Source organism: Pseudomonas sp. NFACC39-1, from assembly GCF_900110355.1.
GTDB lineage: Bacteria > Pseudomonadota > Gammaproteobacteria > Pseudomonadales > Pseudomonadaceae > Aquipseudomonas > Aquipseudomonas tehranensis.
On sequence record NZ_FODL01000006.1, the window covers coordinates 406645 to 464315 of the forward strand.

General features: G+C 56.7%; 48 protein-coding genes, 1 tRNA gene and 6 pseudogenes (2 of these 55 only partly in view). 22 read left to right on the plus strand and 33 right to left on the minus strand.

Annotated features, from left to right (window positions below; translation table 11 throughout):
• Together BMY45_RS16070 and BMY45_RS16075 are read left to right on the plus strand one after the other, a co-directional pair.
• Positions 1–419, plus strand: the 3' portion of a protein-coding gene (locus BMY45_RS16070) for a pirin family protein (RefSeq protein WP_092399234.1). It extends 304 nt beyond the left edge of the window; only the last 419 of its 723 coding nucleotides appear in the window; its start codon lies off the left edge, out of view; the stop codon is at positions 417–419.
• A gap of 437 nt (positions 420–856) precedes the next feature.
• Entirely contained in the window at positions 857–1258 is a 402-nt protein-coding gene (locus tag BMY45_RS16075; protein WP_092399236.1) for a hypothetical protein, read from the plus strand.
• A gap of 149 nt (positions 1259–1407) precedes the next feature.
• Here BMY45_RS16075 and BMY45_RS16080 read toward each other — a convergent pair whose 3' ends face one another.
• Entirely contained in the window at positions 1408–2448 is a 1041-nt protein-coding gene (locus tag BMY45_RS16080; protein WP_092399238.1) for a GlxA family transcriptional regulator, read from the minus strand.
• A 286-nt stretch (positions 2449–2734) separates the two neighbouring features.
• Between BMY45_RS16080 and BMY45_RS28660 the strand changes: the two are divergent.
• Positions 2735–3817: pseudogene (locus BMY45_RS28660) on the plus strand (cache domain-containing protein); the annotation flags it as partial.
• A 93-nt stretch (positions 3818–3910) separates the two neighbouring features.
• On the plus strand, positions 3911–4678 hold the full coding sequence (locus tag BMY45_RS28665; RefSeq protein WP_371913960.1) for a methyl-accepting chemotaxis protein: 768 nt from the start codon (positions 3911–3913) through the stop codon (positions 4676–4678).
• A gap of 135 nt (positions 4679–4813) precedes the next feature.
• Here BMY45_RS28665 and BMY45_RS16090 read toward each other — a convergent pair.
• Positions 4814–4978 (minus strand): annotated as a pseudogene (locus tag BMY45_RS16090) (glycine/betaine ABC transporter substrate-binding protein); the annotation flags it as partial.
• Position 4979: 1 nt separating this feature from the next.
• Between BMY45_RS16090 and BMY45_RS16095 the strand changes: the two are divergent.
• Positions 4980–5120: pseudogene (locus tag BMY45_RS16095) on the plus strand (helix-turn-helix domain-containing protein); the annotation flags it as partial.
• Positions 5121–5286: 166 nt separating this feature from the next.
• Positions 5287–5958, plus strand: coding sequence for a class I SAM-dependent methyltransferase (locus BMY45_RS16100; RefSeq protein ID WP_092399242.1), 672 nt, complete (start codon positions 5287–5289; stop codon positions 5956–5958).
• A 52-nt stretch (positions 5959–6010) separates the two neighbouring features.
• Here the strand turns inward: BMY45_RS16100 and BMY45_RS16105 are convergent, their stop codons facing one another.
• From BMY45_RS16105 to BMY45_RS16115, 3 genes are read right to left on the minus strand one after another with little or no spacing between them, the layout of a single operon-like run.
• Positions 6011–7408: an efflux transporter outer membrane subunit gene (locus BMY45_RS16105; RefSeq protein ID WP_177193355.1), complete on the minus strand. Its 1398-nt coding sequence runs from the start codon at positions 7406–7408 to the stop codon at positions 6011–6013.
• Entirely contained in the window at positions 7405–10551 is a 3147-nt protein-coding gene (locus tag BMY45_RS16110; protein WP_092399244.1) for an efflux RND transporter permease subunit, read from the minus strand. Before BMY45_RS16110 ends, BMY45_RS16105 begins: the two co-directional genes overlap by 4 nt.
• Before the next feature lie 2 nt (positions 10552–10553).
• The gene (locus BMY45_RS16115; protein ID WP_092399246.1) at positions 10554–11747 is read right to left on the minus strand and encodes an efflux RND transporter periplasmic adaptor subunit; all 1194 of its coding nucleotides are present in this window, start codon (positions 11745–11747) and stop codon (positions 10554–10556) included.
• A 112-nt stretch (positions 11748–11859) separates the two neighbouring features.
• On the opposite strand from BMY45_RS16115, the gene baeS reads away from it, so the two are divergent.
• The 5 genes from baeS (at position 11860) to BMY45_RS16140 (ending at position 17420) form a co-directional block, all read left to right on the plus strand.
• Positions 11860–13278 (plus strand): sensor histidine kinase efflux regulator BaeS, encoded by a 1419-nt coding sequence (baeS, locus tag BMY45_RS16120; protein WP_092399248.1) that lies wholly within the window; start codon positions 11860–11862, stop codon positions 13276–13278.
• 3 nt (positions 13279–13281) lie between these two features.
• Positions 13282–13965: a response regulator gene (locus tag BMY45_RS16125; RefSeq protein WP_092399250.1), complete on the plus strand. Its 684-nt coding sequence runs from the start codon at positions 13282–13284 to the stop codon at positions 13963–13965.
• Between the two features lie 218 nt (positions 13966–14183).
• Entirely contained in the window at positions 14184–14447 is a 264-nt protein-coding gene (locus BMY45_RS16130; protein WP_092399252.1) for a hypothetical protein, read from the plus strand.
• A 377-nt stretch (positions 14448–14824) separates the two neighbouring features.
• Entirely contained in the window at positions 14825–16402 is a 1578-nt protein-coding gene (locus BMY45_RS16135) for a lactate dehydrogenase (protein WP_256244249.1), read from the plus strand.
• Between the two features lie 202 nt (positions 16403–16604).
• Positions 16605–17420: an integrase arm-type DNA-binding domain-containing protein gene (locus BMY45_RS16140; RefSeq protein WP_092399256.1), complete on the plus strand. Its 816-nt coding sequence runs from the start codon at positions 16605–16607 to the stop codon at positions 17418–17420.
• 489 nt (positions 17421–17909) lie between these two features.
• Here BMY45_RS16140 and BMY45_RS16145 read toward each other — a convergent pair whose 3' ends face one another.
• From BMY45_RS16145 to BMY45_RS16160, 4 genes are read right to left on the minus strand one after another with little or no spacing between them, the layout of a single operon-like run.
• The gene (locus BMY45_RS16145) at positions 17910–18926 is read right to left on the minus strand and encodes a histone deacetylase family protein (protein WP_092399258.1); all 1017 of its coding nucleotides are present in this window, start codon (positions 18924–18926) and stop codon (positions 17910–17912) included.
• Positions 18927–18953: 27 nt separating this feature from the next.
• Entirely contained in the window at positions 18954–19886 is a 933-nt protein-coding gene (locus tag BMY45_RS16150) for a 2-hydroxyacid dehydrogenase (protein WP_092399260.1), read from the minus strand.
• Positions 19887–19888: 2 nt separating this feature from the next.
• A complete protein-coding gene (locus tag BMY45_RS16155) occupies positions 19889–20644 on the minus strand; it encodes a class II aldolase/adducin family protein (protein ID WP_092399262.1) in 756 nt (251 codons plus the stop codon).
• Positions 20644–21954 (minus strand): MFS transporter, encoded by a 1311-nt coding sequence (locus BMY45_RS16160; protein WP_092399264.1) that lies wholly within the window; start codon positions 21952–21954, stop codon positions 20644–20646. The genes BMY45_RS16155 and BMY45_RS16160 overlap by 1 nt, the downstream gene beginning before the upstream one ends.
• Before the next feature lie 153 nt (positions 21955–22107).
• Here BMY45_RS16160 and BMY45_RS16165 point away from each other — a divergent pair, with 153 nt between their 5' ends.
• Positions 22108–23085 carry a LysR family transcriptional regulator gene (locus BMY45_RS16165; protein WP_092399266.1) on the plus strand — a complete coding sequence of 326 codons (978 nt, stop codon included), beginning with the start codon at positions 22108–22110 and terminating at the stop codon, positions 23083–23085.
• A gap of 29 nt (positions 23086–23114) precedes the next feature.
• Here the strand turns inward: BMY45_RS16165 and BMY45_RS16170 are convergent, their stop codons facing one another.
• Positions 23115–23615 (minus strand): Lrp/AsnC family transcriptional regulator, encoded by a 501-nt coding sequence (locus tag BMY45_RS16170; RefSeq protein ID WP_092399268.1) that lies wholly within the window; start codon positions 23613–23615, stop codon positions 23115–23117.
• Positions 23616–23734: 119 nt separating this feature from the next.
• Between BMY45_RS16170 and BMY45_RS16175 the strand changes: the two genes are divergently transcribed.
• From BMY45_RS16175 to BMY45_RS16185, 3 genes are all read left to right on the plus strand, one after another.
• Complete coding sequence (locus BMY45_RS16175) at positions 23735–24769, plus strand: histone deacetylase family protein (RefSeq protein ID WP_092399270.1); 1035 nt, start codon at positions 23735–23737, stop codon at positions 24767–24769.
• Between the two features lie 46 nt (positions 24770–24815).
• Complete coding sequence (locus BMY45_RS16180; RefSeq protein ID WP_092399272.1) at positions 24816–25868, plus strand: ornithine cyclodeaminase; 1053 nt, start codon at positions 24816–24818, stop codon at positions 25866–25868.
• 146 nt (positions 25869–26014) lie between these two features.
• Positions 26015–27430: an amino acid permease gene (locus BMY45_RS16185; protein ID WP_092399274.1), complete on the plus strand. Its 1416-nt coding sequence runs from the start codon at positions 26015–26017 to the stop codon at positions 27428–27430.
• Positions 27431–27680: 250 nt separating this feature from the next.
• Here BMY45_RS16185 and BMY45_RS16190 read toward each other — a convergent pair whose 3' ends face one another.
• The 5 genes and pseudogenes from BMY45_RS16190 to BMY45_RS16210 all read right to left on the minus strand — a co-directional run bounded on the left by BMY45_RS16190 (position 27681) and on the right by BMY45_RS16210 (position 35159).
• The gene (locus BMY45_RS16190) at positions 27681–28826 is read right to left on the minus strand and encodes an MFS transporter (protein WP_092399276.1); all 1146 of its coding nucleotides are present in this window, start codon (positions 28824–28826) and stop codon (positions 27681–27683) included.
• Positions 28827–28923: 97 nt separating this feature from the next.
• A pseudogene (locus BMY45_RS16195) lies at positions 28924–29332 on the minus strand (IS66 family transposase); the annotation flags it as partial.
• Positions 29333–29543: 211 nt separating this feature from the next.
• Entirely contained in the window at positions 29544–30968 is a 1425-nt protein-coding gene (locus BMY45_RS16200) for a gamma-aminobutyraldehyde dehydrogenase (protein WP_092399278.1), read from the minus strand.
• 160 nt (positions 30969–31128) lie between these two features.
• Positions 31129–32481: an APC family permease gene (locus BMY45_RS16205; protein ID WP_092399280.1), complete on the minus strand. Its 1353-nt coding sequence runs from the start codon at positions 32479–32481 to the stop codon at positions 31129–31131.
• 362 nt (positions 32482–32843) lie between these two features.
• The gene (locus BMY45_RS16210) at positions 32844–35159 is read right to left on the minus strand and encodes a N,N-dimethylformamidase beta subunit family domain-containing protein (protein ID WP_092399368.1); all 2316 of its coding nucleotides are present in this window, start codon (positions 35157–35159) and stop codon (positions 32844–32846) included.
• Between the two features lie 927 nt (positions 35160–36086).
• Between BMY45_RS16210 and BMY45_RS16220 the strand changes: the two genes are divergently transcribed.
• Positions 36087–36974, plus strand: a complete 888-nt coding sequence (locus BMY45_RS16220) for an AraC family transcriptional regulator (protein WP_092399284.1) — start codon at positions 36087–36089, stop codon at positions 36972–36974.
• A gap of 585 nt (positions 36975–37559) precedes the next feature.
• Here BMY45_RS16220 and ilvA read toward each other — a convergent pair.
• Entirely contained in the window at positions 37560–38582 is a 1023-nt protein-coding gene (ilvA, locus tag BMY45_RS16225) for a threonine ammonia-lyase, biosynthetic (RefSeq protein WP_092399286.1), read from the minus strand.
• 269 nt (positions 38583–38851) lie between these two features.
• Between ilvA and BMY45_RS16230 the strand changes: the two genes are divergently transcribed.
• Positions 38852–39022: a TA system antitoxin ParD family protein gene (locus BMY45_RS16230; protein WP_092399288.1), complete on the plus strand. Its 171-nt coding sequence runs from the start codon at positions 38852–38854 to the stop codon at positions 39020–39022.
• A 9-nt stretch (positions 39023–39031) separates the two neighbouring features.
• On the opposite strand, the pseudogene BMY45_RS16235 reads toward BMY45_RS16230, so the two are convergent.
• The 3 genes and pseudogenes from BMY45_RS16235 to BMY45_RS16250 form a co-directional block, all read right to left on the minus strand.
• Positions 39032–39279: pseudogene (locus BMY45_RS16235) on the minus strand (transposase); the annotation flags it as partial.
• Positions 39280–39461: 182 nt separating this feature from the next.
• Complete coding sequence (locus BMY45_RS16240) at positions 39462–40949, minus strand: MocR-like pyridoxine biosynthesis transcription factor PdxR (protein WP_092399290.1); 1488 nt, start codon at positions 40947–40949, stop codon at positions 39462–39464.
• 603 nt (positions 40950–41552) lie between these two features.
• Complete coding sequence (locus BMY45_RS16250; protein WP_092399292.1) at positions 41553–42878, minus strand: omega-aminotransferase AptA; 1326 nt, start codon at positions 42876–42878, stop codon at positions 41553–41555.
• Between the two features lie 258 nt (positions 42879–43136).
• Here BMY45_RS16250 and BMY45_RS16255 point away from each other — a divergent pair, with 258 nt between their 5' ends.
• Together BMY45_RS16255 and BMY45_RS27675 are read left to right on the plus strand one after the other, a co-directional pair.
• A complete protein-coding gene (locus tag BMY45_RS16255) occupies positions 43137–44597 on the plus strand; it encodes an NAD-dependent succinate-semialdehyde dehydrogenase (protein ID WP_092399294.1) in 1461 nt (486 codons plus the stop codon).
• Between the two features lie 540 nt (positions 44598–45137).
• Positions 45138–45305, plus strand: a pseudogene (locus BMY45_RS27675) (IS256 family transposase); the annotation flags it as partial.
• Between the two features lie 211 nt (positions 45306–45516).
• On the opposite strand, the gene BMY45_RS16265 reads toward BMY45_RS27675, so the two are convergent.
• From BMY45_RS16265 to thrS, 9 genes are all read right to left on the minus strand, one after another.
• Positions 45517–45593, minus strand: a tRNA-Pro gene (locus tag BMY45_RS16265).
• An 89-nt stretch (positions 45594–45682) separates the two neighbouring features.
• Entirely contained in the window at positions 45683–46039 is a 357-nt protein-coding gene (locus BMY45_RS16270) for a MerR family transcriptional regulator (RefSeq protein ID WP_003179985.1), read from the minus strand.
• On the minus strand, positions 46020–46322 hold the full coding sequence (gene ihfA, locus BMY45_RS16275; RefSeq protein WP_002553164.1) for an integration host factor subunit alpha: 303 nt from the start codon (positions 46320–46322) through the stop codon (positions 46020–46022). Before ihfA ends, BMY45_RS16270 begins: the two co-directional genes overlap by 20 nt.
• A gap of 3 nt (positions 46323–46325) precedes the next feature.
• Positions 46326–48704 carry a phenylalanine--tRNA ligase subunit beta gene (gene pheT, locus BMY45_RS16280; protein WP_092399296.1) on the minus strand — a complete coding sequence of 793 codons (2379 nt, stop codon included), beginning with the start codon at positions 48702–48704 and terminating at the stop codon, positions 46326–46328.
• 36 nt (positions 48705–48740) lie between these two features.
• Positions 48741–49757, minus strand: coding sequence for a phenylalanine--tRNA ligase subunit alpha (gene pheS, locus BMY45_RS16285; RefSeq protein WP_047229332.1), 1017 nt, complete (start codon positions 49755–49757; stop codon positions 48741–48743).
• A gap of 109 nt (positions 49758–49866) precedes the next feature.
• A complete protein-coding gene (rplT, locus tag BMY45_RS16290) occupies positions 49867–50223 on the minus strand; it encodes a 50S ribosomal protein L20 (protein ID WP_002553161.1) in 357 nt (118 codons plus the stop codon).
• Positions 50224–50253: 30 nt separating this feature from the next.
• Positions 50254–50448 carry a 50S ribosomal protein L35 gene (gene rpmI, locus BMY45_RS16295; RefSeq protein ID WP_002553160.1) on the minus strand — a complete coding sequence of 65 codons (195 nt, stop codon included), beginning with the start codon at positions 50446–50448 and terminating at the stop codon, positions 50254–50256.
• 60 nt (positions 50449–50508) lie between these two features.
• Complete coding sequence (gene infC / locus BMY45_RS16300; RefSeq protein ID WP_169432615.1) at positions 50509–51060, minus strand: translation initiation factor IF-3; 552 nt, start codon at positions 51058–51060, stop codon at positions 50509–50511.
• Positions 51060–52982: a threonine--tRNA ligase gene (thrS, locus tag BMY45_RS16305; RefSeq protein WP_003203626.1), complete on the minus strand. Its 1923-nt coding sequence runs from the start codon at positions 52980–52982 to the stop codon at positions 51060–51062. Before thrS ends, infC begins: the two co-directional genes overlap by 1 nt.
• A gap of 373 nt (positions 52983–53355) precedes the next feature.
• Between thrS and BMY45_RS16310 the strand changes: the two genes are divergently transcribed.
• On the plus strand, positions 53356–53658 hold the full coding sequence (locus BMY45_RS16310) for a hypothetical protein (protein WP_092399298.1): 303 nt from the start codon (positions 53356–53358) through the stop codon (positions 53656–53658).
• A 289-nt stretch (positions 53659–53947) separates the two neighbouring features.
• Entirely contained in the window at positions 53948–54160 is a 213-nt protein-coding gene (locus BMY45_RS16315; protein WP_003179963.1) for a cold-shock protein, read from the plus strand.
• Between the two features lie 66 nt (positions 54161–54226).
• Here BMY45_RS16315 and BMY45_RS16320 read toward each other — a convergent pair whose 3' ends face one another.
• Complete coding sequence (locus tag BMY45_RS16320; protein ID WP_092399300.1) at positions 54227–54541, minus strand: I78 family peptidase inhibitor; 315 nt, start codon at positions 54539–54541, stop codon at positions 54227–54229.
• 163 nt (positions 54542–54704) lie between these two features.
• A complete protein-coding gene (locus BMY45_RS16325) occupies positions 54705–55010 on the minus strand; it encodes a hypothetical protein (protein WP_092399302.1) in 306 nt (101 codons plus the stop codon).
• Between the two features lie 131 nt (positions 55011–55141).
• On the opposite strand from BMY45_RS16325, the gene BMY45_RS16330 reads away from it, so the two are divergent.
• Entirely contained in the window at positions 55142–55339 is a 198-nt protein-coding gene (locus tag BMY45_RS16330) for a hypothetical protein (RefSeq protein WP_047229327.1), read from the plus strand.
• Positions 55340–55383: 44 nt separating this feature from the next.
• Here BMY45_RS16330 and BMY45_RS16335 read toward each other — a convergent pair whose 3' ends face one another.
• The 3 genes in view from BMY45_RS16335 to rbsK are tightly spaced (at most 29 nt apart) and all read right to left on the minus strand, a layout consistent with a single transcriptional unit that may run on beyond the window.
• Complete coding sequence (locus BMY45_RS16335; protein WP_092399304.1) at positions 55384–56412, minus strand: nucleoside hydrolase; 1029 nt, start codon at positions 56410–56412, stop codon at positions 55384–55386.
• 29 nt (positions 56413–56441) lie between these two features.
• A complete protein-coding gene (gene rbsD / locus BMY45_RS16340) occupies positions 56442–56846 on the minus strand; it encodes a D-ribose pyranase (RefSeq protein WP_092399306.1) in 405 nt (134 codons plus the stop codon).
• Positions 56843–57671, minus strand: partial view of a ribokinase gene (gene rbsK, locus BMY45_RS16345; RefSeq protein WP_092399308.1) — the 3' portion only. The gene runs 86 nt beyond the window's last position; 829 of the gene's 915 nt are visible here — the last part of the coding sequence; its start codon lies off the right edge, out of view; its stop codon occupies positions 56843–56845. The genes rbsD and rbsK overlap by 4 nt, the downstream gene beginning before the upstream one ends.

A 57671-nucleotide genomic window follows, 5' to 3' on the forward strand; every position in this document is an offset into this window, starting at 1 on the left:
GCGAGTTCAACCACAGCGCCGAGGAGCTGGTGCACTTCCTGCAAATCTGGATCGTGCCCAACGTCAGTGGCGCCACGCCGCGCTATCAACAGGAGCACTTCAGCGCCGAACAGAAACGCGGTCGCCTGCAATTGATCATTTCCCCGGACGGCGCCAACGGCTCGCTCCAGGTGCGCCAGGACGCACGGGTCTATGCCGGGCTGTTCGACGGCGAGGAAAACGCCACCCTGACATTGGCGCCTGATCGTTATGCCTACGTGCATGTGGCCCGTGGCAGCGTCGAGCTCAATGGGGTGCCGTTACAGGAAGGTGATGGCGTACGGGTGCGCGAGGAACAGGTGCTGACGTTGAGCAACGGTCAGGAAGCCGAGGTGCTGGTGTTTGATCTGCGGCCACAGGAATTGCCGCAAATGCCCTGAGGGCAGGTCCTGTTCGCGATAGCGGTTGCCCATTGAGCATTCTTGTTGAATGGAACGCTTATATCGCGGGCAGGTTCTCCTCCCGCCGCCTCTCATTGCCCTGCGCCGTGCCAACCTGAGCAATATAGGGGCCGTAGACTCAGTTTGAGATGTTTAATCAAATAATTGATGAGCTACATAACTGTGAAAACAAGTAGCGAGGCGCTGCGATATGTCATTTGGCCATCTTTCACGCCTCTCAGGGGTATATATCGAAAGCATCTTTAGAAACTTAAGCTGCATGAGCTGAGTGAAACAAATAATGCGAAGCGACAGCCCTTTCCGACGTGTGGTGCTCTGCTCTTATTAAAACTACAATATCGTCTTAACGTTACCGGCCATTGAAATGATTTCAATTAGCCATCAATTATCCTCACTCAGTTAGTCATGGAAGAAGTATGAAAACGGTTATGTCTCTCGTTGTGCTTTCCGTTGCCTGCTATGCAACAGCAGACGTTCAAAAAATTCAGTATGCCTACGACGATTCGAAGGCCGAATACTCCATCGTCTCGTTTACCGAGAGCGGTTCGACCCTCCAGGTCACCGTCCAAAGAGCGGGTCCCTACTTCACCAACTACACAAAACTGGCACTCGACTGCGCTAACCACAATGTTCGGCACATGGGCATGTACAACAGTCTCGAAAGGTTGGAAAAAGCTCAGTTCGACCCGATGCAGGAGCGCATCGTCGCAGGCTCGATCGCCGATGAAGTGCGCAAAGTACTTTGCCGCGGCACAAGCATGACTGCCTCACAGGCCGATGAAGTACCTGCCAAGGTAAAAGCTGACGATAAAATCTGATCCCAACGCCGCTAGCCTGCGGCGTTTGCCAACCCTCTACAGGGCAAAATTTTCTGACATGCTGTTCAGTGCGGGGATTGTTGATACTTTGCCATCATGATCCTGGCGAGAGAGCAAGCCCCTCCCACCTCCGAACGGGTCGCGTGCTATCACCGAACGCCCTGTTTTCGCTCAAACGTCGAACGATAACTGCCCGGCGGAACGCCGAAGAAATCCCGAAAACGACGCTGAAAGTGCGGCGAGCTGACAAAGCCTGTCGCCACGGCGATTTCGGTGACGGATCGATTGGTCTGCTGGATAAGTTGGCGCGCACGGGTCAGGCGCAGTTCCAGGTAATAACGCGTCGGCGTTGCGCCGAGGAAACTGCAGAAGCGCCGCTCCAACTGTCGCTTGGAGATTTTCACGCAGGCCGCCAGCTCATCGATGGTCAACGGCTCCTCAATGTTTTGCCACATCAGCTCCAACGCCAGCTTGAGACTTTCTGGCAGTGTCGGATCGGTTTCGACGAAGACCGGCGGCAGATCCGACGCGTCGCCCGACTCATCACACCGCAGGATCTCCTCGATCGCCCCCACCAGCGCCTCGCCTCCCGTCTGGCGGATCAACTGAAGCATCATGCGCAGCGAGCTGTTGGCACCTGCGCAGCTGACCCGCTGCCGGTCAACCACATAAGCGCGGCTGGAAACTTTCACATGGGGAAAAACCTCCGCCATCATGGCGCGACTTTCCGGGTGAACCGCGCACTCGAAACCATCGAGCAAACTGGCATCGGCGACAAAAAAAACGCCGTTCCACAACCCGCCCAGTATTGCCCCGGATGCGGCGTTGGCGCGCAGCTTGCGTCGCAGCAGCGGCATACCCTGCAACTTCACGCGAAAGCCACCGGCGACGATCAGGACGTCCTGGTTCTCCGGCAACTGCGCCAACTCGATATCGGCAGAGATAACGATCCCCAGGTCACTGGTCACCTGACTCCCCGACGCCCCAACCGTCAGCACCTCATACAGCGGCCTGTCGCTCATCAGGTTGGCTGTCACCAGCGCATCCACCGCGCCGGTAAAGGACATCATCGAGAAATTGTCCATCAATACGAACGCGACACGAACCGGAGCCTGATCAGCATCTGAGGATCCGAGCGGCCGGTAAGCCATGTTTTTGTTTTTAAGTACGCTCTCGAATGCGCTGGGCATAGGGCCTCGTCAATACATGAAGGCATCAGGACTTGTATCACGCTCGCGCTTTAAGCAGCAGAGCAATTGGCACATCTTCCAGATTAACCACGACGGCTGCAATCGACTCGCGACATCCCAGGCCGATTCCTCCCTGATAGCCCAGCGGCCTCAAGTCCATTCGACTTTGGTCGATATCGTGTAGGTACGCATGGGCGCTTCCCCCGTTCCAGAAACTCGCAACGCGCACCGCTACTGTTTCCTGTTTCCGCCGTTCCAACACCTATAAATATCCGCGGGAGAAGTCATGAATATCAAACAGAAGTTGACCTGGGCGTTCGCGGCCATCGCCTGCTTGCCAGTGATCCTGGTGGCGGTGCTTGTCGTGTTGAACCTGCGCGACGCCGCACAAAGCAACTTCCTGGACAGCAGCGGCCGTGAAATCCGTCAGATCGACAACGGCATGAAGCAGTTCTTCGATGGCATCAGCCAGAACGTCGAGTTCTTCGCCAAGGACCCGCGGATTGTTGCGGCCAAGGATCTGAAAAACTATTCCGGTGCCGACGCTGCACAAATTCCGCTGCCTGAGAACAACAAACAGCTGCTGGACATATTCGACCGATTCGCCCAAAGCCATCCGACCACCGCCTATCTTTCTCTGGGGCTGGCCGACGGTGGTTACGCCAGTTGGCCTGACGATCCCAAAATTTCCAACTACGACCCCCGCGTTCGTCCCTGGTACAAGGCCGCCATCGCGTCACCGGGCACCACAGTGCGTACAGACGCCTATTACTGGGCCCCGGACGATGTATCGCTGATCGGCATCGTCCACACGGTCTCCGACGCCGCTGGCAAGCTGGTGGGTGTGGTGGGCCTGGACGTGTCACTCAAGCAACTGACCGAACTGGTCAAGAACATCAAGCTGGGCGACAGCGGTTACCTGATGCTGGTTGAAGCCAATGGCAACGTCCTGGTCGACCCCAGCGACGCCAAGCACAACTTCAAGCCCATGGCAGAGCTTGGCCCCAACTATGCCGCACTGGCCAAAAGCGCTGATGGCGTAACTCAGATCGAGATCGAGGGCGTGCCCTACATGGCCAACGTCGTCAGCTCCAAAGGCCTGGGCTGGCGTTTCATCGGCCTGATCAAACGCGACGAAGTCATGGCCCAAGCCTCGAGCCTGACCTGGTTGATCGCCATCATCGCCGCCGCGCTGGCAGTGGTGTTCGCCATCGTCGGCGCCAGTTTCGCCAGCGTGATCGTGCGACCGATTCGCGGTGTTGCCAATGGCCTGCAGGAAATCGCCGAAGGTGAAGGCGACCTCACCCGCAAGCTCTCGGTGCAAGGCAAGGACGAAACCGCCACCCTGGCCAGTTGGTTCAACCAGTTCCTGGGCATGATCGCCCAACTGGTGCAGCGCATCGGCAGCGCCTCCTCCGACCTGCAAAGCGCCGCCGCCGATACCAGCGAAGTGGCGCAAAACATGAACGAAGCTGCCGGACGTCAACGTCAGGCCGTTGAACTGGTGAGTACCGCGTTCAACGAAATGGTTGCCACCGCCAACGAGGTCGCCCGCTCCTGCAGCCAGGCCGCCTCCAGTGCGGACGCGGGCTATCGCGACGTGCACGATGGTCAACAGCACATCGGCGAAGCCACGGGCAGCGTGCTGAAACTGAGCGAGGACCTGCAAAAGTCGACCCAGACCATGCAGGCGCTGGAGCAGGACAGCAAGAACATCAACACCATCCTCGACACCATTCGCTCCATTGCCGAACAGACCAACCTGCTGGCCCTCAACGCTGCCATCGAAGCGGCGCGTGCCGGCGATCAGGGTCGCGGATTTGCCGTGGTCGCGGACGAGGTCCGCGCCCTGGCCCGACGTACCGCCGACTCCACCGGCGAGATCGACAGCCTGCTGGGCAACCTCGCCCGCCGGACCCAGGAAGTCACCCTGCAAATGCAGGGCAGTCTGCAGGGCTCCAAAACCAGCGTTGAACGCATTCAGCAGGCCCGTGACAGCTTCGACAAGATCCGTATCTCGGTGGACTCGATTCGCGACCAGAACACCCAGATTGCCACGGCGGCCGAGGAACAGCACCAGGTGGCCGAAGACATCAACCGACACATCTCGCAAATCCATACCGACGCACAACTGGTGGAAGAATATGCCCACTCGGCGCAAACGGGCTCGGGCCGCTTGACGGATATTTCCGGGCAGCTCAAGGGCTTGGTAGGACGGTTCAAGTTCTAATCGTAGCGCCTGAGGCAGCCACCCTAAATGTGGGAGCGAGCCTGCTCGCGATGGCGGTGGGTCAGCTTGCATTGATGTTGAATGTGCTGACGCTATCGCGAGCACGCTCGCTCCCACACTTGCTGTGTCATCGAGTCATTGCTGCCCCGTTGTCACCGATGCGGTTTGCCCGCCAAACATAGCCTCAAAGCGCGGTTTGTTGGCGGCGTAGTATTCGGCGACCACCTTATCTGCCGAACTGTCCCGCGCCGCCGCCATCAATCGCTCAAGGTCAGCTTGAGGAATAGTGAAGTGAGCGAACTCGCTCACAGAGATCGCCTACGCTTGGGGCTATGGCAGCAGTTCCCACTTCAGCCGGCACTTCAAGTCGCCGTTCGGCATGTCGCCTCGACTGTTACGGGAAACCGCGAGCGACAGCCGGATGAAATCGACGGCGGCCTAAGTAAGCTTCTGCGCTCAAAACCTCCAGAAGAAAGGGGGAGTGAAACCGCTACTAACCAGGGCACCAAAGTTGACCGTTGGTCGAGAGCAAAATAGGGTCACAGGCCGTTCCCTACATCGTGACCTAGTATCAACCCAGGTTCGGCTGGACAACGCAGGAGATCGACATGTCCGCCTCCGAATCCAGCCTCCTCCAGAGCTGGCAGCACAACGCCCAATCCTGGATCGAAGCGATCCGCACCGGCACCCTCGAGAGCCGCATCAACGTCACCGACCAAGCCATCCTGTTGGCGGTACTGAGCCGTCAACCCGAGCGTGTGCTCGATCTGGGTTGCGGCGAGGGCTGGTTGTTACGGGCCTTGGCCGAACGGGGCATCGAAGCGGTCGGCGTGGACGGCGGTGCAACACTGGTCGAGGCCGCGCGGGCCGCGGGCTCTTCGCCGGTGCATCTGGCAAGCTACGAGTCGCTGGCGCAGGCCACGGTGGACATCGGCCGCAATTACGACCTGATCTGCGCCAACTTCGCCCTGCTGCACCAGGACATCATCCCGCTGCTCACCGCCATGAACGCCCTGCTCGCCCCCGGCGGCACGCTAGTGATCCAGACACTGCATCCGTGGGCCGCAGCAGCGGGCAACTATCAGGACGGTTGGCGAGAAGAAACCTTCGCCGGCTTCCGGGGGCAATGGCAGCCCATGCCCTGGTACTTTCGCACCTTGTCCAGTTGGCTCAAAGCACTGGATATGGCCGGCTATCGACTGGCCGGTCTGCAGGAGCCGCAGCACCCACAAAGCTCGGCGCCGCAGTCGTTGCTACTGGTGGCCGAGCCGCAAGGTTGAACGCCACGGCGAACATGCTCTTCAGGGGCGCTTAATGCCTCTGAACGTCGGCTCAGTTCCAGCCACCCCCCATCACCTTGTACAACGTCACGCGATTGCTCTGTTCGGCCAGGCGCAGGGTGATCAGGTCTTGCTGGGCGCTGTACAGCGAGCGCTGGGCGTCCAGGGCTTCGAGGTAGCTTTGCGAACCACCACGGTATAAGGCGTCGGAAAGCTCGAAGCTCGTGCGACTGGCATCAGTCAATGCTTGCTGCGCGGCGAGGCGGCGATCCAGCGTGCTGCGTTCTGCCAACGCATCGGCCACTTCCTTGAAGGCGCTTTGCACTGTTTGCTGATAAGTCTGTACCTGTATTTCGCGCTCGACCTTGGCCGCGTCCAGTGTCGCGCGGTTGCTGCCACCGTCGAAGATCGGCAGGCTGACGCTCGGAGCAAACGACCAGGCGCCACTGCCGGACTTGAACAGGCCGGACAACGCCGAGCTTGAAGAACCGGCACTGGCCGTCAGGCTGATGCTCGGAAAGAACGCCGCGCGGGCCGCGCCGATGTCGATATTGGCCGACTTGAGGGTGTGTTCGGCGGCCAATACATCCGGGCGCCGTTGCAACAGGCTGGACGGCAGCTCGGCCGGCACTTGCACCAGCGCCGCCGCCGACTCCAGGTTCGCACCGGGCAGCAGTTCCTCGGGAACATCACTGCCCACCAGCAGGCGCAGGGCATTGCGATCCTGGAGGATCTGGCTTTCATACGCCGCCGCGTCAGCCCGGGCTGACTCCACGGTGGTTTGCGCCTGGGCCACGGACAAACCGGAGGATCCGCCCAGTGCGTGGCTGCGACGGGTCAACTCATAGGTCGCCTGCTGGCTGCGCAAGGTCTCTTGGGCCAGTTGCAAACGCTCGTTGTCCGCCGCCAGGGTCAACCAGGCCGTGGCCACTTCGGCCACCAGGCTGATCTGCGTGCTGCGCCGGGTTTCGGTCAGGGCCAGATAGTCTTCCAGAGCCTCGTCCTGAAGGTTTTGCATGCGTCCGAATACGTCCAGCTCATAGCTGCTCAGCCCCAGTTGCGCGCTGTAGTCATGGCTGGTGGTCGCCGAGCCGCTGTTGGACAACGAGCCAGGCGTACGACTGTGGGTGCCGCTGACGCTGGCATTGATCGACGGCAAAGACTCGGCGCGCTGGATACGGTATTGGGCCTGGGCCTTTTCGACATTCAAGGCGGCCAGGCGCAGGTCGCGGTTGTTGGTCAGGGCCAGTGCTTGCAAGCGCGCCAGACGGCTGTCGGTGAAAAAGTGTTGCCATTGGATCTCGGCGGCGACCTCCCCCTTGGGCGTACCGACGGTGGGCAACCATAGCTCGGAGACCGGCGCCTCGGGGCGTTCATACTGCGGTGCCAGATTGATGCAGCCACTGAGCAGTGTGAGTAAGGCCAGCAAGGGCCAGCGGAACTTGATCATGCGTCACCTGCCTGAGTGGTTGGAACCGAACTCGAAACCGTGGACACGCGGGAAAACCGTCGGCGAATCTGCACGAAGAACAATGGGACGAAGAAGATCCCCAACACCGTGGCGGTGAACATGCCGCCCAGCACGCCGGTACCGATTGCCTGGCGTCCGGCGGAACCTGCACCGCTGCTCAGGGCCAGGGGCAATACGCCGAACATGAAGGCCAGGGAGGTCATGAGAATCGGCCGCAGGCGTTGGCGCACGGCAATTAGCGTCGCGTCCCGCAAGCTGTTGCCCTGCTCTTGCAGATGCTTGGCGAACTCGACGATCAGAATCGCGTTTTTAGCCGCCAACCCCACCGTGGTCAGCAGCCCTACCTGGAAGTACACGTCGTTGCTCAAACCACTGACACGGGTGGCCAGCACCGCACCCACCCCCCCCAACGGCACCACCAGCATCACTGAGAAAGGCACCGACCAACTCTCATAGAGCGCAGCGAGGCAGAGAAATACGAACAGCACCGATATCGCGTACAGCAGGGGTGCCTGCGAACCGGACAGGCGCAACTGATAGGACTGCCCGGTCCACTCGTAGCCGATGCCCTCCGGCAATTGCTTGATGATCGCCTCCACCGCATCCATCGCATCCCCGGTACTGACCCCAGGCGCCGGATCGCCCACCACTTCCAGCGAAGCGTTGCCGTTGTAACGCTCCAACAACGGTGAGCCGTAGCTCCACGAACTGCTGGCAAACGAGGAAAAAGGCACCATCTCGTCGTTGCTGTTGCGCACGAACCAATGTTCCAGGTCGGCCGCCTGCATCCGCGATGCAGCCTCGCCCTGAACGTAAACCTTCTTTACCCGGCCCTGATTGAGGAAATCATTGATATAGGTGCCCCCCAACGCCGTGGACAAGGTGGTGTTGATGTCACTGGTGCTCAAGCTCAAGGCCCCGGCCTTGCGATCATCGATGCTGACCTTGAGTTGCGGGGCGTCGTCCAGGCCATTGCTGCGCACGCCCAGCAAGCGTGCGTCTTTGTTCGCCAGTTCGATGAATTGCTCCCGCGCGGCGACCAGAGCGTCATGCCCCAGGCCACCGAGATCCTTGAGTTGCAGGTCGAAGCCGGACGTCTGTCCCAGGCCTCGCACGGCGGGCGGTTGCATGACGAACACATTGGCATCACCAATGCTCGACAGCGCCATGGTCGCGCGCTGGGCGATGGACGCCGCATCCTGCCCTGCCCCTGTGCGCTCGCTCCAGTCCTTGAGCCGGATAAAGGCTCGGGCGGTATTCTGGCTGTTGCCGCCCATGCCCAGGCCGGTGATGCTGATCAGCGCCTCGACTTCCGGTTGTTCGAGCAGATAGCTTTCGAACTGCTTGATCACCGCCTGGGTACGGCTGTCCGTGGCGCCCACCGGCAATTGCACCTGAGCCATGAGAATGCCCTGGTCTTCATCAGGCAGGAATGAAGTGGGCAGGCTCAGATAACCGACCGTCATTACCAGCACCACCAGCCCATACACCAGCCAACTGATGCGACCCCGCTGCAAAATAGCGCCCACCCGACCTTTATAGGCCTCGGCAGCGCGCTCGAACATGCGGTTGAACCAGCCGAAAAATCCGCCTTGAGCGCCATGCCCCTTGCCATCGGACGGCTTGAGCAGGGTCGCGCACAACGCCGGCGTCAAGGTCATCGCCACCAGCACCGAGAGCACCATGGCCGAGACAATGGTGACCGAAAACTGCCGGTAGATGATCCCGGTGGAACCGCCGAAAAACGCCATGGGAATGAATACCGCACTGAGGACCAGGGTGATGCCGACCAGGGCGCTGGTGATTTCATCCATCGACTGGCGCGTGGCGTCCAGGGCCGATAGCCCGCGCTCGGCCATTACTCGCTCGACGTTCTCTACCACCACAATCGCATCGTCCACCAACAGGCCGATGGCCAGGACCATGGCGAACATGGTCAGGGTGTTGATTGAATAGCCGAACAGCGCCAGCACACCGAACGTACCCAGCAGCACCACCGGCACGGTGATCGCCGGGATCAGTGTGGCCCGCAGGTTCTGCAAGAAGAGGAACATGATCAGCACCACCAGAACGATGGCCTCGCCCAAGGACTTGACCACCTCTTCGATGGACAGGCTGACAAAGGGCGTCGTGTCGTAGGCAATCACGTTCTTGAGTTGCATTGGCGTGGGGTAGAACGGTTCCAGCTCCTTGAGCTTGGCCTTCACCGCTTCCCCCACGGTCAGGGCATTGGCCCCAGCGGCCAGTTGTACGCCCATGGCGGCAGCGGGTTTGCCGTTCAGGGCCGAATTCACGTCGTAGCTTTCACTGCCCAATTCAACCCGTGCTACATCCCCGAGCAATACCACGGCACCGTCGCTGGTGGACTTGACCACGACATTGCGAAACTGCTCGACGGTTTGCAGCTTGCTGCGGGCGCTGATCGTGGCATTCAACTGCTGGCCCTTCACCGCTGGCAAGGCGCCGAGCTGACCGGCGGAGACTTCAGTGTTCTGCGCCTCCAGGGCAGAGCTGATGTCCGACGGCATCAGCGCGTATTTTTGCAACAGGGCAGGATCCAGCCAGATGCGCATGGCATAACCCGAGCCCAATGTCTGCACATCGCCGACACCGTCAATACGGCTGATGGAATCGAGCAAGGTGCTGGAAATGTAATCGCCGATCTGGGTGCCGGTCACGCTCGGGTCGTCGGAGGCCAGAGCGACAATCATCAGGAAATCCGAGCCGCCTTTGGTCACGGTCAGACCTTCGCTTTGCACCGACTGCGGCAGCCTCGACTCGGCCTGTTGCAGTTTGTTCTGCACTTGCATCTGCGCCACGTCCGGGTTCGTGCCGGCGGTAAACGTCAGGCTGATGCTGGCACTGCCGTCCGAACTGCTGGAGGCCGACATGTAGGTCAGGTTATCCAGGCCTTTCATCTGCTGCTCGATGACCTGGGTCACCGAGTCTTCCACGGTCTTGGCCGAGGCGCCGGTGTAGGTGGCGGAGATACGCACTGTCGGTGGTGCGATGTCCGGGTACTGCTCCAGGGGCAACTGACTGATGGACAAAGCGCCAGCGAGCATGATGACGATGGCAATGACCCAGGCAAAAATCGGCCGGTCGATGAAAAAACGCACCATGCTCAGCCCTCCTGCGCAATGGCGACGGGTGCCGATTTCAGCGTGCGACTGCGCGTGCCAGGGTTCTGCGCCACGACGGCTTCACCGACCCGGACTTTCTGCCCGCCCTCGACAATCAACTGGTCACCGGCATTGAGGCCGGTCTTGACCCACCACTGGTTGCCCACGGCGCGGTCGATGGTCAAGACGCGCTGTTCGACCTTGCCATTGACCACCAGCAAGACCGTGGTCACCCCGCTGGCACTGCGGGTTACTGCCTGTTGCGGAATCAAAATCGCCTGATCGTCGCGAGCCTGCTCCAGCACCGCCCGCACGTACATGCCCGGCAGCAACAACCGGTCCGGATTAGCAATTTTCGCCCGTAACGTCACCGTCCCAGTGCCTTCGTTCACACTCACGCCGCTGAACTTCAAGCGACCTTCATGGGCATAGGTGCTGCCGTCATCGAGCTTGAGGCTGATTCGCGCCTCGCCTTCGCCATTGCTTTGCAGCACACCGCTGGCCAGGTCGCGCTTGAGGCGCAACAACTCGGTGGTCGATTGGGTGACGTCAACGTAGATCGGGTCCAGTTGCTGCACCGTGGTCAATGCGCTCTCCTGATTGGCAACCACCAGCGCGCCCGGGGTGACCGTCGAGGTTTCGATGCGCCCGCTGACGGGAGAACTGATGCGGGTGTACGCCAGGTTGATGCGCGCCGTCTCCACCCCGGCCTGGGCCACCTGCCGCTCGGCTTCGGCGGTCAGCAGGCTGGCCTGAGCGTCCTCGTTGTCTTGCTGGCTGATGGCATCGATCTTCGCCAACTGAGCGTTACGCTTGGCCGTGGCCTGGGCTGACTTCAAGGTGGCACGGGCCTTGGCGAGATTGGCCTGTGCCTCCGCCAATGCGGCCTTGTAAGAGGAGGCATCCAGTTGGTACAGCGCTTGTCCGGCCTTGACCTCGGCCCCTTCGACAAACAGTCGCTGCTGAACGATACCGCCCACCTGCGGACGGATCTCGGCGACCATGAACGCCTGGGTGCGCCCGGCCAGTTCCGTAGTCAGCGCCTGGCTTTTCGGCTGCACAGTCAGCACCGACACCTTGGGCGGTTCGACTACCGGTGCCGATTCGCCGGAGCAACCGCCTAACAGGAACAGAACGATCAGGAACACCAGCACGACGCTGGTCACCAGGGATTTGGCGAATAATTTGGTCGACATAAATGCCTCTGCAAGACGGTTGGTTCAAGCCAGGCGCCATACTGCGAGGCAAATGTGCAGGAAAATTGAAGATTGCCCGGCGCCCTTGAATCTTCTTCGCACCAGGGCCTAAATGGACGGGCCCTTCACCGACCTGCCCGAGCCCATGAAACTGAGCATCTCCACCAAGCTGTTTATCGCAGTACTGGCCAGCGTACTGTTCGTCATCCTGAGCATGGGGGTGGCCAACGGCTGGAGCTTCGGCAAGGGTTTTCTCGACTACCTCAACGAGCAGGCCCTGTTGCGCATGTCGCCAGTGCTGCCGCGTCTGGCCAACGCCTACGAGCGCGAGGGCGATTGGGAATTTTTGCGCAACCAGCCGGATCGCTGGTTCGAACTGCTGCGCCCCGAACCCGGGGAAAACGACAGCGACCCGCAACGCCCCCCCATGCCCATGTCCGACCTGACCGGTGCAGTGTTTCGCATCGCCCTGCTGGACGTGCAAAAGCAATGGGTCATGGGCTACTCGGCAATTGCCGACGACGCCTTGATGCGCCCAGTCAAGGTCGCGGGCAAAACCGTTGGCTGGCTGGCGGTGACGCCGTTTCAGAACGTGACCGAAGCCGGGGGCGAACGCTTCCGTCAGTACCTGATACGCACCAGTCTGGCCATGGGGGTGTTCTCTTTGCTGTTGGCGATGCTAATCGCCTGGTGGATCGCCCGCACCCTGCTTGAACCGGTCAAACGCGTGGCCGCCGCTACGCATCGCCTGGCCGCCGGTGAATACAGCAACCGAGTCTCGGTGTCTTCCAATGACGAAGTCGGTCAGTTGGCCCGGGACTTCAATCAGTTGGCGTATACCCTGGAGCGCAATGAAAAAATGCGTCGGGAGTTCATGGCCGACGTCTCCCATGAACTGCGAACCCCCCTGTCGGTACTGCGCGGGGAACTGGAAGCCATCAAGGACGGCGTGCGCACACTTGATCAGTCTTCGATGAAATCGCTGCAAGGCGAAGTCGGCATGCTCAGCAAACTGGTGGATGATCTGTATGAACTGTCCCTGGCCGATGTGGGCGCGTTGACATACCGCAAGAGCGAATGCGATCTCAACGAGCTGCTGGACGGTTGCGCAGCCATGTTCCAGGAACGCTGTAGTGCCCGGGATTTGCGCCTGGAGCTGGAGCTGCCGATCACGCCGTTGCGTTTGGAGGCCGACCCCAAGCGTCTGCAGCAGTTGTTCAGCAACCTGCTGGAAAATGCCGTGCGTTACACCGATGAGGGCGGTGTACTGCGCATTCGAGCTGCCGGCGATGGCGACGCCGTACGCGTCGACTTCCTGGATTCCGGTCCAGGGGTCGACGCCGATCAGTTGCCACGGCTGTTCGAGCGGTTCTACCGCGGCGAAACTTCACGCAATCGCGCCAGTGGTGGCGCCGGCCTGGGGCTGGCCATCTGTCACAGCATCGCCCTAGCCCACGGCGGCAGCCTCAGTGCCGAACACTCGCCCCTGGGCGGTCTTTGGCTGACCCTGCGCCTGCCAAGGAACACCTGAACCATGGTCAACGACAGCCCGATCCTCATCGTCGAAGACGAACCCAAACTGGCCGCGTTGATGCGCGACTACCTGATCGCCGCCGGCTATGCGACCCAGTGCCTGGACAATGGGCTTGAGGTAGTGCCGGTGGTACGTGTCAACGAGCCACGACTGATCCTGCTTGATTTGATGCTGCCAGGGCGCGACGGTTTGCAAGTGTGCAAGGAACTGCGCAGCTTCAGTGCCGTGCCGATCATCATGATCACCGCCCGCGTCGAGGAGGTGGACCGTTTGCTCGGGCTGGACCTGGGGGCCGATGACTACATCTGCAAACCCTTCAGCCCCCGCGAAGTGGTGGCCAGGGTCAAGGCCATCCTGCGGCGCAGCCCGCAACTTCTAACCGCTGCGCCGCCGCGCCTGCTGATTGACGAAGAACAGTACTTGGCGTCCCTCGACGGCAATGCGCTGGACCTGACGCCCCTGGAGCTACGTCTGCTCAGCACCCTCGCCCGCGCGCCGGGGCGGGTATTTTCCCGTGATCAGTTGCTGGACAGGATCTACTCCGATCACCGGGTGGTCACCGATCGCACCGTCGACAGCCACATCCGCAATCTGCGACGCAAACTCGAACAGGCATGCCCAGGTGAACAGCCGATCGAATCGTTGTATGGGGTGGGTTATCGGTTTCAGCTTGCCGACGCCTGAGGGTCAGTTTGCAGGGATGTTGGCTGTGCCGACGTCATCGCGAGCAGGCTCGCGATGGCGGTTGCGCGCCATAGATGCTGGACGCCCCATAACCGCCGACCCGGTCCGCCCCGCGAAACACGCCGCTGATCAATAAACCTCAACAACACAAAAGAACTGCCGATACCCAGGGTAAGACCCCAGTGACTGGGTTTCAGGATTGAACGGCGGACCAGGTAATGACAGAGATTTATCTGCTGATAGCACACGGCACGGATCACGGCGAAGCGTACGTCCTGGGTTGGTTCGATGACAGGACCAAAGCCAGGGAAGTGGCCGAGCAGAAAGAATGGGAAGCTTACCGCGCGAGCCTGAAGGCAGAGCATCCATGGTCAACCCACAAACCCTTGGCCCCGGACCAGACCGACTATCGGCGCTACTGGATCAAGACCGTTTCAAAGTTTGATCAGGTGCCTGTTCCGAGGTCTTGGGCGGTTCATTGATCACCGCTGGGTGAAATTCAACGAAACGAGCGTTATCAAGGGTGGTCTAGAAAATTAAGCCCATCCGATGAGAGCATCATTATGTTGAAATTTCTTGGCGGCACCGTAGGTATCATTTTCATAATCGGCCTGATCGTGGTCATCGCCCTGTTCAAGCTGGTCTTCTGACGGCGACAGTGTTGACCACACAGCCGGGAACGCCGTTTCTCAAAGCGTGAAAAAGCCCAATCTTTTCAGATTGGGCTGAGCCGCTCCGGTCAGTCGCTAACGGGCAGATGAACAATAGCTCTTTGCCACTTATTTCAACCGCCCCGCTTTCAATCGGGGGGTGTATTCACTACATTGAGTGTAACTCTGCTCTGTTGACACGGACTGTCATGACTACCCTATCCTCGATCACCTCCACCATTCCCCTCCAGACTCGCTCCGCTGTCGCGGCATTGCCTGCAACAGCGATAGACAGTGCTGAAGCCTTCCCGGCTAGACCATCGGCAATTGTCAGCCTGGGCAGCCCGGTGGTCAGTGTCGAATCACAAACCTATTCCCGCCTCGGGCAACTGCCGGGCCAGGAAATTGTTCGTGTTTGGGAAAAGGAAGCTAAGGACGCGGTCACTAACATCATGGGAACCAACCCCAGATCGCTGTCGATAGCCAACCGTTTTGACCGCCTGGGCGCAGCCTTGTTGGAGCAGTTCGCCAAGAATGGTTCGAGCATTTCCCAGTCAGTGTTCCATACCACCACGGACAGGGCTCACAACGTCGCCGAGATAAAATCCGAACAGACGCTGCTGCACAATAAAGCCGACAACCTGATCAGTCTCAGCATCAAGACCGCCAGCGGCAAGACGGTTACCTTCAGCCTGACAAGCCAGGACGATGGTCTGGGCGTCCAGGCTCTGGTGGAGAGTGGCCCGCTGAGCGAGGATGAACTCAAGGCGATTGGCGCTCTGAGCAGCGCCTTTCAGGCGGCTGTCGACGGGTTGACCGCCGAGCCCCCCAAGCTCGACCTGGGCAAGCTGACGCAGTTTGACTCCAGCGTCTTGGCATCCATTGACCTGAACGCCAAGCTGAAGGGAGTGGACGGTGAGGATCTGACCCTGGCCTTTAGCGCCGACAACCAACGCCGCACCACGCAAATGAGCGGTCCGGATGGCAAACTGAACCTGACCGTGGACCTGAAGAACGGCGCAATCCTGGGCGATGCCAAACAACAGGCCAACGCATTGAACAGCTACCTTGCCCAGCTTGATCGGGTACAGGAGCGTGGCAACGCCAAGGCGGCCCTGATGGAGATGTTCAAGGATGCGTTCAGCGCCATGAACAGCCACTACCCACAGGGCGCTACCCTACCTGAGCGATTGACCCGTAATGCGGCGGACAAGGGCCTATTGACCGGACTGGCAGACTTCGAGGCATCCATCACTCAGACGAACAAGGCGTCCAACCCGATGCACCTGACTGAACTCGATAGCTTTGCCTATACCCTCTCGCAGAAGACGGTCGTCGCAGGTTCCATCATGCGTGACCGCAAGATCGATCAAGTCCAGCAATCGAGTCTATCGGCCAACTACCACAAAAGCCTGAAGGGCGGGAAAGCACCTGCGCTGGGCAAAGATAACGAGTCGCAGAACTATCTCTACGTACAAGTGAATGACAGGGCCAGCAGCTCGGCCAGCCTCGCCTATAAAGATGGCCGACTGAGCAAAGCCTCCGTCACGCAACAGGCCAGCCAGGACACACGGACACAGAAGTACGTCATGGGTAAACTGATTGAAGAGACCGTGGTGCCGAAACAAGCTTCAGCCAGCCGCAGTCACTTGGTATTGCTGGAGTACGCCGCCAAGGAGAGCAAGAAATCCAAGGATGCGCAGGAGCAATCCTTACTGAAGGAAGCGCTCGATACCCTCCACCGTTCGGTGATGCTGCAGGAAAACCCTTCGGCGCTGATGCGTTGAACGCAATGCTGCTTACTTGGTCGGCAGACGTTTCAAGGCGAAACCCGAGCTTTCTTAAAAATCATTGAGCATAAAAAATCCAGTCACGGTTAAATGACTGGATTTTTGATTATAGGGTCGGGACGGAGTGATTCGAACACTCGCCCCCTAGCACCCCATGCAGTAATTCAATGAACATCTATGGTTTTCACTGCACTTCTATATGTCGGTACCGTTATACGCGACGAGGGCAGCCTCTCGGGCAGGGTTTCACTCCGCAAAAAAGGTCGCCATCCCCTTCTACTTCCAGTTCCGCTGGGAGGGTATTTACACTCGCTTTTCCTGGGGCACCTGGCCAAACAAGTCGTTGACCGAAATCCGCAAGGAGCGCAACGAAGCGCGAGACCTTGTAGCGAAAGGGATCAATCCTAATGAAAACAAACGTGCCGCGAAGGTAAGGCAAAAAGCGGAACTAGCGGTACAACTTGCAGAGGCCGATCAGCAAAAATCTGAGAAGCTGACGCTATGGGATCTGGCGGAAGAATGGCTCCGCGACGGTGTCGCTCGCAAGGACGGTAACGCAGAGCTACGGAGAAAGTTTGCGAAAGATTTTTACCCCACTTTCGGCTCTAAAGTCATCAGCTCAAACAGTGAACATGACCTGCGAAACGTAGTGCGTGCAGTAATGGCTCGCGGCGCTACTCGTCAAGCCATCAGTCTTTTTTCGGATCTCGCTCAAATGTTCAGGTGGGCACAAAAACGCCAGCCATGGCGAACGCTACTGATTAACGGAAACCCAGCAGACTTGGTCGAAATCAACAAACTTGTTCCGAGTGACTACCAGGAGGAGCGGACTCGGATCCTTTCCTCTAGGGAACTTCAAGAACTACACCACCGTTTTCAAAAAATGACTACGGATTACGCAGCGTTACCTGCCTTCAGCGTACAATCACCAATCTGCCATTTAGGCTCTCCGTTCGCCGTAACCTGCCTTCAAAACAAAACCACTTCCCTGATCGGTCGAGATTTAAAGTTTTGATCTCGCTCACTTGTCAGCATCGACGCCTGGCCGTCAATGCCGAACACCGAACTGGCCAGGTACTGAGCTTGAATGGCAGATAAGCCTGAGCAATTTTTGCTGACGAGATCGTTAGTCGTCACTTCGTCTCACGCGCCGCCTCGCTGACGCTCTCTTCCTGTTCGTGCTGAGGATTGTGCATGAGATACCCCTGATATCTACCAAGGGAAAACTTAGACGGTATCGACCCTACCTGAACTGAAATATCCAATCTGAGGAGTTTCATAAGGCCACTGCAAGCTCTGGATACCGGGAGTAGCCGCGTATCAAATTAGCCCCCTTCTCTGCAATCAGTACGACACTCAGTGAGACCCTCCCGCGCACTGCCCCCCCTGGCGCAACGATGGGACACACATGCGGATACGTCAGCCCAACGTGCCAGTCACCCGGCTAGTCACGGTTGATGGCATTGATGATGCGTGATGCGAACCGGGTCATCCGCTCGTTACATCACGCAGTCATGCCGGCAAAGAATCGCGAGGCATTTTCATCCAGCGTGGCGATGTCATAGCCGCCCTCCTGCACCACCACACAAGGAATCCCCAGCGCCTTAATCCGTTGCCCCAGTAAACGGAAGCCCTCATGGCTGACAGATACTTTGGACTGAGGATCGTTTTCGTAAATATCGAAGCCCAGCGAGAGTACCAACACATCTGGCCCGAACGTGCGCAATGCAGAGGCGGCCTGATCCATACAGCTGAAAAAATCGGCCTCGCTTGCGCCGTGGGGCATCGGTAAGTTCAGGTTGAAGCCCTCACCGGCACCCGTTCCGGTTTCATCCTCAAAACCGGCGACCACCGGGTAGAAGTTGGTCGGATCACCATGGATCGACACATACAGCACGTCATCCCTATCGTAGAAAATTTCCTGTATGCCCTGGCCGTGGTGCATGTCGGTGTCGAGGACAGCGACTTTGGAGAACCTGCCCCTCAGTACCTGAGCGGCGATTGCAGCGTTGTTGAGAAAGCAGAAGCCGCCTGCCGCCTCGCCACGGGCGTGGTGCCCCGGAGGACGGCAAAGTGCGTAGGCGGACGGGTCTCCGTCGATAACCGCGTGGGCGGCAGCCACTGCACTCTGTGCCGACCAATAGGCGGACTGCCAGGTGTGCTCGCCGATCGGGCAGCTGCCATCAGCCAGGTAGCGGGCAGTCTTGCCCAGAATCCCGCGCAGAGGGTTGCCTTCGCGGATATAGATATTGGACATGACTTCATCCCCCCAGTCTTCCGGCACTTCGTGCCACTGCTGGTAAGCGCTGCTCAGGTAGTCCAGATAGGCCGCGCTGTGTACGGCGGCCAACGGCGCCTGACCATAGTCATGAGGTACCAACAGCGGGTACCCCAGTTTTTCGGCCATCGCCAGCAGCGGGTCAATACGTGCGGGCAATTCCTGTGGCTGACGCATCTGGCCGCGCGACAGGTAGGTACGCGGATGGTGAAGGCGCTGCGCCGGGTGGAAAAATGTTTTCATTGTGGACCTCTCTCAAAACGCATGCGGTCAATAACCCAGTTCAGGATTGACCCGATTGTTCAGTGCAAGCCCTTGGGCCAATCGCTGCACGTTGTCGGCGACTTGCCGGGCGATACACAGGTCGGACGCGGCAGACGCCATGTGCGGCGTCACCCAGACCCCCGGCGTGCGCCACAACAACGAGTCGGCGGGCAAAGGCTCCTGCTCGAAGACATCCAGTAAGGCTCCGCGCAGTTGCCTGCTCGCCAGTGCCTGCTGCAGGTCATTGAGGTTGAGATGCTGGCCACGGCCGCAGTTGATCAATGCGCTACCTTTGGCCATGCACTGGAAGACCTCATCGCACAACACCCCATGGGTCGAGGGGGTAAGTGGCAGCAGGTTGATCAGCACATCCAGTGCGTCGAGAAACTCACGCCGCGAATCCGGACCGCTGAAGGTCGTCACGCCGTCGATCTCACGCGGCGTGCGGGCCCAGCCGCGCACGTGGTAACCCGCCACAGCCAGTCGCACCGACACCGGGGTGCCAATCGCGCCCAGCCCCATCACACCAACCTTGAAGTCTTCAGCCTTTCGCTGCGCCGGGCGCTGCCAGTGCTGCGCAAGATTGCCGACGATCACCTGATCGAAGCCTCGATGAAAGTGCAGTACGCCCCAGTGCACGTATTCGCTCATGCCCAGACTGTGATCAGGGTCGACCACGCGGCAGATCGGCACCGCCGCATCGCGAGAGTCGTCCTGGGCCAAATGGTCAATACCCGAGCCGATCGAATGCACCAGGCGCAGGCGCGGCAAGCGCCCCAGGCTGCCGGGCGGTGGAAACCAGCACACCGCGACCTCGGCGAACGGGGCCTGCGCATCGTCTGGCCGCAGTACATTCAAGTGTGGCGCATGGTCGGCGAAAAGCGTGGCCAGCCAATCGGTCAGCGCAGGGTCCTGGCAGAGCAAAACGATGCAGGCCATGGTCAGTTGCACCAGTCGGTGCGCTGCTCGTCGATCAGACTGAGCGCGGCCTGCCAGGCCAGGTCGATAATGCCGTCGATGCCGTCACGGCCAAACTGCGCCGCCGTGTGCTGACATACAGCTTCACTGGGAATATTCAGCGCTACACCGGCTGACATCGCCTGGATCTGCGCCTGACAGGCACGTTCCAGAAAATAGATCTCGTGGAACGCCGCCGCAACGCCAGCGCCGGCCGCCAGCAAACCGTGGTTACGCAGGATCATCGCCTTGTGCGACCCCAGATCGGCGACCAGACGCTCTCGCTCGTCCAGCGAGAGCGCGATGCCTTCATAGGTGTGATACGCCAGGTTGCCGTAGAACTTCAGCGCATGCTGGGTCAGCGGCAGCAACCCGTCGCGCTGGGCCGCCACCGCCATACCGCTGGCGGTGTGGGTGTGGATGATGCAGTGCAGGTCCGGGCGTGCCTCATGGATAGCCGAGTGTATGACGAACCCGGCGGCGTTGACCTTGCCACCGTTGCAGTTGCTGCCGACCACGTTACCTTGCAGGTCGATCAGGATCAGATCGGTTGCGCGCATTCTCTCGAACGCCACCCCATAGCGGTTGATCAGAAAATGCTGCGCAGGTCCCGGTACACGCAGAGTGATGTGGGTATCGATCAGGTCAGTCATGCGATAGTAGGCGATCAAGCGGTACAGCGCCGCCAGCTCACAGCGCGCTTGCCATTCGACCTCTGACATGGCGAGAGGCTTGCTCATCATGCGACTCCTTGGGCAGTAGACAGAGCAGTCGGCCTGGCGTTGACGCTGCGTAGATGCGCCAGCCCCAGCACGCCGGTCAGCGACATCAGGGCCAGCACGCTGAAAAACAGCGCCAGTGGCACCCATTGCCCGGCGAATTGAGCGGCGATGAAGGTGCCGATCATGGGTGTCAGGCCTCCGGTCAAGCCGCTACCGAGTTGATAGGCAATCGAAATACCCGAATACCGCACTCGCGCCGGGAAGGCTTCAGCCATGTAGCCGGCAATCACTGCATAAAGTGCGGCTAGCAGGATCACTGCCAGGGCAATGCCGGCGGTCATGTAGAACAGGTTGCCGGTCTGTACCAGCAGGAACATCGGATACGGCACCACGACACACAGTGACGCCACCCACTTGAGAAACCGCCCTTCACCCAACCGCTCGGCCAGCAGTGCCGAACAGGGTTGCGAAAGGAACTGCAGGATGGTGACCACAAACAGGCAATCCAGGATCGTGGTCTTGGCGATACCTTGATACTGGGTGACGTAGCTGATCATGAACGTATTGGTGAAGAAGAAGCCGCCCGAACCGATGGTGACGGCCAGTGCGGCGAACAGAATGTTCTTCCAGCCCGTGCGCAGCACTTCCATCACCGGGTTGTCAGAGGTCTGGTCGCTCTCCTTGACCTCGGCAAATTCTGGCGATTCCGGCACGCCGAAACGAATGACCAGGCCGACGATCATCAGCACCCCGCTCATCAGAAACGGAATGCGCCAGCCCCAACTCATCAGGTTTTCCTGTTCCATTTCACTGATCAAGCGGAATGCGATCAGCGCCAGCAACAGGCCGGCCGGACTGCCCCATTGGGCGAACGAAGCGAAAAATATTTTGCGTCCCTTGGGCGCGTGCTCGCTGGCCATGAGGACCGCACCGCCCCATTCACCGCCCACAGAAATGCCTTGCAGCAGCCGTAGCAACACCAGGCCGATGGGCGCCCAGATACCCGCCTGGGCGTAGGTCGGCAGCAAGCCTATACCGGTCGTCGCAACGCCCATCAGCACGATGGTCACCAGTAGCATTTTCTTGCGCCCCAGACGATCACCCAAATGTCCGAACACCATCCCGGCGAATGGCCGAGCGATGAAGCCTACGGCGAAGCTGCCGAACGCGGCCATGGTGCTGAGCATCGGATTTTCACTGGGAAAGAACAGTTGTCCCAGCACCAGTGCCGCGGCAAAGGCATAGATGTAGTAGTCATAGAATTCGATGGTGGTGCCGATAAATGCGGCGGCTGCGGCACGACGCGGCGTGGAGGTTTTGCTCGTCATCTGAGGCTCCCAGGAATCATTGTTATAGGCAGGAGATAAGGTCATGCGTGAGCATGAAAGTCGCACTCTCACGGTGCATTGCTCGATGGTGCGCCAAGCCCTATGCTAGGAAAAGCTTCTAATCTAAATACTTGAGTATAAGCCTAGGAAATAATGACAACCTCATCGTCTGGTTTCCAGAGAGACCCCGAAGCAAAGCGATTTCTCAATGATCGCCTGGACTGGAACCTGTTGCGGACATTCCTGGTGATTGGCCAGGAGGGCAGCATCAGTCGGGCCGCCGCCCGCCTGCACTTGAGCCAACCGGCAATCAGTCAGGCGCTCAAACGTCTGGAGGAGCAACTTGCAAGTGAGCTGGTGGTGCGCCGCGGGCCTCGCATTACCCTGTCCAAGGCAGGCGAGGAAGTGATGCAGATCGCCGCAGAGATTTACGGCACAATCTCCCGTTTAGGCCCGGCGCTGGATGCGCCCGCCGAGTTGGTCACGGGTAAAATCAGGCTGCTGACCATAAGCCGTATCCAGTCTCGCAGCTACGATGAATTCCTGGCGCAATTCCACAATGAGTTTCCTCAAGTGGAACTGGAAGTTGATGTACTGCGCAGCTCGGATGTGATCAGCGCGCTGCTTCAAAAGACCGCGTCTTTCGGTTTGAGCCTGTGCCGAACACCGCAACCTCGACTCGAACAGCGGGTGATGCTGGAACAGCGATATGCGTTTTTCTGTGGGAAGCGCCATCGGCTGTTTGGTCGCAAGAACCTGACCTTGTCAGACCTGCAAAGCGAAAATTTCGTGAGCTTCACCAGTGACCAGATCGGCGGCAATTTATCGCCGCTCACGGTGTTCAGGGATCAACAAGGCTTCACTGGACGCATTGTCGCGTCCTCACCAAGCCTGGATGAGATCTTGCGTTTGGTCGCCGCCGGATATGGTATTGGCTGCCTTCCCGAACACATTGTCGCCGCTGATGTGCAAGCCGATGAAATCTGGCGCCTGCCGCCCTGGGAGGGTGTCAGCGATGTGAACGTCTATTTGCTTTGGAATCGCGAACAAAAGATGACCCGCGCCGAGTCGGTCTTTCTGGAGCGCTTCCAGCAGATGCTTATGACGACGGACGTGGCGGGAAGGTTTTAGAGCTCTATTCAGCCCAGAAAGGCCGATATTCAATCCTTGCTCAATTTGGGTATGCGCATGCGGCTACCCGCTTTGATTTCGCGCAAAGCCAGACTCGACTGAATAGACGCGATACCGACCTGGCGCCTCAGCACTTGCTCGATAAAGTCGCTATAGCTATCAAGATCCTCTGCCAACACTTGAAGAACGTAGTCGGCGTCTCCGGTGATCTTGTGGCAGGCCAATACCTCTGGCAACTGCGCAATCACTGCCTCGAAGGCGTCCGGAGCATGATCGGCATGCGTGGAAAAGCGAATGTGCACGAATGCCATGATATCCAGCCCCAGCATTCTTCGATCAAGTGTTGCCTGATAACCCTTTATCACCCCCGCCTCCTCCATTCTCTTGCGACGTCGCCAGCAAGGCGTGAGGCTCAATGAAAGCCGCTCACTGAGTTCGGCATTGGAAATGCTCGCGTCCTCCTGCAATAACTCAAGAATGGCCAGATCGGTCTCATCGAGGCTGATGCGCCTGGATAAATTTTTCTTCATTAAACTATTCCTGAGTTAAATCGCCCGATAAATATAGAGAATTACGAAAACAAAGCAAAGAATTCCCATCCTGACCAGAACAGAATATCTGCACTGGCTCACATTAATGGATGCGCAGAATGTTTACAGTTTTCAGTGATTCCCACCGTCTGCACCATGGCACTGAGTTGAAAGATGGCGTGCTCAAGCCGTCGTTCGAGCAGCCCAGTCGGGCCGACACCGTTCACAATCGCGTCAAGCAAGTAGGACTTGGCCAGATAGTCGAACCGCGAGTGTTTGACCGTTCGTGTTACGTCAACGCGCACAGCGAGCGCTACGTGAGCTTTCTGGAAAGCGCTTGGTCGCAATGGTGCGCCACAGGACGCACCCATGATGCCCTGCCACTGGTATGGCCTGTACGCGACCTGGCCAACGACCAGGTACCCACGTTCATTGACGGCAAACTCGGCTTCTATGCAATGGATGCAGGCTCGCCGATCACCGCCACCACCTGGCAAGCAGTCAAGACCAGTGCCGATATCGCCCTGACAGGTCTGGCACTTATCGATGAAGGCCATGACAGTGCCTTTGCCCTTTGTCGTCCGCCGGGCCATCACGCTGCGCGTGAGTACATGGGGGGCTACTGCTATCTCAACAATGCGGCCATTGCTGCACAGCAGGCAATCACCCAAGGCGCCAAACGTGTCGCGGTACTCGACGTCGATTTTCATCACGGCAACGGTACCCAGAACATTTTTTACCAGCGCAATGACGTCATGTTCGTATCGCTGCACGGCGAGCCGGCCGTGTCCTATCCCTACTATTCGGGGTTCAGCGATGAAGTCGGCGCCGGCCATGGCGAAGGGTTCAACCTCAACTACCCGTTGCCGAAAAACACCGCCTGGGAAAGCTACCGTGATGCCCTGCTTCATGCCTGCAGGAAACTTCAGCAATTCTCGCCGCAGGTATTGGTGATCTCACTGGGCGTCGACACCTTCAAGGACGACCCGATCAGTCACTTCCTGTTGGAAAGCGAGGATTTCATCGGGATCGGCGAGCTGATAGCGAGTGTTGGTTGCCCCACTCTCTTCGTGATGGAAGGTGGCTACATGGTCGATGAAATCGGAATCAATGCGGTGAACGTACTGCATGGCTTCGAGAGCAAACGCGCCTGACTCCCCTGCTCTACAACGTTTAACTGGATGGATTGGAGAATAAAAAATGACGCTCTTCCTAGATGTCGATGATGCCGCACGCCTGTTCGCCAGGGTTGGCATCCGCCGGGCAATCCGTGAAATGGCCACCTACATCGAAGCAGACTATTTACGCTGGGCGCAGTTTGATAAGTCGCCGCGCACGGCCAACCACTCCACAGACGGAGTGATCGAGTTGATGCCTACCGACGATGGCAGGCAATATTCTTTCAAGTACGTGAACGGCCATCCGGACAATGGTCAAAGGAACTTACTGACGGTGATGGCGTTTGGTCTGCTGGCCGATGTCCAGAGTGGCTACCCAACCCTGCTTAGCGAGCTGACGTTGACAACCGCCGTTCGCACCGCTGCAACCTCGGCATTGGTCGCGCGTGCTCTTGCCCGCCCAGGTGCAACCTCGATGGCTATCATTGGCAATGGTGCTCAGAGCGAGTTTCAGGCGCTTGCTTTCCATGAAATGCTGGGCATCAACGAAATTCGTATCTTCGATATTGATCGCGACGCCTCACTCAAGCTGCTGCGCAACCTGGCGGCTTTCCCGACTATCAAAGTGATTCAGGCCGACTCCGTACAGGAGGCAGTCAGGGGCGCGCACATTGTCACCACCGTTACGGCCGACAAGGCCTACGCAACGATCCTGACGTCCGAGATGATTGAGCCCGGCATGCATATCAATGCCGTCGGCGGCGACTGCCCGGGCAAGACCGAACTACACGCCGACATCCTGCGCAACGCCCGGGTCATCGTGGAATTTGAACCTCAAACGCGGATTGAAGGCGATATTCAGCAACTGGAGGCTGACTCACCCGTCGTCGAGTTTTTCCGGATTGTGCAAGGCGACGTCCAGGGACGCGAGAGCGATGAGCAGGTGACGGTATTCGATTCCGTAGGCTTTGCCCTCGAGGATTTCTCGTCGCTTCGCTACCTGCATGCGATGGCGCACGAACATCAGGTCGGCCGGCACATCCATCTGGTACCAACGCCTGAAAATATAAAAAACTTGTTCCAGATGCTTGATCAGCAACCGACCAAAGCCGCCCATCTGCGCACGGCCGGTTGACCTGCGAGTGACGCCCCAAGGCATGTGCAGTGGGCCGTCACTGTCCAAATAAAACAACACCGTCACCCGCCATTGCATCCTGACAATGGCGCTGGATATCCAATTTTCTGCCAAAACTCAAAAACATAAGATCAAGAGGTTTTGAAATGAAATCGAATTCAACAGAGCGGGCTGAGCAGCCTGCGCTGCAGCGCACGCTCAGCAATCGTCACATCCAGTTAATGGCCATGGGCGGAGCCATTGGCACGGGTTTGTTCATGGGCTCCGGAAAAATCATCGCCCTCTCCGGCACCTCGATCATCCTCATCTACATGATCATTGGCCTGTTCGTTTACTTCGTCATGCGTGCCATGGGCGAAATGCTGCTTTCCAACTTGAATTTCAAGACCTTTGCGGATTTTGCCGGCGCCTACCTGGGGCCTCGCGCCGCATTTTTTCTCGGTTGGTCATATTGGCTGAGCTGGAGCGTTGCGGTGATCGGCGATGCCGTTGTCGTGGGAGGCTTTTTCCAGTACTGGTTCCCCCATCTGCCTGCCTGGATACCGGCTATCGGGATGCTGGCGACACTGTTCGCCTTGAACGTGCTGACGGTCAGGCTCTTCGGTGAAGTCGAATTCTGGTTTGCGATCATCAAGATCATCGCCGTCGTGACGCTTATTGGGGTCAGCATCGTGCTGATTGCCAGCTCGTTCGTATCCTCCAGTGGCGTTACCGCGTCCCTGGGCCACCTGGTGGATGAGCAGGCTGCATTTCCTAATGGCGTGCTTGGTTTTTTTGCCGGTTTTCAGATGGCGATATTCTCCTTTGCCGGCACCGAGCTGATCGGCACTGCGGCGGCAGAAACCCGGGCTCCGGAGAGGACTTTACCCAAGGCAATCAACTCGATTCCGTTGCGAATCATCCTGTTCTACGTGTTGGCATTGGGCTGCATTATTGCCGTAACGTCCTGGCAACAGGTGTCACCTGTAAAAAGTCCTTTTGTCGAACTTTTCCTCGTCGCAGGCTTTCCCGCAGCGGCCGGCATCGTTAACTTCGTGGTCCTGACCTCCGCCGCGTCATCGGCCAATAGTGGCGTATTCTCCTCCAGCCGTATGCTGTTCGGGCTGGCGAATCAAGACAACGCTCCGGGTATTTTTCGGCGACTGTCGGGCAACAGCGTGCCTCTGCTGAGCCTCGCCTTCACGACACTTTTGATGCTGGTGGGTGTACTCGTGCTGTTCATCGTTCCGGAAGTCATGACGGCATTCACCATCGTTTCCACCGTGTCAGCAATTCTGGTGATCTTCACGTGGTCGACCATCCTCGCGTCCTACATTGCCTATCGCAAAAAGCGTCCTGAGCTTCACGCCAAATCGGCTTACAAGATGCCAGGCGGCGTCCCAATGGCATGGTTCTCACTGGCTTTTATGGGCTTCGTTCTGTGCCTGCTGGCATTGAGGCCTGACACCCGCGTTGCCTTGATGGTCATGCCGGGGTGGTTCATATGGCTGGCAATTGCTTATCAACTAACACGTAGTAGGAAGCCAAAAACCGCAGTTGAATCGGCAAGTCAATTCGGTTGAGCTGCTAACGAGGCCTCTGCGCTGGAGGGCTGTAACATAGAGACAGCCCTCGATTTGAATGGCTGAGCGAAGTCAGTTCAGTTGACTACATTTCCAATATCTACGGTGCCGGGGGCAGCCCAAAAGGCGGGAAGTGGTGTCCACTTAAATTGATCTGCCCCTCCAGCGCCGCAACAGGGTAATTTCCAAGAAGATAAAAAGGAGATCGCCACCTGTGCCCCGAGATGGCGATCTCCTACCAGGCCCAATGCTATTTGTATGATGCGATCTTGGCGCTGCAGAGGACGAGGATCAGTGACGCAGAGGTGAAGAGCAAAGAGAAGCTGAGGGACGTAGCATGAGCGATAAATCCAATCGCAGCCGGCCCCATCAGTATGCCTAGGTATCCGATCGCATTGATGATTGCGAGAGCTTGAGCGACGGGCATAACAGTCTGATGCCCGGCCGTGGAGCAAAATATCGGAACGAGATTCGAGATCCCTAATCCGACGAGTACGAACCCCAAAACCGAAACTACCCAATGGTCGATAACCACCGCCAACGCCATGCCGCCCATTGCCAATACACTTCCTGCAAGTAGCACTGCTCGCGATCCGAGCTTGCTTACGATCCAATCGCCTAACAGCCTCCCTGCTGCCATGGTCACGGAAAACGCGGCGTAACCGATGCCCGCAATACTAGGCTCCATGTCCCGGTTCGAAGTCAGATAGACGGCGCTCCAGTCGAGCATTGAACCTTCAACCAAAAAAGCGATGAAGCACAGCGCTCCCAGTAGCAACACCAGCTTGGTTGGCTTCGTTTTGGCTGGCGCTCCCTCCAACTCCGCGAACGGGAGCATGTAACGACCAAGAGATAAGAGCGCGACGCCCAATCCAAGTGCTAAGACAAGGATTGACTGAACGGGATTGAGGCCTAGCCAGAGCAGCAGGCTTACCGTGCCCGCGCTGAAAATATTTCCGACGCTGAATAGCCCATGAAAGCCAGACATCATCTGCTTGCGATGGTGGCGCTCAACAAGCGAGCCTTGAAGGTTCATGTTTACATCGGCAGTAGCGATTGCGGCCCCAAACAAAAGCAAAAAAGCCAAGAGCACCCAATATGAAGTGGCAGTTGCCAAGCCAACCAAGCCAACAGCGGTAAAAGTGCTTGCAAGATAGACAGTACTTCTGCAGCCAATTCGATTCGCTAAACGGGCCACAAACGGCATCATGCACATTGCTCCGGTACCAAGGCCCAAAAGGAGCAGACCAAGTTCCGCCTCACCTATCAGCGCCCTTTCCTTAGCAAACGGAACCAAAGGTGCCCATGCGCCCATACCACATCCCGCTAGGAAGAATGCATATCTGGAAGCAGATAGCGTATTTGAGGTAAAAAAAGCTTGTTCCGTACTGTTCATCTAATAAAGCCCATAGTTGGCAAACTGACACCATGCCCATAACTTTTGTCGGAGCTGATGATAAAAATTTTGCTGGCGCATGCGACCTTGAGAGCTAGGCCAATTTCTCACGGATGTAGCGCTCGACAGTGCAGACGCTCGGTGTGTAGCCGAGTTTTTCGCCGGCATCTTCGCCGATACGCTTCAGCGCGCAGCCGCATCGGCAAAAGCTGTTTTTCCGTTCGTGATGGATCTGCGTGCGAGGGAACTGCGCTGGCAGTGCAGCGCGCTTGGGCTGCTGGCGAACTTTGCCTTCAATCAGGGCCAGTTGCAGCGCTTCAAGCTCAGCTCCGCCGGCTGCGATATCGGTGTCGATCAAGTAGTTGAGCAAGCTGGTCTGATCCGGGCCTGGTTGGTGGCTGCGCTTGGCAAACTTGAAGCGTTTGAGCAGCGCGATCTCGTGGGCCAGTTTCTCGTTGCTTGTGATGAGTGATTTGCTTGTCCATCGTCTCGACGCGCTGGATCAACGTAACCTCCGGCGAAGTCACCTACCCGACACCATCGATATGGGCGATGTTGTCAACTTAAAAGTACGTGGACTGTAGGGCCACTCTCTTCAGGAATGCCATGCGCCAAAAAACCTGTTACCCCAAGCCACGATGCAACACCCCCCGAAATTTTTTTGTCAATAAGATCGGCTTGGCGCTCATCGATTTAAGATGAGCGCACGCCGATCCACTAGTGCTTGAACATCACATGGCGAATTACGGTGTAGTCTTCCAACCCGTACATAGACATGTCTTTGCCGTAGCCCGACTGCTTTAAACCTCCGTGGGGCATTTCACTCACAAGCATGAAGTGGGTATTAACCCAAGTGCAGCCATATTGCAAACGTGCAGCAAGACGATGTGCTCGTCCAACATCTGATGTCCACACTGATGATGCAAGACCATAATCTGAGTCGTTTGCCCACGCCAACACCTGAGATTCATCCTCAAATTCGGTTACCGAAACTACTGGGCCAAAAATTTCCCTTCGCACTACCTCATCATCTTGACAGGCTCCGGCGAGCACCGTAGGTTGGAAAAAGAAACCAGGGCCTTCAACTCGTTTACCACCTGTGACCACTTTTATATGCGGTAATGATCGCGCCCTTTCAACGAAGCCGACTACACGCTCCAAGTGCTGCTCAGTAATCAATGGCCCTAACTCAGTGTCGGGATCATCCTGAAGACCGTGCTTAATTTGGGATACGGCCACCCCAAGCTTTTCAACAAACTGACCATAGATGCCTTTTTGCACATAAATCCGGCAGGCTGAGGTACAATCTTGCCCTGCGTTATAAAATCCGAAATTACGTATACTCTCTACTGCTGCATTGATGTCTGCGTCGTCAAAAATTATGACAGGAGCTTTACCGCCCAACTCCATATGCATTCGTTTAACAGTGTTCGCTGTTTCAGCGATGATATGACTTCCAGTGGCCACTGAACCTGTTAGTGAGACCATGCTCACTTTATCGTGAGTAGTAAGTGGCCGACCAACAGTTAGCCCTCGACCAAACACGATATTGACCACACCTGCTGGAAAAACCGTAGCCATTAAAGAGGCTAACTTCAACGCAGTTAGAGGTGTTTGCTCGGATGGTTTAAGAACAACCGTATTTCCAGCAGCTAGCGCTGGAGCTAGTTTCCATGCTGCCATCATCAAGGGATAGTTCCATGGCGCAATCGATGCGACAACGCCAATTGGATCCCGACGAATCATAGAGGTGTGGCCAGTCAAATATTCCCCAGCTGCGGCGCCCTGTAAGCAGCGACTTGCTCCCGCGAAAAAGCGAAATACATCTGACACTCCAGGAAGTTCATCCGCTAAAGCCGCCGCGTAAGGTTTACCACAGTTATCGGACTCCAAACGCGCTAACTCTTTGGCATGACTATCGATGACATCTGCGAGCTTAAGAAGCAATAGTGAGCGATCTCTTGGAGTAGTCTGCGACCAACTCTCGAACGCGGCATCAGCGGCCTTAACGGCGCGATCAACCTGGTAAGGTGTTGCCTCGGCAATTTCTGCCAATATGCAGCCGAGCGAAGGATTCATAACTAGAAGGCGCTCGCCCTCCCCTTCGACAAGTTGGCCGTCAATGAGCATTTTTAAGTGCATAAGTGTCTCCATCGAGCGCAAGGACTTACTCCCTTTAGCTCAAAAAATGTAGGATCAAAGAATGTTTATCGTTTGCCAAGCCAAACGTCCAGTTAAAGATTCACAACAATTTTCTCAGCGGGAACATGATCTTTCATGCCCCCCCTGAAATGATAGGAATCTATACAGGCATTTCCAAGGATTGCTTACCTTTCAAAATCCACGCGACCACGCAACCAATTACAAGCCATGCAATACCTACGAACTGAGCATTCACATTACCACTGAACAATGCGTAGCACAGAACGGCTGAACCTATCACAGGAGAGACGACATGCTTAAAGAAAGACTTATCAGTCTTACCTTTGAAGAAGAAAACAACGGAAATGTTAAGCATTACATAAGCACACAATGCGCCGAATGTCACCATTGTCACGATCGTTTCAATATGATCTTTGGCAAGAATTGCAATCATGAGTGAAAGAGCAGCGACGAGGTACAACGCTGTAGTCGGGGTTTCATTTCTATTGAGCTTAGTGAGCATGCTGGGCAATTTTTTGTCGCGCGCCATGCAGTAGATGACTTTCGACGTAGTAGCCTGTGACATAAGTGCATTTGCCATCAAAGCGATGAGTGCGTTTGTTAAAGTAACAACAGGCAGGAACCAAGCTCCAACTATTTGCGTGCTAACCGTGTAAAAAGCCACATCAGCGTCAGCACCTTCGAATGTAGAACCTAGCGGAACAAAGACAGATACCAGATAGACTTGCCCGACAAATAGTACAGTAACAATGACAAGCAACAACATCGTGGCTGTTGATACGGTTTTGCCGCCACCCTTGGCCTCTTCATTTAAAGTAGAGACCGCGTCAAAGCCGATAAAACTCAAAGCAGCGATTGGCACAGCGCCAAAGACAGCGGAAACACTGAACTGAGCCGGATTATAGAACGGAGCAAGTAGTTGAGCCTTAGAAACTGCACCGTCAGCAATAAGCCCGACCGAAAACACTACGAAAATTGAGAGAACAACCAGCTGAATAATCAGAAGAACCTTGCCGACGTTCACGTTGACAGTAATTCCGAACAAATTCACGATCATAGGTACAGCAACAAAGATCACCAGCCAAACAGTTTTATCGACTTCAGGAAATAGCGGTTGTAGCGCCGCCGCACCGAGAATCGCCAGCAATGCTGGAAGTAAGAGATAGTCCAACAAAATCGACCATCCAGCCATAAAGCCAAATGTCGAATTTGTACCTTTTGTTACGTAAGAATATACCGACCCAGAGAGTGGAATGTGTTTCGCCATTTCACTGTAACTAATAGCACTGAATAGCATGGCAATAGCTGCAAGGGTATAAGTCAGTGCGGTCAAGCCATTGGAGATATTGTGAATCGCTCCAAAGACAGCAATGGGGGCAATTGGACCGAAGTAAAGCAAGCCATAGACAATTACGTCAGTAAGCGAGAGTTTACTACTGAGTTTACTGCTGAGTTTACTATTCTCATTTGGCACAACCAAAGCATCGCTCATTTTGTTCCCCCTTAACGATTGGCTGGGTACTTCCCAGGCATATTCGTACTACGCTTTTCGCGCACTAGCAAAATCAGCTGTGATAACGCGAAACGTTTTTGTTCTAAACGGACATCGGGACTGGAAGAATCCTTCGTATCAACCGCCAAACTTAATGTTTGGCGTCTGGCACGCCCATTTTAAGAACCCTTGCCACAGTGGACTATCGAACGAGCGAACGGCGCTTTTCGTATGCGTGCACACCTCAACAGAGGAAGCCTGTACAGAGAAAGCCTGTAGCGCGACAGAGCAGCTAACCACCCGCTGCTCCGTACTTGCATTCCAAAATGTTAAGCCCAATGCCTACTCATCGAGTCGGACACTCAGTTTGAATCAATCGCTCCGTCCAACGGTTCAGGATCAAGGAACCGCCTGAGCACGTTGCCAGTGAGACGAGCAACATTATTGTCGTAGTCGTTGTGGGAAAGAGAGCCGGTATACGCAATCGACCCCACGGAAAATACCCCTCCGCCACCCGGTAGTGGACTTAAGACGATATCTGCTCTCAGGCGCGACTGCTCAGTGCCGCCAATTGCAGGAATTGACTCGAGAACATCTTCGGCTGCCAGAAGGTAGGCGTCTGACAGCGGCCCTGACGTGGCTAGTAACAGTGCCCCCGGTGCTGATCCTAGCGAAGGATCGTACCGATCAATCTCCGCACCCGCGGCGCCACCGCCCATGATCCCAAAATCGCCTATACGCTCATCACGACTAATCCCTTCAAACGCAAATGCGGCAAGAGGATCGTAGCTGTCAGTAAGTCGCTCATAGTAAGTAGAACGATCAAAGCCTTGCCCTGCGAATCCGACTCCTAACAGTCGCTGTGGTGGCATACCTTTATTACGCCACAGCCCGGCAACCTCTCCGGAAGTTTGGTGACGGCGGTCACCAAACGGCGACTCGTGAGGCCTGGTACCGGCATCTGACCTTCGCAACTCCATGATATGCCGGTCTTCTGGATCAAAAGAAACAGTAGCGAAGAACCCATTTCCTCCCAGATACATCAAACGTCCACCTTTAGCAGTGAACGACTCAATCGCGTTAATCTCGTTGCGCGTTACATACTCTGGATGGCTACAAGTGATCAAAACCTTATAATCTTTGATCAGGTCAAATCCCTCGCAATCAAGATCTTCATCTGTGAGTGCATCAAACTCACAATTAATCGTCTCAAGCCAGTGTGCAATGCAAAGGTCGGCAGGAAGCCCCCACACACCTTCCGCCATGAACCAAGCGCGGTGCTTAGGATTGAGGGTCAGGATCGGACGACGGGGGCTGCCAAAAACAACGCCTGACCCGTCATTGTGTATTTCATAGCAGGAGCGGCCAAACTCGGGGTGATCTTGAAGCGTCAAATCCTGCCGATCAATGATCGGTGTACGGCTGGCTATGATTTCCGCGCCATTTGCTTCAAAGGCGATTCGGTCGTTGGCATACGCTAGGTAAGTTGCAGTGGAGAACAGCACTGCAACTTCGCGCTTATGAGCGCCTGGTTTGACGAAAAACGGGATGTACTGCTCGGTCTCCCCGCCTAATAGTTTAACGGCATATACGCCACTTGTGAGATCCTCCGGAACCTCCACTGTGAATGCCGTCGGCCATTGAGCGTCGGTGATGTCATCGTCATGAAAATGTATGGCGTCGAACTCATTCGGGGCATTCCTGAAGTCGTCATTCAACCCTTGGAATCTGTGTCCGGTCACTCCGCGTGTCGGAGTGTTGAAACAGCGGCCGTGCAAACCATTTTTGGACTCGTCGACAACCTCTTTCAGCAAGAGGCCGTCCGCGCGATTGCTTTTCCCAAAGTGCCAGGCAGCAACCTCGTCAGCAACCGAATCACCTGGGTTTAGACGCAAGATGCGTGTCCTACCGATCTTTCCATTGTAGGCAGCGGTTGCTAGCAATTGGCCGCCCTCATAACGTGCAAGAGCGCCTATTCGGAAGGGTGCAGTGGTGTTTGAGCGCCCAGTGCGAAATGGAACTGTGAGTGACTCTCCGGTCAGCGTACTTGCGCTCGATGAAAGACGGTTCATGATGTTATCAATTGGTTCCTGGTCTATGCGGACGGAACCAAGATCGGGTTTTATCGTAACAGTGATGCGGTACCATTGATGTGCAATAAGGGGTGTTGCCAATGAGATTTTGCGCGTCTCGCCAGCTTCTCCCCATATAAATGTTGGTCGGCCTTCTTCCAACACAAGCGCATAGCCAGCAGAATTTTCAACAGACCAGTTTCCGAGCAACGCCTGTAAGCTAGAGTCACCACATATCGAGTTCTGAGCAACGGTGTAAGCACCAAAATTACCCGACCGCGTTCCTTGAGGAAGCGTCGGAAATATATGAGCTTCGATAATCAATCCATCCGGTGATCGGAGCAGTTCCTTCGGATCATTGACCTCAACGTAGGAGCCTGGCTGGCATACATATTTGTGACCTTCATAGCTTCCCTCGAACGACGAGGCGATTGGCGTCTCAAGGAAGCCTGGACTCGATCCCCCTGTGAACCCGTGACGGAGCTTAACCAGAGAGGCTTCATATTTTGCCACTCCTTCGCAACTCACCTTAAAAGAAAGACTATGCCCAGGCGATACCGAGAAACGATCGCTGTAGCCGAAAATTTGCTTGTTTGTATTTTTCATTTCCATTTCACCCGTTAAGCAACTGTGAATCCAGTTGGCATGACTTGATATCCAAGAGCGCCTGGCAACGAAGCGAAAAAACGTGAAGCAAGGCATCTTCGTAAGTCAGGAAAACCCCTGGACTTGGCACGAAATTTCCTGGCTTCCCGATCACTATGTGTCCGACTCCCCAAGGTCCATCGGTACCAAGTGAAATGATGATGGCTTTGCCTGTGATGGACGCGCCGCCCAGTCCCCGTACAACTCTCCCAGTCTTATCATCGTGGGGCCCGATCGGCGAGCGCTCGAATGAAGCGACCACGTCAGCATCGCAGTCGGCGCGCAGGCGCCCGTAAAACCGGGCTTGGAACAACGTAGCCAATTCTGCTTCGCGTTCTGAGGAAGTACGCATGATCAAGCCCTCAGTGCGGTGATTGTTGTTTTTTTCATATATTCCTCTTACTTATCAGTCGATGGCTGAAATATCCTTGTCGCGCACTCGCAACATGGCAGCGCTTCGCTTCAATGGCGAAAACTGACCGTCCTATGCCGGTGAAGACATATTCCATCGCGTGGGAGGGCTAATCTTTCATGTGAGAGAACTCATATTTTCGCCTGAGCGTACGCCGCACCAATTCAGTGCAATAAGTGCTTTACTACGAACCTGTGAGGGGCTACCTTTCCGCACCTTCAAGATCCAATAGACGACTCAAGGGCCTTTGCTTTCGATCCGCCAGAAGAAGTTGCGGCTTACATCTGCTACAACCTGGCTAGCGCCCATCTTCAGCCGCTAACATGGGCGACTGTCGTCGATGGCATGAGACGTGCAGTGCTGCACGGGGTGATGTCTAATCCGGGGGTGGTTGTGTGGATCCGTTACATTTAGTTACCAGATTTTCTACTGGGGAGGTTCACCCACAAAGGCGTCTTGTCGCCTGGAATGAGTTCATGAGCGATGTCTACTACCCTATAGATGTCGTAGCGCGCGATCCTTCTTCGTTCTCAGGGATTATCGAGTCTACCCAAATTGGCGCCGTGGGAATTACCCGTTTTGCTGCCGATGCGCAACGGGCATTGCGAAGAAAGGTACATGGGGGACGAGATGATTCAGACTTTTTCGCGTTGGTCATGCCCACAATGCAGACCGAGCGCTTTTCGCACTTGGGTAGATTAGGAGACGTTGCGCCTGGTCAGGTCGCGATATTTAACTCAGCAGAAGAGTATCGGACTGATATTCCAGATGGTACTAGAAATGTCACCATTAAGATTCCCGCTGACTTGTTCAGGGCTATGTGCCCGAAAATCGATGCAGTTTGCGGTCGAGTCGATGTCGCCAATTCCCGTTTCGTGCCACTTCTGACACAATTCGCATTGCAAGCTTTGGAAAGCGCGCCCTGTCTTTCTATCGAACATGTCAGCAGTTTAGAGAGGGGCTTGCTCGAACTAGCCTTCTTGATGATGGATGTTCCCGAGATCGACACAGGGGGTGATTCAAAACCGGTGATAGACCATTTCTTTCACCGAGTGATGGCTTATATCGCGGCAAATTTTCAGGATCCGGATCTCGCACCTGAAAGAGCAGCTCAGTCCCATAGAGTATCCATCCGATATATTCATAAGATCTTTCAGGCTCACGATACGACTTTTGGGCGTGAGCTTCGTCTCGCGCGTCTCAAGCACGCTCAGAAATTACTCCGAGAGAACCTGCAAAATAAAGTTCGTCAAATGACAATTGCTGAAATTGCCTATAATTGCGGTTTCTCTAGCCAGGCACTTTTTTCCGTCCGTTTCAAGGAGGTTTTCGGATACTCTCCGCGGGATGAGAAAAGTCATTAATACCGCTTTATTAAAAGCATTAAGCGGTCACTGGTCATCTGACTATCTCATGGATAAGGGCCAAGCAAGGCCATTTAAACCTGACCAAATTACGTATCCCTCCGAAAGTAGACGAGCCGTGTTTATTGTTTCAGTTCTTTAAATCGCGACGGTTCCCATCTTAGACACCAATAGAGTGACCGATATTGGAGTCTTCATCTACGAGTAGTATGGGTTCCGCATGGCGGTCGTGCAGGGGAGGAAGAACGGAGTTCCCATCCAGCAGATTGGCCCCCGCTCGAAAAGCGGTACCGATAGGCGCAAACATACTCCACTACCTCCCTTGAGATAGTCAATGCGAAGTTTATTCATTCAGTTACGCCATCCGAATTCTCACCGCAAACGACATATACAAGGGCTCACTTGCAATACGGAATTCACAGCGCTGTCAGCTCTGAGGGCACGGGTTAACCAAATAGTCTACCTAACCACTGGCGCACTGAGCGTCCGGCCAACTCACCTTCCTGACCCCGACACCAAAGGCGATGGTTCACCTAAAATCATCGCCGCCCTCCTTCGATTAAACGTTTAACGCTGGCCCTCAGATCAAACGGCGCCTTGCGCCGTCACTCTTTCCGCAATATGTCGCAAACTATCAAAGTTGATATTCGCCCCGGAATTGACCGCCACCAATGTTTGCCCACGCAGACCGTGACGGGCGACATAGCTGCGAATGCCCGCCACGGCCAGCGCACCGGACGGTTCGGTGATGGAGCGGATATCGTCGTAGATCAGCTTGATGGCGCTGCACAATTCATCATTGCTGACGGTAATGACTTCGTCGACCCAATCGCGGCAGATCTCAAAACCATAGGCGCCGATTTGCGCGACCGCGGTACCATCGGCAAACCCGTCCACACTCGGCAACACCACCCGCTCCCCGGCCCGCAGTGCCGCGAGCAGGCAACTGGAGCCTTCGGGTTCGACCCCGATGATGCGCACCTCGGGCCGCAGGTATTTGACGTAGGCGGCAATGCCGGCGATCAGGCCGCCGCCGCCCACCGGCACGAAGATCGCGTCCAAAGGGCCCTGTTGCTGGCGCAGGATCTCCATGGCCACCGTGCCTTGGCCGGCGATCACGTCCGGGTCATCGAAGGGCGAAACGAACGTGCACTCGGATGTCTCGGCCAGTTGCAGCGCATGGGCCAGGGCAAACGGGAAGCTCTCGCCGTGCAGCACCGCTTCGGCGCCTCGGGAGCGTACGCCCAGCACCTTCAATTCCGGCGTGCTGCACGGCATTACGATCTGCGCCTGGATCCCCAACTCCCGCGCCGCCAGTGCCACGCCTTGCGCATGGTTACCCGCCGACGCCGTCACCACCCCGCGCGTCTTTTGCTCGGCTGTGAGCTGCACCAACTTGTTATAGGCGCCGCGAATCTTGAAGGAAAAAGTCGGTTGCAGGTCTTCACGCTTGAGCAGCACCTGGTTGCCCAGCAGCGCCGACAAGGCCGGCGCGGCTTGCAGGGGCGTACGCACCGCCAAGTCATAGACCGGGGCGGCGAGGATCTTCTTCACATAGTGTTCAAGCAATGCCGTATCAGCAGAATGGGGGACGAGGCAGGTGCTCATAGGTGTCTCCTGGTTTTTCAAGGGCCTTGGAGACGGAAAAACAAAACCCGCCTCTAAGGCGGGTTTGGGTGCAGCAGTGTGCTATCCCGCCATATGAGGAATGGCAGTAATAATGCTTGGCTGGCTGCGGAAGGTTTGAAATGTCATGTCACGAAACTAACCGGCGGTGAGCAGGCAAGTCAATGGCCATGCGCAATTTAGTGTGGGGGGTTTACGATTGATAGACGAACCATATGCGCTTTGTATATCCATCCTTTACAGTGAACACCATGGGCATCGTCAAGATCAGCAACTATCTGCACGTACAACTCCGTCTGGCCACCGCAGCCATGGACCGCTCCATCAACGCCCAGGCCGAACTCTGGATCAAGGTCGAACCCCAGCCAGCGCTACCACGTGTTGATCGAGTGCGATCCTACATCCCACCTACCAAAAGATGAAACCTCGGTTTACCGTGGCATCTGTGGCGAGCAGTTCCACGACAGCAGCGCTTCGTAAATCTTCTACTGACGAGGCGTGCGGCAATCGGTCCTATACGCTGACCTTGGCGGTCTCGACCAAGCTGTAGATCTGCGCACTGGCCGTGGCGCCTTTAGGCTTGTCTGAAGAGCCACGACTCGCGTCCAGTAACAAACGGCTTTATCGCACGCTCCGCCAAGTTGTTATCGATCGGCAAATGACCGGCCTCCAAGTAGCGATCCCTGAATTGGTGCAGTCCACAGCAGCGCAATATCTACTGTCGCCGGTCTTTCACAAGAACCATCGACGCTGAAATAAATTGGCCCCAGCATGTCGGATAAGGCATGACACCAGAGATTTGGGTCGTCCAGGTTGCTGTGAAAGAATATGTGGAGTTTGCTGTCGATCATGACCCGCTACCTAATGGGCTGCTTGAACTGGTACTGACTTTTCTACGCTCAGATACGCCTCATGCAGACTTCGCACCGCCACACCAATGTCTGCTTGGTTGAGAGCGCCATAACCTAGGACGAAGCCATCCTCGAATGGCCCAACGTCATGGTTGAAAGCGCTCAATCTCCTCAGCAGAACATCACGCTTGGCGGCCTCAGCCTGCAAAGCGTCCAGATCTACAATTCGACGAAAACGCAGTGTCAAATGCAGCCCGGCGAACCCGCTGCTCAAAGTGATAGCCTCACCGAACGTCTCAGCAAGACATCTACGAAGCTCTGCCTGGCGTGCTGCATACAGCGGACGAACATTAATCAGATGTCGAGTCAAATGACCGTCATTGATGAAATCAGCAAGTGCAGCCTGGAGAGGTAGATGTCCAGGGCGATAGAGGCTTAACAGTCCTCTCACCATGGAATTCACAAGTGAGGGCGGTACAACCATGTAACTCATACGTAGACCCGGGTACATCACCTTGCTGAAGGTACCCAGGTAGATAACACGGCCCGAATTATCTTCACCTTGCAAAGACGGAGACGGTGCGTGGTCGTACCTAAGGTCACTGTCATAATCATCCTCAACTATCCAGAAGTTTCGCTGCGCTGCTTGCCGCAGCAAGCGCTCGCGACGACTGCTGGACAAAATGCTTCCCAACGGAAACTGATGCGATGGAGTCACAAACACCAGCTTAGGGTTCATTGAGAAATGCTCATCACGCATGTCGATGCCTTCCCGATCCACAGGTACTGGAATAGAACGCACCCCCAGCGACTTCAACATCAGCGCGCCGGCCCAGTGGGAAGGGTTCTCTATGCAGACTTGGTCATTGGCATCTGTGAGCAGTCGCAAAATCAGATCCAGGGACTGCTGTGTTCCCATTGTCACAAGAACCTGATCCGGACTGCATCGCACTCCTCTGGCAACTCGCAGGTAGTCAGCCAAAGCTCGGCGTAGCGGTAGATAGCCTCCGCCGTTGGCGTACCCGCTCAGCTGGGCGAGGTTTTGTCCTAGATAACAGCTTTGCAACCGCCGCCATATTGCATAAGGGAAGGCCGATACATCTGGTACACCTGGCAGGAATGCTCCCTCTCGCTCCTGCAGACCCGCGGCACCAGACAGAATCAGTTGGCCACGCAATGAAATGGCATCAGGTGCAACTGGGCGAGAGACAGAAACCATCGATCGAATGGGCGGCCTTTCTACTACAAACGTCCCACTGCCAATGCTTCCCACCAAGTATCCATCAGCAGTTAGCATGTCGAAGGCAGCAACGACGGTTATTCGGGAGACACCTAACTGTGTGGCAAGGCTCCGCGTAGAAGGGAGTCTTGAGGAAGGTCGCAATGTACCTTCCTCAATCATGATCCGGAGATGGCGATACAGCTGTTGCTGTAGGGAAACAGCAGAGCGCCTATCAAGCAGATCTTGAATGCGTTCACCAATCAAGGATGCCGTCATTTCAACCTCACACACGACCGAAAGTGAAAGTCACTCCCAGCAAAAAATAAAGCACTACCCGACGCTTCACGAGACTAGCATCTTCGAGCAGGTAAACATCAAACGACCAGCTCTAGTAATTTCCTGACGCGCTCGGTTCCGGGATTGCTGAAAAACTTCTGTGGTGTAGCCTGCTCGATGATTCCCCTTTCTCAACGAAGACCAACTGATCTGAAACCGCCGGAGCAAACTCCATTTCGTGGGTAACGACCATCTTGGTGTAGCCCTCAGATGATAGGTTTTCATCACCTGAAGCACTTTACCCACACGCTCCGGATCCAAGGCGGAAGTAGGTTCGTCGAACAAGATCACTTCACGGCTCATTGCCTACCCCTTGGCGATCGCAACCCGTTGTTTCTGTTCTCCCGTGCGCGAGGGCGATCTGCGTTTTGGAATTGCGGCTGCGTGTGTCGGTGGTGGGCAGGGTGTGGCGCTGCTGATCGAGAAGCCCGCGTATCAGCTCAGCAACGCAAGTTGTGACGGCACATCGGGAACGGACTCAAAATTCCTGCGGGCACAAATGGGAGCCTGTTGCAGACTCCCATTAGCTCTGTCGATAACCGGTCAGGCGTTCGACCGGATACTTTTACGCAATGCCTCCACCAAGGATTCCAGCTCATCCGCAGTGGCGTCGAAAGGTGGCGCGAAGACGGCCTGGTCTCCAGACCAGCGCAAGTAGTAACCTGCTTCGTAGAGTGCTTCCGTAATACGGTGCCCGCGAACGCCTGGCTGTCCGGGTAGGCTGGCGAACTCCACGCTCCCCGCGAACCCAATGTTGCGGACGTCCACCACATTAGGCTCACCCCTCAGCGAGTGCAGCAACTCCTGGAATAGGTGTTCCTTTTCTCGCACCTTGTCCGCTACACCCTCGGAAGAGAAGACGTCCAAGGCCGCCAAAGCGGCTGCCACCGCTACCGGATGGGCCGAATAGGTGTAGCCATGGAACACACTGTTGGTGAATTCCGGCTGATCCATGAACGTGTTGTAGATCTCGCTGGACATGATGACACCACCGAGCGGCTGAGTGCCATTGGTGACGGTTTTGGCAAAGGTAATCATGTCCGGAACCACACCGAAGCGTTGTGCAGCAAAATTGGCACCCATGCGCCCGAAGCCACAGATCACTTCATCGAAAATGAGCAGGATGCCATGCTTCGTGCAGATGTCGCGCAGGCGCTGCAGATATCCAACCGGTGGCACGAGCACCCCGGTAGAGCCGGCCATTGGCTCGACGATCACCGCCGCAATGTTTGACGCGTCATGCAGGGCCACCAGGCGCTCCAGATCGTCAGCCAGGTGCCCCCCCCACGCAGGTTGTCCCTTGGAAAAGGCCATGTGCTCTGAACTGTGAGTATGCGGCAGATGATCGACACCAGGCAGGGTCAGGGTCGAAAACATCTTGCGATTACCAACCATGCCACCGACCGAGATACCGCCAAATCCTACACCATGATATCCGCGCTCACGGCCGATCATCCGCGTACGACCGCCATTGCCCTTCAGGCGGTGATAGCCCAGTGCAAGTTTCAGCGCACTGTCGACCGCGTCGGAGCCGCCGGTTGTGTAGAACACGTGGTTGAGTGGATCTGGAGCGAGCGCTGCAATTTTCTCAGTCAGGATAAACGCCGCTGGATGGCTCATATAGAAGGCAGAGACATAGTCCAGTTTGGCAACTTGTTTTTGCACAGCCTCAACGATTTTCGGATGGCTATGCCCCATACCCGAACACCACAGACCTGAAAACCCATCGAATACCTGTTTTCCGTCGGTGGTGTGCAGGTAACTGCCCTGGGCACCAGTTATCAGGCGCGGCCTGAGCTTGAAAAGTGGATTGGGGGTGAAACCGATGAAGTAAGAATTCAGTTGTTCGGTAGTCAGCGGGGTATCCATGGGCTTTCCTCTGGGATCTTGTTCGTAGATGGGGAAAATCTAACCAAGGCTGCTAGAGGCGCATAGAGCCACTTTTTCTGCCTGGTTAAGTCCATCTCAAACTGGCACAAGCTCCGTAATAGTGCTGACTATCACAGGGTTTCACTGTTTTGGTAATTCTCTGAATGGCTCTAAGCAGGCCGAAAAAGTGGATCTACTGTCCTGCGGCCGTCAGTCTTATTGTCGGTTCCAAAGAACCAACAATCCGAGGATCCGGACATGGCTGTAACACTCAATAACCCGGCACTTTTTCGTAATCAGGCATTTATTGGTGGTGAATGGACTTCTGCGCTGGATGGCCGCACCTACGAGGTACTCGACCCGTCCACTGGCGCACTTATCACAGTGGTGCCCGACATGTCAGCAGTAGAGGCCGCTGAGGCCATAGTGAGTGCCAAGGCTGCTGGCAAGGATTGGTCGGCAAAGTCCGCAAAGCAGCGTGCACGGATCTTGCGGGATTGGCACGATCTAATTTTGGCAAATAGAGAAGACCTGGCGGCCCTGATTACGCTGGAACAGGGCAAGCCGATGGCCGAAGCTCGAGCCGAGATCGATTACGGGGCGGCTTACATTGAGTGGTTCGCTGAAGAGGCCAAGAGAGTCAATGGCGATGTCCTCCCGGCACCATCGGATGATCGCCGCATCGTTGTGATCAAGCAACCTATCGGCGTCGTCGCAGCGATCACTCCCTGGAACTTCCCTATGGCGATGATTACTCGCAAAGTGGCCCCGGCGCTCGCTGCGGGCTGCACCATAGTGGTCAAACCGGCAGAAGACACTCCACTAAGCGCCCTAGCTCTTGTGGAGTTGGCCCGCGAGGCAGGGGTTATCAATGGTGCTTTCAATGTGATCACTGCCGCCCGTGGTCACGAAGTGGGCGAAGTGCTGACTACTCATCCTGACGTGCGCAAGGTGTCATTCACCGGTTCTACACAAGTGGGCCGGATTTTGTTGCGACAGTGTGCTGACACCATCAAGAAAGTCTCCCTCGAGCTCGGAGGCAACGCTCCCTTTATTGTCTTTGACGATGCTGATCTGGAAGCCGCTGTCGCCGGTGCTATGGCTTGCAAGTTTCGCAATGGCGGGCAGGCCTGCATCAGTGCCAATCGCATTTTCGTGCAAAGCGGTATCTACGATGCTTTCGCCGCACGCTTGAGCGCCGAGGTGAAGCAGGTGCAGGTAGGGCCAGGCACTCTACCCAATGTTGCGCTGGGGCCTATGATCAATGGCAAGGCCATCGAGAAGATCGAATCGCACGTGGCCGATGCGTGCATGCACGGTGCAAAAGTGCTGGTCGGAGGCGCTCGCCATGAATTGGGTGGCAACTTCTATGCCCCGACCGTGCTGGTTGATGTAACCCCCCCAATGCTTGTCAATCGCGAAGAGACATTTGGCCCGGTAGCCCCTCTGATTCGCTTCGAAGACGAGCGTCAGGTGGTCGAGCAAGCCAACGATACCGAGTTCGGCTTGGCGTCGTATTTCTACACCCGCGACCATTCCCGTGCCTGGCGCGTTGCCGAGCAACTAGAGTCTGGCATGGTTGGCGTAAACACCGGGCTTATCTCTAACGAGATGGCACCTTTTGGCGGCATCAAACAATCGGGATTAGGCCGTGAAGGTTCTGCTTACGGCATCGAAGATTATCTGGAAATCAAATACATGTGCGTCGGAGGCATCTGACGCCAGTTCCGGCGGTTGCCTTTTTTGAGAAGCTGCATGCCCATCAGCGTGCTTGAAAATGAGCCTGGAGAATAATAACGAGAACGAATCTGCACAAAAGTAAAAGCGTGGTAGGGATGACCCTTGCTGTAATCGCAACGGTAACTAGCCGTTGAATCAGGTTTTCTGCGCCAGCGGTGGCTCTGACGCGGTAGATTCGGCGCTTAGGCTCGCTTTTGGCTATGATCGGCTGAAAGGCGAAGCGATCCGCAACCGGATGACTGGTCGCAAGCGTGGTCACGAGCGCATGGTTTCAAAGGCATTTGTGTAGGCGGCATGGTAGCGAACCGCAAGATGTTTTCGACTCTGACGCTCCAGGGAGTCGATCATCTGTCTCACACCCACAGTCTGGAACATATCGCGCTCTCTAAAGACCAGCCTGTGTGGGAGTTCACCTTGCTGATGACCTTGATCGATTAGTAGCGCTGCACGATGCATCCCATCCTAGATCAACCGTGCATTCGAGTTCATCGATTTACTGAAGCCTTATAGAAGCTGGCTTCTGCCGTGGGGATTTTTCCAAACGATCCGGCCATAACGCGGCTGGTGGGGGCGATGCTGCTGGAGCAGAACGACGAGTGGTGCCTGCAACGACGCTACATGCAGTTGGAAGCCTTCGAGGCGGTCAGCGATAATCCACAGGCCAAGCTGTCGGCCGTGATCAACTAAACGGCAAGCTCAATGGCTAGAACCATGATGAGTTACACCACTTCCTGGGACACGATCCGGGGCCGGCGCACGAGCCAATATGGTATCAACAATCGACTCGCGGGGACCGGTGCTGACAATCTTGAAAAGGAAAATGGGATGAAGTCCCGAAAAACTCCCCACCAATGAAAAAGCCCAATCTTTGCAGATTGGGCTAAGTCATTGAATAATATGGTCGGGACGGAGTGATTCGAACACTCGACCCCTAGCACCCCATGCTAGTGCGCTACCGGACTGCGCTACGCCCCGACTAGGCGTGAATCTTGTTCCGTCTCTCAACGGAACGCTCAGGAATATATCGCAAGCTTTTGAAAACTGGAAGATTTAAAAGCAGAAATTTATTTCTTGAGCACCACCAGCACATCTTCAAGCTCGGCGATCATCTGGCGGATCATCTGTTTGTACTGGGTTGTATCGTCTTTGGCCTCATCACCGGAGAGGCGCAAGCGCGCTCCGCCGATGGTGAACCCCTGGTCGTACAGCAGCGCGCGGATCTGCCGGATCATCAGCACGTCTTGGCGCTGATAATACCGGCGGTTTCCGCGGCGCTTGACCGGGTTGAGTTGAGGAAACTCCTGCTCCCAATAGCGCAGCACGTGTGGTTTTACCGCACACAGCTCGCTGACTTCACCAATGGTGAAGTAGCGTTTGCCCGGGATGACGGGTAGCTCGTCGTTATGACTTGGTTCCAGCATAAGCCTCAACTCGGGCCTTCAACTTCTGCCCTGGACGAAAGGTGACCACACGGCGAGCCGTGATCGGGATTTCTTCACCCGTTTTCGGATTGCGGCCAGGCCGCTGGCGTTTGTCCCGCAGGTCAAAATTGCCGAAACCGGACAGTTTGACCTGTTCGTTGTCTTCCAGAGCGTGCCTGATTTCTTCGAAAAACAGTTCGACCAATTCTTTGGCCTCCCGTTTATTCAGGCCCAGCTCCTCATACAGACGTTCCGCCATCTCAGCTTTCGTCAGAGCCCCCATACGTCACTTCCTTAACGTGGCGTTCAACCTGTTTTCGAGCGAGGTGAGGATATTCTGCGTTGCGGTATTCACCTCATCGTCATTAAGAGTGCGCGATGGATGCTGCCAGGTCAAGCCGACTGCAAGGCTTTTTCTATGCGGATCAATGCCTTTACCCTGATACACGTCAAATAGCCTGAGGTCCGTGAGCCATTCGCCTGCATTTTCACGGATTACGTCCAGCACAGCGCTGGATGCAACGTCGCGGTCAGCTAGCAACGCCAGGTCACGCCGCACTTCAGGAAAGCGTGATAACTCCTGGAATTTCGGCATTTTCCCCAGTGCAACTTCAGCCAAAACCAGCTCGAAAACAAAGACGGGACGATCAAGGCCCAGGGTTTTCGACAATTCAGGGTGAATGGCACCGACATAGCCGACTTCACGCCCGTCACGCTCAATGCGTGCGGTCTGTCCCGGATGCAGCGCCGGATGCTTGCCCGGCACGAAGGTGAACGCGTCAAGCGCACCGGCGAAACCCAGTACCGCTTCCACATCAGCCTTGACGTCGAAGAAGTCGACGACATCTCGACCTTGCGCCCAGCCTTCCGGCAAACGACTGCCGCAAACGACACCGGCGAGCATCGGCTCTTGCTTCAAACCTTCCAACTGACCGACAAAGCGCAGACCGCTCTCGAACAGACGCACGCGATCCTGCTGGCGATTCAGGTTGTGCTGGAGCGACTTGACCAGGCCTGGCCACAGGGACGAGCGCATGGCCGCCATGTCGTTGGAAATCGGGTTGGCCAGCAACAGCGGCTCGACACCTGGGTTGAACAGTTCGAACTGACGCGGATCGATGAAGCTGTAGGTGATCGCTTCCTGATACCCACGAGCCACCAGCAGACGGCGCAGTTCCGGCAGGTCGCTACGGGCTTCGGCCTTGGCTTGTGGGGCCAGGCGCGCCTGCGGGTAGCGAACCGGCAAACGGTTGTAGCCGTACAGACGGGCCAGCTCTTCGATCAGATCGACTTCCAGACTGATATCGAAGCGATGGCTTGGCACTTCGACACGCCACTGCCCTGCCCCGTCGGCGCTGATGTTCAGGCCGAGGGCGCTGAGCAGGCGCTCGACTTCAGCCGGGTCCATTTCCATGCCGAGCATTTGCGTGATGCGCTGGGCACGCAGGGTAACCGGTGCGATGTTGGGCAGGTGCTGTTCACTGACGGTTTCGATGATCGGGCCAGCTTCGCCGCCAGTGATCTCCAGCAGCAGGCCAGTGGCGCGCTCCATGGCTTCACGGGCCAGTTGCCAGTCCACACCGCGCTCGTAACGGTGCGAGGCATCGGTGTGCAGGCCATAGGAACGGGCCTTGCCCGCCACGGCGATCTGGTCGAAGAACGCACTTTCAAGGAACACATCACGGGTCGTCGTGGAGACGCCGCTGTGCTCGCCACCCATCACGCCGGCAATCGCCAGGGCACGGGAGTGGTCGGCGATCACCAGCGTATCGCTGCGCAGGGTCACTTCCTGGCCGTCGAGCAGGACCAGCTTCTCGCCCTCTTCGGCCATGCGCACGCGGATGCCGCCGTTGATTTCGGCAAGGTCGAAGGCGTGCAGTGGCTGACCCAGCTCCAGCATCACATAGTTGGTGATGTCGACTGCGGCATCGATGCTACGCACGTCGGCGCGACGCAGGCGTTCGACCATCCACAGCGGGGTCGGCTTGGACAGATCGACGTTACGGATAACGCGACCCAGGTAACGCGGGCATGCTGCAGGCGCCAGGACTTCAACCGAGCGCACTTCATCATGCACCGCCGCCACGGTCGCGACCGCGGGGCGTGCCACCGGGGCGGCATACAACGCACCCACCTCACGAGCCAGACCGGCCAGGGACAGGCAGTCGCCACGGTTCGGGGTCAGGTCGACCTCGATGCTGGCATCGTCCAGGCTCAGGTATTCACGAATGTCCTGGCCCACCGGCGCATCGGCCGGAAGCTCCATCAGGCCATCGTTGCCCTCGCCAATCTGCAGTTCAGCCTGGGAGCACAACATGCCGTTGGACTCGACGCCACGCAGCTTGGCTTTCTTGATCTTGAAGTCGCCCGGCAGTTCGGCACCGATCATGGCGAACGGGATCTTCAGGCCCGGGCGCACATTTGGCGCGCCGCAGACCACCTGGAAGGTTTCCGCGCCATTGCTAACTTGGCACACCCGCAGTTTGTCAGCGTCTGGGTGCTGCTCGGTGCTCAGCACCTCGCCCACCACCACACCACTGAATGCACCGGCGGCCGGCGTTACGCTATCGACCTCAAGACCGGCCATCGACAGGCGAGCAACCAGCTCGTCCCGGCTTACCTGCGGGCTTACCCAGCCGCGCAGCCATTGTTCACTGAATTTCATCCTGCTCTCCTAATAGATTCGTTACGGGTCTGCGGCTTAGCGAAATTGCGCAAGGAACCGCAAGTCGTTGTCGAAGAACAGGCGCAAGTCATTTACACCGTAACGCAACATGGCCAGACGCTCGACGCCCATGCCGAAAGCAAAACCCGAGAACTCTTCCGGATCGATCCCGGACATACGCAGCACGTTCGGGTGAACCATGCCGCAGCCCATGACCTCCAGCCAGCCGGTCTGCTTGCAGACGCGGCAGCCTTTACCGCTGCACATCACGCACTCCATATCGACTTCAGCGGATGGCTCGGTGAACGGGAAGTACGAAGGACGGAAACGCACCGCCAGTTCTTTTTCGAAGAACACCCGCAGGAACTCTTCGATCGTCCCTTTCAGGTCGGCGAAATTGATGTCGCGATCAACCAGCAGGCCTTCGACCTGGTGGAACATCGGCGAGTGGGTGATATCGGAGTCGCTACGGTACACACGGCCTGGGCAGACGATGCGGATCGGCGGCTGCTGCGATTCCATGGTGCGGACCTGTACCGGCGAGGTATGGGTGCGCAACAGCATGTTCGCATTGAAATAGAAGGTGTCATGCATCGACCGGGCCGGGTGATGGCCTGGGATGTTGAGCGCCTCGAAGTTGTGATAGTCGTCTTCGACCTCAGGGCCTTCGGCAATGCCGTAGCCGATGTGGGTGAAGAACTGCTCGATACGTTCCAGGGTCCGGGTAACCGGATGCAGACCGCCGGAAGTCTGGCCGCGGCCAGGCAGGGTCACGTCGATGGATTCGGCGGCGAGCTTGGCAGCCAGATCCGCTTCCTCGAACAATGCCTTGCGCGCATTAAGGACTTCTGTAACACGCTCCTTGGCAACGTTGATCAGCGCACCGACCTGCGGACGCTCTTCGGCCGGCAGGTTCCCCAGGGTCTTCATCACCTGAGTCAACTCGCCCTTCTTGCCAAGGTAGTGAACCCGGATTTGCTCCAGGGCATTGATATCTTCAGCGCTTTGCACAGCCTCTAGTGCTTGAGAGACCAGCGCGTCCAGGTTTTCCATGTACAGACTCCAGATACAAAATAGGGGAAGAGCTTGAAGGCTCTTCCCCTATTTATGACGTTTAACACCTGGCCCCACAGAGGTGAGGCCGGGTGACTGTCGGGGGTACTTAAGCCAAGGTGGCTTTAGCTTTCTCGACAATCGCAGCAAACGCCGCTTTTTCGTTCACTGCCAGATCAGCCAGAACCTTACGGTCGATCTCGATGGACGCTTTTTTCAGGCCGGCAATGAAACGGCTGTAGGACAGACCGTTAACACGAGCACCAGCGTTGATACGAGCGATCCACAGAGCGCGGAACTGACGTTTTTTCTGACGACGGTCACGGTAGGCGTATTGGCCTGCCTTGATTACCGCTTGCTTGGCAACACGGAATACGCGGGAACGCGCGCCGTAGTAGCCTTTAGCAAGTTTCAGAATTTTTTTGTGACGCTTACGGGCAATGACGCCACGCTTTACACGAGCCATGAGTTACTTCCTCTATTCTTGATCCAAAAATTAACGAAGGCGCAGCATGCGCTCGACTTTTGCCACGTCAGACGGATGCAGCAAGCTGCTACCGCGCAGTTGACGCTTACGCTTGGTCGACATTTTGGTCAGGATGTGGCTCTTGAAAGCGTGCTTGTGCTTGATACCGTTAGCAGTTTTCAGAAACCGCTTAGCAGCACCACTTTTAGTTTTCATCTTTGGCATGTTCGGATACTCCGCATTCAGTTGATAAACATAATCGCAAGGCCTGCCGTGCCCTGTTGATTACTTCTTCTTTTTCGGGGCGATGACCATGATCAGCTGGCGTCCTTCCATCTTAGGATGCTGTTCGACCGAACCGTACTCGAGCAGGTCTTGTTCAACCCGCTTGAGGAGTTCCATCCCCAGCTCCTGGTGGGCCATCTCACGGCCGCGGAATCGCAAGGATACCTTGGCCCTGTCCCCGTCACTCAGGAAACGTACCAGGTTGCGCAGTTTTACCTGGTAATCCCCTTCCTCCGTCCCTGGACGAAACTTGATTTCTTTTACCTGAATCTGCTTCTGGTTTTTCTTCGCCGCGGCAATCTGCTTCTTCTTTTCGAAGATCGACTTGCCGTAGTCCATCACCCGGCAAACCGGCGGGACTGCGTCTGCGGAAATTTCTACCAGATCAAGCTTGGCTTCTTCAGCAATACGAAGCGCTTCATCAATCGAGACGATGCCAATCTGCTCGCCGTCAGCGCCAATTAACCGAACCTCGCGTGCCGAGATATTCTCGTTGATCGGGGCTTTCGGTGCAGCTCGTTTATCTTGTCTCATTTCACGCTTAATAATAATTACTCCAAATCTGGGCGACCACGCCGGGAAACCGCTTGCGCGAGGAACTCAGCGAATTCGGCGACGGGCATCGAGCCCAGGTCAGCACCTTCACGAGTACGCACAGCGACAGTCTGCATCTCGACCTCCCGATCTCCAATAACCAAGAGAAAGGGAACCTTGAGCAAAGTATGCTCGCGGATTTTAAAGCCGATCTTTTCATTTCTCAAGTCGGACTTGGCACGAAATCCGCTTTGGTTGAGAGTTTTTTCGACTTCGGCGGCAAAATCTGCCTGTTTATCAGTGATATTCATGATCACTGCCTGGGTCGGCGCCAGCCACGCAGGGAACGCACCCTCGTAGTGTTCGATCAGAATCCCGACGAAACGCTCGAAGGAACCGAGGATCGCGCGGTGAAGCATGACCGGGTGCTTGCGGCTGTTGTCTTCGGACACGTATTCGGCGCCCAGACGGATCGGCAGGTTGAAATCGAGCTGCAAGGTACCACATTGCCATACACGGCCGAGGCAATCTTTCAGCGAGAATTCGATCTTCGGCCCGTAGAAAGCCCCTTCGCCCGGTTGCAGATCGTACGCAAGGCCCGCGCTATCGAGTGCGGCGGCCAGGGCTGCTTCGGCGCGATCCCACAACTCATCGGAACCGACGCGTTTTTCCGGACGAGTGGACAGCTTCATCTCGACTTCGGTAAAGCCGAAGTCCCGGTAGACGTCCATGGTCAGCTTGATGAAGGCAGCGGATTCGGCCTGCATCTGCTCTTCGGTGCAGAAGATATGCGCATCGTCCTGGGTGAAGGCACGCACGCGCATGATGCCGTGCAGCGCACCCGATGGCTCGTTACGGTGGCAGGCACCGAACTCGGCCAGGCGCATCGGCAACTCGCGGTAGCTTTTCAGGCCCTGGTTGAACACCTGCACGTGGCAAGGGCAGTTCATCGGCTTGATGGCGTAGTCGCGGTTTTCCGACTGGGTAGTGAACATGTTGTCGGCGTAGTTGGCCCAGTGCCCGGATTTCTCCCACAGGCTACGGTCAACCACTTGCGGCGTCTTGATCTCCAGGTAGCCGTTTTCACGCTGGACCTGGCGCATGTACTGCTCGAGCACTTGGTACAGGGTCCAGCCGTTCGGGTGCCAGAACACCATGCCCGGGGATTCTTCCTGGGTGTGGAACAGGCCCAGGCGCTTGCCGATCTTGCGGTGATCGCGCTTCTCGGCTTCCTCGATACGCTGGATGTAAGCCGCCAGCTGCTTCTTGTCGGCCCAGGCAGTGCCGTAGACGCGCTGCAACTGCTCGTTCTTAGCATCGCCACGCCAGTAGGCGCCGGACAACTTGGTCAGCTTGAAGGATTTCAGGAAACGCGTGTTCGGCACGTGCGGGCCACGGCACATGTCGACGTATTCTTCGTGGTAGTACAGGCCCATGGCCTGCTCGTCCGGCATGTCTTCCACCAGACGCAGCTTGTAATCCTCGCCACGCGCCTTGAACACTTCGATGACTTCGGCACGCGGGGTTACTTTCTTGATGACGTCGTAATCTTTCTCGATCAGCTGCTGCATGCGCTGTTCGATGGCCGCCATGTCTTCCGGCGTGAAAGGACGCTCAAAGGCGATGTCGTAATAGAAGCCTTCGTCGATGACCGGCCCGATGACCATCTTAGCGCTCGGATACAGCTGCTTGACCGCATGGCCTACCAGGTGCGCGCAAGAGTGGCGAATGATCTCCAGCCCCTCTTCATCCTTGGGCGTGATGATTTGCAGCGTGGCGTCGCTATCGATGACGTCGCTGGCATCGACCAGTTTGCCGTTGACCTTGCCAGCCAGGGTGGCCTTGGCCAGACCCGCGCCAATGGATGCGGCGACCTCGGCCACGGAGACCGGATGATCGAATGAACGTTGACTGCCGTCGGGAAGAGTAATAGTTGGCATGGCGCCTCCTCTCCTAGTGGTGACCCCTACCAAAGGTCACGTGGGTTGGGATGAGCCAGTACAAGATCCAGTCCAGGCCATTCAATGACGAACGCCTGCCTTACAGCGGCAGGAGCCTTGCGGCCAACCGGGAAAACCGAACCAGAGTGACTGGGATTCAAATCAGGGTTAATCGAACATTTGCCGCCGCCGGGACCTGTGGTCCTCCGAAGCCTGAAAATACCCGAGCCCGGCATGCTAGCACAGATGAACGGTCATCGCCGCGCCCGGATTGAAGCGAACGTAAATCCACGGTTTTTATGCCAGAGTGCTGAACTGAACCGCCCGCTACGCCTCAGATAAAAAGACATCGACCCGAAAGGAGCATCGCAGCATGCGTCTCAAAACACTCTTTGCAGCAGTCGCCCCCCTCGCCCTGCTGCTTCCGCTGACCGCCCACGCCGAATGGCCCAAGGGCGAGCGTGAAAAATACATGGCCCAGTGCACCCAGGCGGCAACGCCACAGATCGGGGCGGAGGATGCCGAAACCCATTGCGCCTGTGGCGCCGATGCAATCAAGTCCTACCCGGCCAAGGACATCCAGGCCCTGATGGACGACCAGGCCAGCCCGGAGCTAAAGGAAAAAGCGCTGGGGCAGATTGCAAAATGCAAGCCCGCTAACAAGGTCAAAAAGTAAGAGAACGAGTCTTTCGACGAAGCCAAACAGCGTCAAAAAATGCTGATTTCAGGCTATTTCGAACGATTTATTCAGGTTTTACAGCTTTTTTTATCGTCTTTACGTTCGGCTGAAAGCCTTTTAAACCGGGGCTTCCAGCAGGTTAAGGTGGTAAAGAAAACGCGACTGATTGGCAAACAGCGCCTCCGGGGGGCTCCCAAATCGAACATTTCGACTATGATATCCCCGTGTGCCCAGTTGGCCTGAGCAGCACAGTACACTGAAAATATATGTTTCTTGGAGATACACCATGTCTAATCGCCAAACCGGCACCGTTAAATGGTTCAACGATGAAAAAGGCTTCGGCTTCATCACTCCTCAAGGTGGCGGTGACGACCTGTTCGTACACTTCAAAGCTATCGAAAGCGACGGTTTCAAAAGCCTGAAAGAAGGCCAGACCGTTTCCTTCGTGGCTGAGAAAGGCCAAAAGGGTATGCAAGCTGCACAGGTTCGCCCAGAGTAATTACTCGGCGAGCACAAAAAACCCCGTCCATGTGACGGGGTTTTTTATGGGCGATTGAAAACTCAATCAGCCGCAGTTCACCCGATTGATGACCAGATTGGCATCCGTATTGAGATTCAGGCGATCCGAGCGGTACTCAAGCGTCACCATGTCGTTGGGCTTGAGAATCCGCGCATTCTGCGCACCGGCACGGGTGCGGGCTTGTTCCAGCAGTTGCGGCGTGGCCTTCTTGCCAATGGCAAACTCGGCACCTTTTGCTTCGCAGCGGCTGTAGCCAGTTTCTGTTGCCACCGGATCAGGGGTCGATTCAGAGGTGCTACTGCATCCGCTCAAGAGCGTGACGGCCAGCAAAGTACCCAATGACGCGAGCTTCCAAGGCATGAAGCCTCCTTTTGTTGATGATTAAACAGAGAGCGTGCGACAGCCCAAACGAAGCTTGGTTTCAAGCCAAGGGCTATCATGGTGCCCTCATCAGGAAAACAGGCAGTTTGCCTGAGCCGACATCCCGCTTCAGGGGTGAATCGTGACTGAATATGAATGGTGCTCAGTAAACGTCGATGTAGTCAAAGGGTGGATTCGGCCAGTTGTCTTTCAACGCATTGTAGATCTGCATGACCCAGACCTCGTCGCTGGCGGCGACCCGCCCGACGTAGCCCGAACCTTTCGCCCACGTTTCCAGCCGAAACGATAGCCCGTCGATGTCCACACCGCCCACCACACCCGAAGACAAATAGGCGATGCCACCCTTGGTCACGCGCAGTTGGGTGTGCTCGTCATCACTGGCCGAAGCCAGCAACTGACGAACCGCGTCGAGGGTCAACCCGTCAGGAGCGTTCAAATCGATCTGCACGGCGGGGGCCTCTTCAGAAAGTCAAAAAGCAAGTGTCGCACAGCCCTTCCCTGATGCCTAAGTCGCAGTGCAAAACCCCAAGCAAAAATGGTTAACTCAACCTACAGACCTTCCAACTCGCGAGCCCGACCATGAGCACCGTCAGCATCGAAGCCACCATCAATGCCAAATGGTCGGAGGGCCACAGCTCCTACAGTCCTGGCAGCCCCGAAGAACTGGCAATCATCGGTATAGAACTGTTGGTGAAGGAACTGGGAACGAAGGCCGCCCTGAACTTTATCCAGCAAGCGTTCGAACGATACCCCAGCAGCATTGAAGCAGTGGATTGAAGCACACCCGCAGGCCTTGGCCTGCGGGTGTGTGGCAAGACGGGTTACTTCAAACGCGCCAGACGCTCGGTCAGCAGGTCAAAAAAGCCCTGAGCGTCGCCATCCTGCACCCAGTAGGCATTTTTGGGTGCCTTCAGGCCGTCGTACCAGTCAACAATGGTCTGGCCAAAGGTCGGCCCTTCCCGGCTGTCCACCACGACGTTGACTGAACGCCCGGTAAACAACTCTGGCTTGAGCAGGTAGGCAATCACCGTCGCATCGTGCACCGGCCCGCCCGTCATGCCGTAGTGCTCCATGTCACCTTTGACGTATTCGTTGAGAATGTCGCCGACGATCTTGCTGGCCTTGTTGTTCACGGCAGCGATCTGCTTCAGCCGTGCTTCGCTGGTGAGGATCTTGTGGGTCACGTCCAGCGGCAGGTAAGTGAGTTTCACACCGCTCTTGAGCACCACTTCTGCGGCCTGTGGATCCGCGTACAGGTTGAACTCGGCCACCGGGGTGATGTTGCCGCCATTGAAGTGCGCACCGCCCATGATCACCACTTCCTTGATGCCCTGGACAATCTCGGGCTCCTGGATCAACGCCAGGGCCAGGTTGGTCTGCGGGCCAAGCATGGCAAGGGTGATGCTGTGAGGCTTGGCCGCCTTGAGGGTGTCGATCAGGTAGTTGACGGCGTTGCCCTTGGCCAACCCTTTCTTCGGCTCATACACCTCGACACCCGACAGGCCTTCCTTGCCATGGATGTTTTCCGCGTAGATGGGCGTGCGCATCATCGGCTTCGGCGCACCGGCGTACACCGGCACGTCTTCGCGCCCCGCCCATTCCCGAGCCAGGCGAGCGTTGCGCGATGTCTTGTCCAGACGCACGTTGCCAGCGACGGTGGTCAACGCGCGGATATTCAGCTCTTCGGGGGAAGCCAGGGCAAACAACAGGGCAACCACATCGTCGGCCCCCGGATCAGTGTCGATGATCAGGTCGATTTTTTCCGCCGCCTGGGCGCTCGTAGCAGTGATCAGTGACAAAAGCAGCAGACTCCGGAACAGTTGACGCATTTTCTGAGCATAGCGGTGCATGGCGCATTCCTTGTGCAGGGTTGAGAAGGTTAGAACGTTACTCCGGCAATCAACACGATGTTGCAATACGGGGAGCATTCTCCCGTGCGAATAATCGCCCGAGCTTGCCGGCTGACCGCCTTGAATTGTTCATGGCTGACCAGCTCCCGCGCCCCCAGCGCGCCATCGGCATGCAGTGCCTCCAGTGTCGCCAGGGCCGCAGGTTGTTTATCGAAAATCTCTTCAGCCAGTACGTGGCTCTCCACCTGCATTTCGCTGAGCAGCACTTTCAGGGTGCTGACAAAATCCGGAATGCCATGGGTCAGGGCCAGGTCGATCAACTCGACCTGTGGAGGCACCGGCAACCCCGCATCACCGATGACCACCTTGTCGCCATGGCCAAGGGAAGCGATCAGTCGCGACAGCGCGATATTCAACAACGGCGTCTTTTTCATGATTTGAAAGCCTGTACTTCCAACAAGGTGGGAATGGAGGGCTGCGCCCCCGCGCGGGTGACCGATAACGCGGCGGCGACCTGACCGAAACGAATCGCCTCGGCCTCGCTTTTGCCGTCAGCCAACGCTGCCGCGAAGCCGCCGACAAAGGTGTCTCCGGCCGCCGTGGTGTCCACCGCTTTGACCTGCGGCGCCGGGAAGTGTTGAAAACTCGCGCCATTGGCGAACATCAGGCCCTGGGCGCCCAGGGTGACGATCACCTTGCCGGCACCGGCGGCGAGCAATTGCGTCGCGGCCGCTTCGGCGGTTTCCAGAGAGTCCACCGTCACGCCGCTCAGCACGGCGGCTTCGCTCTCATTGGGAATCAGATAGTCGATACAGGCGTACCAGTCGGCCGGCAAGGGCCGGGAGGCCGGCGCGGGGTTCAGAATGACGGTCTTGCCCAGTTCCCGGCCCCGCTTGAGTGCATGCCCGACGGTCGCGTCCGGCACCTCAAGCTGGCAGATAACGACATCGGCGCTGCGCAGCACCTCATCGAAGCGATCCAGGACATCAGGACCCAGTGCGCCGTTGGCACCGGGGACGATAACGATAGCATTCTGACTGTTGTCGTCGACAACGATCAGCGCTACGCCGCTGGAGCCGTCCACGACACTGACCGACTGGCAGTCGATGCCCTCGGCCAGCAGCGCCCCGCGCAATTGCTGACCGTAGGCGTCACTGCCCACGCAACCGACCATGGACACCTTCGCTCCCAGGCGCGCTGCAGCCACGGCCTGATTGGCCCCCTTCCCTCCCGGGATGGTGCAGAACGACTGCCCCATC

Coding starts and splice junctions, on each gene's coding strand:
- BMY45_RS16075 (WP_092399236.1), top strand. CDS start 857: ATGAAAACGGTTATGTCTCTCGTTGTGCTTTCCGTTGCCTGCTATGCA.
- BMY45_RS16080 (WP_092399238.1), bottom strand. CDS start 2,448: ATGCCCAGCGCATTCGAGAGCGTACTTAAAAACAAAAACATGGCTTAC.
- BMY45_RS28665 (WP_371913960.1), top strand. CDS start 3,911: ATGAACGAAGCTGCCGGACGTCAACGTCAGGCCGTTGAACTGGTGAGT.
- BMY45_RS16100 (WP_092399242.1), top strand. CDS start 5,287: ATGTCCGCCTCCGAATCCAGCCTCCTCCAGAGCTGGCAGCACAACGCC.
- BMY45_RS16105 (WP_177193355.1), bottom strand. CDS start 7,408: ATGATCAAGTTCCGCTGGCCCTTGCTGGCCTTACTCACACTGCTCAGT.
- BMY45_RS16110 (WP_092399244.1), bottom strand. CDS start 10,551: ATGGTGCGTTTTTTCATCGACCGGCCGATTTTTGCCTGGGTCATTGCC.
- BMY45_RS16115 (WP_092399246.1), bottom strand. CDS start 11,747: ATGTCGACCAAATTATTCGCCAAATCCCTGGTGACCAGCGTCGTGCTG.
- baeS (WP_092399248.1), top strand. CDS start 11,860: ATGGACGGGCCCTTCACCGACCTGCCCGAGCCCATGAAACTGAGCATC.
- BMY45_RS16125 (WP_092399250.1), top strand. CDS start 13,282: ATGGTCAACGACAGCCCGATCCTCATCGTCGAAGACGAACCCAAACTG.
- BMY45_RS16130 (WP_092399252.1), top strand. CDS start 14,184: ATGACAGAGATTTATCTGCTGATAGCACACGGCACGGATCACGGCGAA.
- BMY45_RS16135 (WP_256244249.1), top strand. CDS start 14,825: ATGACTACCCTATCCTCGATCACCTCCACCATTCCCCTCCAGACTCGC.
- BMY45_RS16140 (WP_092399256.1), top strand. CDS start 16,605: ATGTCGGTACCGTTATACGCGACGAGGGCAGCCTCTCGGGCAGGGTTT.
- BMY45_RS16145 (WP_092399258.1), bottom strand. CDS start 18,926: ATGAAAACATTTTTCCACCCGGCGCAGCGCCTTCACCATCCGCGTACC.
- BMY45_RS16150 (WP_092399260.1), bottom strand. CDS start 19,886: ATGGCCTGCATCGTTTTGCTCTGCCAGGACCCTGCGCTGACCGATTGG.
- BMY45_RS16155 (WP_092399262.1), bottom strand. CDS start 20,644: ATGAGCAAGCCTCTCGCCATGTCAGAGGTCGAATGGCAAGCGCGCTGT.
- BMY45_RS16160 (WP_092399264.1), bottom strand. CDS start 21,954: ATGACGAGCAAAACCTCCACGCCGCGTCGTGCCGCAGCCGCCGCATTT.
- BMY45_RS16165 (WP_092399266.1), top strand. CDS start 22,108: ATGACAACCTCATCGTCTGGTTTCCAGAGAGACCCCGAAGCAAAGCGA.
- BMY45_RS16170 (WP_092399268.1), bottom strand. CDS start 23,615: ATGAAGAAAAATTTATCCAGGCGCATCAGCCTCGATGAGACCGATCTG.
- BMY45_RS16175 (WP_092399270.1), top strand. CDS start 23,735: ATGTTTACAGTTTTCAGTGATTCCCACCGTCTGCACCATGGCACTGAG.
- BMY45_RS16180 (WP_092399272.1), top strand. CDS start 24,816: ATGACGCTCTTCCTAGATGTCGATGATGCCGCACGCCTGTTCGCCAGG.
- BMY45_RS16185 (WP_092399274.1), top strand. CDS start 26,015: ATGAAATCGAATTCAACAGAGCGGGCTGAGCAGCCTGCGCTGCAGCGC.
- BMY45_RS16190 (WP_092399276.1), bottom strand. CDS start 28,826: ATGAACAGTACGGAACAAGCTTTTTTTACCTCAAATACGCTATCTGCT.
- BMY45_RS16200 (WP_092399278.1), bottom strand. CDS start 30,968: ATGCACTTAAAAATGCTCATTGACGGCCAACTTGTCGAAGGGGAGGGC.
- BMY45_RS16205 (WP_092399280.1), bottom strand. CDS start 32,481: ATGAGCGATGCTTTGGTTGTGCCAAATGAGAATAGTAAACTCAGCAGT.
- BMY45_RS16210 (WP_092399368.1), bottom strand. CDS start 35,159: ATGAAAAATACAAACAAGCAAATTTTCGGCTACAGCGATCGTTTCTCG.
- BMY45_RS16220 (WP_092399284.1), top strand. CDS start 36,087: ATGAGCGATGTCTACTACCCTATAGATGTCGTAGCGCGCGATCCTTCT.
- ilvA (WP_092399286.1), bottom strand. CDS start 38,582: ATGAGCACCTGCCTCGTCCCCCATTCTGCTGATACGGCATTGCTTGAA.
- BMY45_RS16230 (WP_092399288.1), top strand. CDS start 38,852: ATGGGCATCGTCAAGATCAGCAACTATCTGCACGTACAACTCCGTCTG.
- BMY45_RS16240 (WP_092399290.1), bottom strand. CDS start 40,949: ATGACGGCATCCTTGATTGGTGAACGCATTCAAGATCTGCTTGATAGG.
- BMY45_RS16250 (WP_092399292.1), bottom strand. CDS start 42,878: ATGGATACCCCGCTGACTACCGAACAACTGAATTCTTACTTCATCGGT.
- BMY45_RS16255 (WP_092399294.1), top strand. CDS start 43,137: ATGGCTGTAACACTCAATAACCCGGCACTTTTTCGTAATCAGGCATTT.
- BMY45_RS16270 (WP_003179985.1), bottom strand. CDS start 46,039: ATGCTGGAACCAAGTCATAACGACGAGCTACCCGTCATCCCGGGCAAA.
- ihfA (WP_002553164.1), bottom strand. CDS start 46,322: ATGGGGGCTCTGACGAAAGCTGAGATGGCGGAACGTCTGTATGAGGAG.
- pheT (WP_092399296.1), bottom strand. CDS start 48,704: ATGAAATTCAGTGAACAATGGCTGCGCGGCTGGGTAAGCCCGCAGGTA.
- pheS (WP_047229332.1), bottom strand. CDS start 49,757: ATGGAAAACCTGGACGCGCTGGTCTCTCAAGCACTAGAGGCTGTGCAA.
- rplT (WP_002553161.1), bottom strand. CDS start 50,223: ATGGCTCGTGTAAAGCGTGGCGTCATTGCCCGTAAGCGTCACAAAAAA.
- rpmI (WP_002553160.1), bottom strand. CDS start 50,448: ATGCCAAAGATGAAAACTAAAAGTGGTGCTGCTAAGCGGTTTCTGAAA.
- thrS (WP_003203626.1), bottom strand. CDS start 52,982: ATGCCAACTATTACTCTTCCCGACGGCAGTCAACGTTCATTCGATCAT.
- BMY45_RS16310 (WP_092399298.1), top strand. CDS start 53,356: ATGCGTCTCAAAACACTCTTTGCAGCAGTCGCCCCCCTCGCCCTGCTG.
- BMY45_RS16315 (WP_003179963.1), top strand. CDS start 53,948: ATGTCTAATCGCCAAACCGGCACCGTTAAATGGTTCAACGATGAAAAA.
- BMY45_RS16320 (WP_092399300.1), bottom strand. CDS start 54,541: ATGCCTTGGAAGCTCGCGTCATTGGGTACTTTGCTGGCCGTCACGCTC.
- BMY45_RS16330 (WP_047229327.1), top strand. CDS start 55,142: ATGAGCACCGTCAGCATCGAAGCCACCATCAATGCCAAATGGTCGGAG.
- BMY45_RS16335 (WP_092399304.1), bottom strand. CDS start 56,412: ATGCACCGCTATGCTCAGAAAATGCGTCAACTGTTCCGGAGTCTGCTG.
- rbsD (WP_092399306.1), bottom strand. CDS start 56,846: ATGAAAAAGACGCCGTTGTTGAATATCGCGCTGTCGCGACTGATCGCT.